Origin of the sequence: Oryzicola mucosus (assembly GCF_014534685.1) — a bacterium.
Lineage (GTDB): Bacteria > Pseudomonadota > Alphaproteobacteria > Rhizobiales > Rhizobiaceae > Oryzicola > Oryzicola mucosus.
Genome location: NZ_JACVVX010000002.1, coordinates 565,693 through 621,029 on the forward strand (window position 1 = coordinate 565,693; position 55,337 = coordinate 621,029).

General features: G+C 62.2%; 57 protein-coding genes, 1 tRNA gene, 2 pseudogenes and 1 riboswitch (2 of these 61 only partly in view). Of the genes and pseudogenes, 44 read left to right on the forward strand and 16 right to left on the reverse strand.

Features of this window, described 5'->3' with window-relative positions; genetic code table 11:
- On the reverse strand, nt 1–538 hold the start of the coding sequence (locus ICI42_RS09135; RefSeq protein WP_188164233.1) for a winged helix-turn-helix domain-containing protein. The gene continues 671 nt to the left of window position 1, outside the view; only the first 538 of its 1,209 coding nucleotides appear in the window; the start codon lies at nt 536–538; the stop codon falls past the left edge of the window.
- A gap of 332 nt (nt 539–870) precedes the next feature.
- On the opposite strand from ICI42_RS09135, the gene ICI42_RS09140 reads away from it, so the two are divergent.
- The 25 genes and pseudogenes from ICI42_RS09140 to ICI42_RS09260 all read left to right on the forward strand — a co-directional run bounded on the left by ICI42_RS09140 (nt 871) and on the right by ICI42_RS09260 (nt 24,892).
- Nucleotides 871–1,236, forward strand: coding sequence for an NADH-quinone oxidoreductase subunit A (locus ICI42_RS09140; RefSeq protein ID WP_188164234.1), 366 nt, complete (start codon nt 871–873; stop codon nt 1,234–1,236).
- Nucleotides 1,227–1,808: a NuoB/complex I 20 kDa subunit family protein gene (locus tag ICI42_RS09145; RefSeq protein WP_188164235.1), complete on the forward strand. Its 582-nt coding sequence runs from the start codon at nt 1,227–1,229 to the stop codon at nt 1,806–1,808. The genes ICI42_RS09140 and ICI42_RS09145 overlap by 10 nt, the downstream gene beginning before the upstream one ends.
- A gap of 19 nt (nt 1,809–1,827) precedes the next feature.
- Nucleotides 1,828–2,430, forward strand: coding sequence for an NADH-quinone oxidoreductase subunit C (locus tag ICI42_RS09150; RefSeq protein WP_188164236.1), 603 nt, complete (start codon nt 1,828–1,830; stop codon nt 2,428–2,430).
- 53 nt (nt 2,431–2,483) lie between these two features.
- Nucleotides 2,484–2,849, forward strand: a complete 366-nt coding sequence (locus ICI42_RS09155; RefSeq protein ID WP_188164478.1) for a four helix bundle protein — start codon at nt 2,484–2,486, stop codon at nt 2,847–2,849.
- Between the two features lie 69 nt (nt 2,850–2,918).
- Nucleotides 2,919–4,109: an NADH-quinone oxidoreductase subunit D gene (locus tag ICI42_RS09160; RefSeq protein WP_188164237.1), complete on the forward strand. Its 1,191-nt coding sequence runs from the start codon at nt 2,919–2,921 to the stop codon at nt 4,107–4,109.
- Between the two features lie 395 nt (nt 4,110–4,504).
- Nucleotides 4,505–5,428: pseudogene (gene nuoE / locus ICI42_RS09165) on the forward strand (NADH-quinone oxidoreductase subunit NuoE); the annotation flags it as partial.
- Between the two features lie 20 nt (nt 5,429–5,448).
- Nucleotides 5,449–6,756 carry an NADH-quinone oxidoreductase subunit NuoF gene (gene nuoF / locus ICI42_RS09170; protein WP_188164239.1) on the forward strand — a complete coding sequence of 436 codons (1,308 nt, stop codon included), beginning with the start codon at nt 5,449–5,451 and terminating at the stop codon, nt 6,754–6,756.
- A 9-nt stretch (nt 6,757–6,765) separates the two neighbouring features.
- On the forward strand, nt 6,766–7,395 hold the full coding sequence (locus ICI42_RS09175) for an NADH-ubiquinone dehydrogenase (protein WP_188164240.1): 630 nt from the start codon (nt 6,766–6,768) through the stop codon (nt 7,393–7,395).
- A 19-nt stretch (nt 7,396–7,414) separates the two neighbouring features.
- A complete protein-coding gene (locus ICI42_RS09180) occupies nt 7,415–7,726 on the forward strand; it encodes a pentapeptide repeat-containing protein (protein WP_188164241.1) in 312 nt (103 codons plus the stop codon).
- Entirely contained in the window at nt 7,726–9,798 is a 2,073-nt protein-coding gene (gene nuoG, locus ICI42_RS09185) for an NADH-quinone oxidoreductase subunit NuoG (RefSeq protein WP_188164242.1), read from the forward strand. The genes ICI42_RS09180 and nuoG overlap by 1 nt, the downstream gene beginning before the upstream one ends.
- Nucleotides 9,799–9,806: 8 nt before the next feature.
- Nucleotides 9,807–10,853: an NADH-quinone oxidoreductase subunit NuoH gene (nuoH, locus tag ICI42_RS09190; RefSeq protein WP_188164243.1), complete on the forward strand. Its 1,047-nt coding sequence runs from the start codon at nt 9,807–9,809 to the stop codon at nt 10,851–10,853.
- Nucleotides 10,850–11,044 (forward strand): hypothetical protein, encoded by a 195-nt coding sequence (locus tag ICI42_RS09195; protein WP_230980232.1) that lies wholly within the window; start codon nt 10,850–10,852, stop codon nt 11,042–11,044. The genes nuoH and ICI42_RS09195 overlap by 4 nt, the downstream gene beginning before the upstream one ends.
- A 2-nt stretch (nt 11,045–11,046) precedes the next feature.
- On the forward strand, nt 11,047–11,538 hold the full coding sequence (gene nuoI, locus ICI42_RS09200; protein ID WP_188164244.1) for an NADH-quinone oxidoreductase subunit NuoI: 492 nt from the start codon (nt 11,047–11,049) through the stop codon (nt 11,536–11,538).
- Between the two features lie 191 nt (nt 11,539–11,729).
- Nucleotides 11,730–12,350 (forward strand): NADH-quinone oxidoreductase subunit J, encoded by a 621-nt coding sequence (locus ICI42_RS09205; RefSeq protein ID WP_188164245.1) that lies wholly within the window; start codon nt 11,730–11,732, stop codon nt 12,348–12,350.
- A gap of 1 nt (nt 12,351) precedes the next feature.
- A complete protein-coding gene (gene nuoK, locus ICI42_RS09210; protein WP_188164246.1) occupies nt 12,352–12,660 on the forward strand; it encodes an NADH-quinone oxidoreductase subunit NuoK in 309 nt (102 codons plus the stop codon).
- A gap of 10 nt (nt 12,661–12,670) precedes the next feature.
- On the forward strand, nt 12,671–14,656 hold the full coding sequence (nuoL, locus tag ICI42_RS09215) for an NADH-quinone oxidoreductase subunit L (RefSeq protein ID WP_188164247.1): 1,986 nt from the start codon (nt 12,671–12,673) through the stop codon (nt 14,654–14,656).
- On the forward strand, nt 14,656–16,161 hold the full coding sequence (locus tag ICI42_RS09220; protein ID WP_188164248.1) for an NADH-quinone oxidoreductase subunit M: 1,506 nt from the start codon (nt 14,656–14,658) through the stop codon (nt 16,159–16,161). Before nuoL ends, ICI42_RS09220 begins: the two co-directional genes overlap by 1 nt.
- Nucleotides 16,162–16,179: 18 nt before the next feature.
- On the forward strand, nt 16,180–17,616 hold the full coding sequence (nuoN, locus tag ICI42_RS09225; protein ID WP_188164249.1) for an NADH-quinone oxidoreductase subunit NuoN: 1,437 nt from the start codon (nt 16,180–16,182) through the stop codon (nt 17,614–17,616).
- Nucleotides 17,617–17,620: 4 nt separating this feature from the next.
- The gene (locus ICI42_RS09230) at nt 17,621–18,448 is read left to right on the forward strand and encodes a biotin--[acetyl-CoA-carboxylase] ligase (RefSeq protein ID WP_188164250.1); all 828 of its coding nucleotides are present in this window, start codon (nt 17,621–17,623) and stop codon (nt 18,446–18,448) included.
- 18 nt (nt 18,449–18,466) lie between these two features.
- Nucleotides 18,467–20,137, forward strand: coding sequence for a ribonuclease J (locus tag ICI42_RS09235; protein WP_188164251.1), 1,671 nt, complete (start codon nt 18,467–18,469; stop codon nt 20,135–20,137).
- 114 nt (nt 20,138–20,251) lie between these two features.
- The gene (gene mce / locus ICI42_RS09240) at nt 20,252–20,656 is read left to right on the forward strand and encodes a methylmalonyl-CoA epimerase (RefSeq protein ID WP_188164252.1); all 405 of its coding nucleotides are present in this window, start codon (nt 20,252–20,254) and stop codon (nt 20,654–20,656) included.
- Between the two features lie 135 nt (nt 20,657–20,791).
- On the forward strand, nt 20,792–21,064 hold the full coding sequence (locus ICI42_RS09245) for a DUF1467 family protein (RefSeq protein ID WP_188164253.1): 273 nt from the start codon (nt 20,792–20,794) through the stop codon (nt 21,062–21,064).
- Nucleotides 21,065–21,582: 518 nt separating this feature from the next.
- Nucleotides 21,583–22,929 (forward strand): proline--tRNA ligase, encoded by a 1,347-nt coding sequence (gene proS, locus ICI42_RS09250; RefSeq protein WP_188164480.1) that lies wholly within the window; start codon nt 21,583–21,585, stop codon nt 22,927–22,929.
- Entirely contained in the window at nt 22,926–24,209 is a 1,284-nt protein-coding gene (locus tag ICI42_RS09255) for a lipoprotein-releasing ABC transporter permease subunit (RefSeq protein ID WP_188164254.1), read from the forward strand. The genes proS and ICI42_RS09255 overlap by 4 nt, the downstream gene beginning before the upstream one ends.
- Entirely contained in the window at nt 24,209–24,892 is a 684-nt protein-coding gene (locus tag ICI42_RS09260) for an ABC transporter ATP-binding protein (RefSeq protein ID WP_407945146.1), read from the forward strand. Before ICI42_RS09255 ends, ICI42_RS09260 begins: the two co-directional genes overlap by 1 nt.
- Nucleotides 24,893–25,520: 628 nt before the next feature.
- Here the strand turns inward: ICI42_RS09260 and lipB are convergent.
- Nucleotides 25,521–26,261: a lipoyl(octanoyl) transferase LipB gene (lipB, locus tag ICI42_RS09265; RefSeq protein WP_188164256.1), complete on the reverse strand. Its 741-nt coding sequence runs from the start codon at nt 26,259–26,261 to the stop codon at nt 25,521–25,523.
- 318 nt (nt 26,262–26,579) lie between these two features.
- On the opposite strand from lipB, the gene ICI42_RS09270 reads away from it, so the two are divergent.
- From ICI42_RS09270 to ICI42_RS09280, 3 genes are all read left to right on the forward strand, one after another.
- Nucleotides 26,580–26,664, forward strand: a tRNA-Leu gene (locus tag ICI42_RS09270).
- Between the two features lie 321 nt (nt 26,665–26,985).
- Nucleotides 26,986–28,404 carry a magnesium transporter gene (gene mgtE / locus ICI42_RS09275; RefSeq protein WP_188164257.1) on the forward strand — a complete coding sequence of 473 codons (1,419 nt, stop codon included), beginning with the start codon at nt 26,986–26,988 and terminating at the stop codon, nt 28,402–28,404.
- 192 nt (nt 28,405–28,596) lie between these two features.
- A complete protein-coding gene (locus tag ICI42_RS09280; protein WP_188164258.1) occupies nt 28,597–28,983 on the forward strand; it encodes a MerR family transcriptional regulator in 387 nt (128 codons plus the stop codon).
- A 16-nt stretch (nt 28,984–28,999) separates the two neighbouring features.
- Here the strand turns inward: ICI42_RS09280 and ICI42_RS09285 are convergent, their stop codons facing one another.
- Both ICI42_RS09285 and ICI42_RS09290 read right to left on the reverse strand, forming a co-directional pair.
- Complete coding sequence (locus tag ICI42_RS09285) at nt 29,000–29,476, reverse strand: methyltransferase family protein (protein ID WP_330999136.1); 477 nt, start codon at nt 29,474–29,476, stop codon at nt 29,000–29,002.
- On the reverse strand, nt 29,473–30,456 hold the full coding sequence (locus tag ICI42_RS09290; protein WP_188164259.1) for a DUF1624 domain-containing protein: 984 nt from the start codon (nt 30,454–30,456) through the stop codon (nt 29,473–29,475). The genes ICI42_RS09285 and ICI42_RS09290 overlap by 4 nt, the downstream gene beginning before the upstream one ends.
- Before the next feature lie 144 nt (nt 30,457–30,600).
- Nucleotides 30,601–30,792, forward strand: a riboswitch (cobalamin riboswitch).
- A gap of 35 nt (nt 30,793–30,827) precedes the next feature.
- Between ICI42_RS09290 and ICI42_RS09295 the strand changes: the two genes are divergently transcribed.
- The 7 genes from ICI42_RS09295 to ICI42_RS09325 all read left to right on the forward strand — a co-directional run bounded on the left by ICI42_RS09295 (nt 30,828) and on the right by ICI42_RS09325 (nt 34,594).
- Nucleotides 30,828–31,007 (forward strand): CbtB domain-containing protein, encoded by a 180-nt coding sequence (locus tag ICI42_RS09295; protein WP_188164260.1) that lies wholly within the window; start codon nt 30,828–30,830, stop codon nt 31,005–31,007.
- Between the two features lie 15 nt (nt 31,008–31,022).
- Nucleotides 31,023–31,766, forward strand: coding sequence for a CbtA family protein (locus ICI42_RS09300; RefSeq protein ID WP_188164261.1), 744 nt, complete (start codon nt 31,023–31,025; stop codon nt 31,764–31,766).
- The gene (gene cobU / locus ICI42_RS09305) at nt 31,759–32,271 is read left to right on the forward strand and encodes a bifunctional adenosylcobinamide kinase/adenosylcobinamide-phosphate guanylyltransferase (protein ID WP_188164262.1); all 513 of its coding nucleotides are present in this window, start codon (nt 31,759–31,761) and stop codon (nt 32,269–32,271) included. The genes ICI42_RS09300 and cobU overlap by 8 nt, the downstream gene beginning before the upstream one ends.
- The gene (gene cobO, locus ICI42_RS09310) at nt 32,271–32,885 is read left to right on the forward strand and encodes a cob(I)yrinic acid a,c-diamide adenosyltransferase (RefSeq protein WP_188164263.1); all 615 of its coding nucleotides are present in this window, start codon (nt 32,271–32,273) and stop codon (nt 32,883–32,885) included. Before cobU ends, cobO begins: the two co-directional genes overlap by 1 nt.
- 410 nt (nt 32,886–33,295) lie before the next feature.
- Nucleotides 33,296–33,610, forward strand: a complete 315-nt coding sequence (locus ICI42_RS09315) for an ArsR/SmtB family transcription factor (protein WP_188164264.1) — start codon at nt 33,296–33,298, stop codon at nt 33,608–33,610.
- Nucleotides 33,607–33,948, forward strand: a complete 342-nt coding sequence (locus ICI42_RS09320) for an SRPBCC family protein (RefSeq protein WP_188164265.1) — start codon at nt 33,607–33,609, stop codon at nt 33,946–33,948. Before ICI42_RS09315 ends, ICI42_RS09320 begins: the two co-directional genes overlap by 4 nt.
- A 40-nt stretch (nt 33,949–33,988) precedes the next feature.
- On the forward strand, nt 33,989–34,594 hold the full coding sequence (locus tag ICI42_RS09325) for an ATP-dependent Clp protease proteolytic subunit (RefSeq protein WP_188164266.1): 606 nt from the start codon (nt 33,989–33,991) through the stop codon (nt 34,592–34,594).
- A 117-nt stretch (nt 34,595–34,711) separates the two neighbouring features.
- Here the strand turns inward: ICI42_RS09325 and cbiB are convergent, their stop codons facing one another.
- The gene (cbiB, locus tag ICI42_RS09330; protein ID WP_188164267.1) at nt 34,712–35,674 is read right to left on the reverse strand and encodes an adenosylcobinamide-phosphate synthase CbiB; all 963 of its coding nucleotides are present in this window, start codon (nt 35,672–35,674) and stop codon (nt 34,712–34,714) included.
- Between cbiB and cobD the strand changes: the two genes are divergently transcribed.
- Both cobD and ICI42_RS09340 read left to right on the forward strand, forming a co-directional pair.
- On the forward strand, nt 35,673–36,710 hold the full coding sequence (cobD, locus tag ICI42_RS09335) for a threonine-phosphate decarboxylase CobD (protein WP_188164268.1): 1,038 nt from the start codon (nt 35,673–35,675) through the stop codon (nt 36,708–36,710). The genes cbiB and cobD overlap by 2 nt on opposite strands.
- Entirely contained in the window at nt 36,707–37,210 is a 504-nt protein-coding gene (locus tag ICI42_RS09340; RefSeq protein ID WP_188164269.1) for a tyrosine phosphatase family protein, read from the forward strand. Before cobD ends, ICI42_RS09340 begins: the two co-directional genes overlap by 4 nt.
- Before the next feature lie 192 nt (nt 37,211–37,402).
- On the opposite strand, the gene ICI42_RS09345 is transcribed toward ICI42_RS09340, so the two are convergent.
- Nucleotides 37,403–38,377 (reverse strand): adenosine deaminase, encoded by a 975-nt coding sequence (locus ICI42_RS09345; protein ID WP_188164270.1) that lies wholly within the window; start codon nt 38,375–38,377, stop codon nt 37,403–37,405.
- A gap of 101 nt (nt 38,378–38,478) precedes the next feature.
- Here ICI42_RS09345 and ubiE point away from each other — a divergent pair, with 101 nt between their 5' ends.
- From ubiE to coaBC, 5 genes are all read left to right on the forward strand, one after another.
- Nucleotides 38,479–39,255: a bifunctional demethylmenaquinone methyltransferase/2-methoxy-6-polyprenyl-1,4-benzoquinol methylase UbiE gene (gene ubiE / locus ICI42_RS09350; protein ID WP_188164271.1), complete on the forward strand. Its 777-nt coding sequence runs from the start codon at nt 38,479–38,481 to the stop codon at nt 39,253–39,255.
- A gap of 10 nt (nt 39,256–39,265) precedes the next feature.
- On the forward strand, nt 39,266–40,840 hold the full coding sequence (gene ubiB, locus ICI42_RS09355; protein WP_188164272.1) for a 2-polyprenylphenol 6-hydroxylase: 1,575 nt from the start codon (nt 39,266–39,268) through the stop codon (nt 40,838–40,840).
- A gap of 63 nt (nt 40,841–40,903) precedes the next feature.
- Entirely contained in the window at nt 40,904–41,161 is a 258-nt protein-coding gene (locus ICI42_RS09360) for a FitA-like ribbon-helix-helix domain-containing protein (protein ID WP_188164273.1), read from the forward strand.
- On the forward strand, nt 41,158–41,583 hold the full coding sequence (locus tag ICI42_RS09365) for a type II toxin-antitoxin system VapC family toxin (protein ID WP_188164274.1): 426 nt from the start codon (nt 41,158–41,160) through the stop codon (nt 41,581–41,583). Before ICI42_RS09360 ends, ICI42_RS09365 begins: the two co-directional genes overlap by 4 nt.
- Nucleotides 41,580–42,797 carry a bifunctional phosphopantothenoylcysteine decarboxylase/phosphopantothenate--cysteine ligase CoaBC gene (gene coaBC / locus ICI42_RS09370; RefSeq protein ID WP_188164275.1) on the forward strand — a complete coding sequence of 406 codons (1,218 nt, stop codon included), beginning with the start codon at nt 41,580–41,582 and terminating at the stop codon, nt 42,795–42,797. The genes ICI42_RS09365 and coaBC overlap by 4 nt, the downstream gene beginning before the upstream one ends.
- Before the next feature lie 38 nt (nt 42,798–42,835).
- Here coaBC and gyrB read toward each other — a convergent pair whose 3' ends face one another.
- The gene (gene gyrB / locus ICI42_RS09375) at nt 42,836–45,307 is read right to left on the reverse strand and encodes a DNA topoisomerase (ATP-hydrolyzing) subunit B (RefSeq protein ID WP_188164276.1); all 2,472 of its coding nucleotides are present in this window, start codon (nt 45,305–45,307) and stop codon (nt 42,836–42,838) included.
- Between the two features lie 357 nt (nt 45,308–45,664).
- Here gyrB and ICI42_RS09380 point away from each other — a divergent pair, with 357 nt between their 5' ends.
- Complete coding sequence (locus tag ICI42_RS09380) at nt 45,665–47,563, forward strand: PAS domain-containing sensor histidine kinase (protein ID WP_188164277.1); 1,899 nt, start codon at nt 45,665–45,667, stop codon at nt 47,561–47,563.
- Here ICI42_RS09380 and ICI42_RS09385 read toward each other — a convergent pair.
- Together ICI42_RS09385 and ICI42_RS09390 are read right to left on the reverse strand one after the other, a co-directional pair.
- Nucleotides 47,560–48,009, reverse strand: a complete 450-nt coding sequence (locus tag ICI42_RS09385; RefSeq protein ID WP_188164278.1) for a response regulator — start codon at nt 48,007–48,009, stop codon at nt 47,560–47,562. The two genes, ICI42_RS09380 and ICI42_RS09385, sit on opposite strands and share 4 nt — an antisense overlap.
- A gap of 228 nt (nt 48,010–48,237) precedes the next feature.
- Nucleotides 48,238–48,804, reverse strand: coding sequence for an NADPH-dependent FMN reductase (locus ICI42_RS09390; RefSeq protein WP_188164279.1), 567 nt, complete (start codon nt 48,802–48,804; stop codon nt 48,238–48,240).
- Nucleotides 48,805–49,014: 210 nt separating this feature from the next.
- Here ICI42_RS09390 and ICI42_RS09395 point away from each other — a divergent pair, with 210 nt between their 5' ends.
- Nucleotides 49,015–50,382 carry a cytochrome P450 gene (locus tag ICI42_RS09395; protein ID WP_188164280.1) on the forward strand — a complete coding sequence of 456 codons (1,368 nt, stop codon included), beginning with the start codon at nt 49,015–49,017 and terminating at the stop codon, nt 50,380–50,382.
- Between the two features lie 3 nt (nt 50,383–50,385).
- Here ICI42_RS09395 and ICI42_RS09400 read toward each other — a convergent pair whose 3' ends face one another.
- From ICI42_RS09400 to ICI42_RS09425, 7 genes and pseudogenes are all read right to left on the reverse strand, one after another.
- On the reverse strand, nt 50,386–51,204 hold the full coding sequence (locus ICI42_RS09400; protein WP_188164281.1) for a cyclase family protein: 819 nt from the start codon (nt 51,202–51,204) through the stop codon (nt 50,386–50,388).
- Nucleotides 51,205–51,635: 431 nt separating this feature from the next.
- The gene (locus ICI42_RS09405) at nt 51,636–52,061 is read right to left on the reverse strand and encodes a YraN family protein (RefSeq protein WP_188164282.1); all 426 of its coding nucleotides are present in this window, start codon (nt 52,059–52,061) and stop codon (nt 51,636–51,638) included.
- Nucleotides 52,000–52,839: an N-acetylmuramoyl-L-alanine amidase gene (locus tag ICI42_RS09410; RefSeq protein ID WP_188164283.1), complete on the reverse strand. Its 840-nt coding sequence runs from the start codon at nt 52,837–52,839 to the stop codon at nt 52,000–52,002. Before ICI42_RS09410 ends, ICI42_RS09405 begins: the two co-directional genes overlap by 62 nt.
- Nucleotides 52,840–52,929: 90 nt before the next feature.
- Nucleotides 52,930–53,304, reverse strand: coding sequence for a YraN family protein (locus ICI42_RS09415; RefSeq protein ID WP_188164284.1), 375 nt, complete (start codon nt 53,302–53,304; stop codon nt 52,930–52,932).
- Entirely contained in the window at nt 53,294–54,193 is a 900-nt protein-coding gene (gene rsmI, locus ICI42_RS09420; RefSeq protein ID WP_188164285.1) for a 16S rRNA (cytidine(1402)-2'-O)-methyltransferase, read from the reverse strand. Before rsmI ends, ICI42_RS09415 begins: the two co-directional genes overlap by 11 nt.
- 631 nt (nt 54,194–54,824) lie before the next feature.
- Nucleotides 54,825–55,133: pseudogene (locus tag ICI42_RS23595) on the reverse strand (type II toxin-antitoxin system RelE/ParE family toxin).
- A protein-coding gene (locus ICI42_RS09425) for a CopG family ribbon-helix-helix protein (protein WP_188164286.1) crosses the window boundary here: on the reverse strand, nt 55,130–55,337 show its 3' portion. 62 nt of this gene lie beyond the right edge of the window; the window shows 208 of its 270 coding nt (coding positions 63–270); its start codon lies off the right edge, out of view; the stop codon is at nt 55,130–55,132. Before ICI42_RS09425 ends, ICI42_RS23595 begins: the two are co-directional and overlap by 4 nt.

A 55,337-nucleotide genomic window follows, 5' to 3' on the forward strand; every position in this document is an offset into this window, starting at 1 on the left:
AAGCGGCGGTGATCTTGCCGGCCCAGAACAGCCATTCCACGGCTTTCTTGGCTTCGCTCCAGCCCCACCAGCCGCCTGCACCCTTTTCGCCCTCCAGTTCCGAAGCAGCGACAGGTCCGCGCTCAACGATCTGGCGATAGATGCCTTCCACATAGTCGGCACGCTCGCGCGCGAAGGTGCCGAGGCCGGTATAAATGCCCTCGTAGTTTGCCGCGCGTTCCATCCGCCAGCGCATCAGCGGCCATGTCTCGAGCGGCAGGAACGACGCCTCATGCGCCCAATATTCGAAGAGCAGCCGCTTGCGCGGCGCGGCCGCCTTGTCGAGCAGGCTCATCGGGTAGGGGCCGAGCCGAGAGAACAACGGCATGTAGTGCGCCCTGACGACGGCGCTGACCGAGTCGATCTGCAGCAGGCCCAGCCGGTCCAGCACGCGATTGAGATGACGGCGGTCGATGGCTCCGGTCGGACGCGGATCGGCAAAACCCTGAGCGGCGAGCGCGATGCGCCGCGCTGAGGCGAGCGAGAGTTTTTCTTTCATGAGCCTGAACCTAGAGAGCCCGAAAGGGCGAGACAATAGAATCACTTCCTAAGTCCTCCTATCAATTTGGGAGAGCAGGACTTGTCAGGAGAGAAAACATGAGTAAAAGAAGAAGGTAATTGGAGGAGGGGGATTGTGGCCGTTTGCGGTCACAAGATGCTGTTCGCCGTTTTTAAGCCAATGTTTGACTTGCGCCGCTGAACGCGCTGCGCTAACCGTCGCCGCGTTGCAGCATGGCCGCGCCCCGGTCGGACGGTAAATCTGTCGCGCTTCCGCAAACCGGTGCCGTGCTGTAAACCTCTGGTGGATTGGCCGCCAATGGACATCGCAGCATGAGTTCACTTCTAAGTTCGTATCTGCCCATCATCATCTTCATCGGGGTGGCGCTTGTCGTGGTCCTGGCGCTTTTGATAGCGCCGTTCCTCGTCGCCTATCGTAACCCGGATCCGGAGAAGCTGTCGGCCTATGAGTGCGGCTTCAACTCGTTCGACGATGCCCGTATGAAGTTCGACATCCGGTTTTATTTGGTGTCGATCCTGTTCATCATCTTCGACTTGGAAGTGGCGTTCCTGTTCCCGTGGGCAGTCTCGTTCCGTGAAATCGGCATGTTCGGCTTCTGGTCCATGATGGTGTTCCTCGGCGTGTTGACCATCGGCTTCATCTACGAATGGAAAAAGGGAGCGCTGGAATGGGATTGAACGACGCCTCCGGTACGCTCGTCGCGCCGCGCCCCAAGGGTCTTATCGATCCCAACACGGGCAAGCCGATCGGCTCCGACGATCCGTTCTTCGCTGATATCAACAGCGAATTGTCCGACAAGGGTTTTCTCGTCACCTCGACCGAAGCGCTGATCACCTGGGCGCGTACCGGCTCGCTGATGTATATGACCTTCGGTCTGGCTTGCTGCGCGGTGGAGATGATCCACTCGGCAATGCCGCGCTATGACAGCGAGCGCTTCGGCATCGCGCCGCGCGCATCCCCGCGCCAGTCCGACGTGATGATCGTCGCCGGCACGCTGACCAACAAGATGGCGCCTGCGCTGCGCAAGGTCTACGACCAGATGCCGGAGCCGCGCTACGTCATCTCGATGGGTTCCTGCGCCAATGGCGGCGGTTACTATCACTATTCCTATTCGGTGGTGCGCGGCTGCGATCGCGTCGTGCCGGTCGATATCTATGTTCCGGGATGCCCGCCAAGCGCTGAGGCGCTGATGTACGGTCTGCTTCTGTTGCAGAAGAAGATCCGGCGCACCGGCACGATCGAACGTTAATGAGCGGGCGGTGATCTGAATGAGCGAAGCTCTCAACGACCTGTCGGCCTATATCGCCGAGAAGATCGGCGTAGCCCTCGAGGAAAACGTCATCGCCTTCGGTGAACTGTCGATCACCGTGGCGAGCGGCGATTTGCTCAAGGTGGTGAACTTCCTGCGCAAGGATCCGCAGTGCCAGTTCATCTCGATCATTGATGTCTGCGGCGCGGACTACCCGCAGCGCAAGCGCCGTTTCGACGTGGTATATCATCTCTTGTCGCCGCGCCAGAACCAGCGCATCCGGATCAAGGTCGTGACCGACGAGGATACGCCGGTTCCGTCGATCACCGGTATTTTCCCCGGTGCCGACTGGTTCGAGCGCGAGACCTACGACATGTATGGCGTGCTGTTTTCGGGCCATCCCGATCTGCGGCGGATTTTGACCGACTACGGTTTCGAAGGCCACCCGTTGCGCAAGGACTTCCCGCTGACCGGTTTCGTCGAAGTCCGCTACGACGACGAAGCCAAGCGGGTCGTCTACGAGCCCGTTGAGCTGAAGCAGGAATTCCGCAATTTCGACTTCCTCTCGCCGTGGGAGGGGACGGAATATGTCCTTCCGGGCGATGAGAAGGCGAAGCAATAGCGAATTGCGAATAGTGAGTAGCGAATTGGGAAAAAGGAGGTTGTAGAACGGCTATCATCAACTCCTACAGGGATTTGCTGGTTTGGAAGGCCGCCATGGAATTGGCTGTGGCCTGTTATTCGGTAACGAAGGCGTTTCCAAACAGCGAAGTCTACGGGATGACATCGCAGATCAGGCGATCTGCCGCTTCGATAGCGGCCAATATCGCCGAAGGTCATGGCCGGGAAAACACCGGCGCGTTCATTCAGTTTCTTCGCATCGCGCAAGGGTCCCTCAAAGAGCTGGAAACGCATCTCTTACTTTCCGGACAAGTCGGTCTGTTAAGCGACACGGCATTGTCTCCCTTGCTTTCGAAGGCAGAGGATATCGGTAAGATGCTGCGTGCGATGATCCGGAGCTTGCAACAGAAAACGCCATGATAAACATGCTGCTTCTTCCCTATTCGCTATTCCCCATTCGCTATTCGCTCCATGCCGAAGGCACCTTCCATGGCTGAAACCTCCGTCCGCAACTTCAACATCAACTTCGGCCCGCAACATCCTGCGGCGCACGGCGTTTTGCGCCTTGTGCTGGAGCTTGACGGCGAAGTCGTCGACCGCGTCGATCCGCATATCGGCCTGCTGCATCGCGGCACCGAGAAGCTGATGGAGGCCAAGACCTATCTGCAGGCCGTTCCCTATCTCGACCGCCTCGACTACTGCGCGCCGATGAACCAGGAACACGCCTTCGCGCTGGGCGTCGAGCGCCTGCTCGGCGTCGAGGTGCCGCGCCGCGGCCAAATCATCCGCGTGCTTTATTCCGAAATCGGCCGCATCATGTCTCACATCCTGAATGTGACGACGCAGGCCATGGACGTGGGCGCGCTGACCCCTCCGCTTTGGGGTTTCATCGAGCGCGAAAAGCTGATGGTGTTCTATGAGCGCGCCTCCGGCTCGCGCATGCATGCCGCCTATTTCCGTCCGGGCGGTGTCCACCAGGACCTGCCGGAACAGCTGGTCGAGGACATCGGCAAGTGGGTCGACCCGTTCCTGAAGTCGCTCGACGATCTCGACAATCTTCTGACCCCCAACCGCATCTTCAAGCAGCGCAATGCCGACATCGGCATCGTATCGCTGGAAGACGCCTGGGCCTGGGGCTTTTCGGGCGTGATGGTGCGTGGTTCGGGCGCCGCCTGGGACCTGCGCAAGAGCCAGCCCTACGACTGCTATGCCGAGATGCAGTTCGACGTTCCGATCGGCAAGAATGGCGACTGCTACGACCGCTATCTGATCCGTATGGAGGAGATGCGCCAGTCCGCATACATCATGCGCCAGTGCGTCGAGCTGCTTCTGGGCAAGGACAAGATCGGCCCGGTCGCCAGCGTCGACGGCAAGGTCGTGCCGCCCAAGCGTGCCGCGATGAAGCGGTCGATGGAAGCGCTGATCCACCACTTCAAGCTCTACACCGAGGGCTACCACGTGCCCGCCGGTGAAGTTTACGCCGCCGTCGAAGCCCCCAAGGGCGAGTTCGGCGTCTACATCGTGTCGGACGGCACCAACAAGCCGTATCGCTGCAAATTGCGGGCCCCTGGCTTCGCGCATCTTCAAGCCATGGACTTCTTGTGCCGTGGCCACATGCTGGCCGACGTGACCGCCGTGCTCGGCTCCCTCGACATCGTGTTCGGTGAGGTGGATCGGTAATTATGAAGCTGGGCCTGGTGACAGCTTTGACGGCGATGTGTGCCACGCAGGCGATTGCGGCGGAGGCATTGCACGCGTCGAAGTATCTGACGTCGGCCGAGTTGCTTAAAGCCGGGTTCAAACTCATGGCTGAGGGCGATGTCCTCGTTCAGAGTTCTTTTAAGGTCGATCGTATGAAGGTAAGGGGCGAGTATTGTCTCCCCACCGATATAGTAGCATCGGTGCCGAGTTTTCCGGCGATGGAAGGCTGCGGTGTCCACTGGACATCGGATCGGTACGAGGGGTTCGTTCGTCTCGTTCACGGTGATGTAGAAGTTGTATGTATTCTGGATCGACCAGAGCGGTGTTACCGCGCTGACCGCCTCCAAAACTAAAAGACAAGCGAAGCGAGAATCATGAGTGTCCGCCGCCTAGCAGAAGCCAGTGTCCAGCCAGCCTCCTTCGCGTTCAGCGAAGAGAATGTCGCCTGGGCGCAGCATACCATCCGGAAATATCCAGAGGGACGCCAGCAATCGGCTGTCATCCCGCTGTTGATGCGCGCGCAGGAACAGGACGGCTGGGTCACCAAGTCGGCCATCGAGCACGTCGCCGATATGCTCGACATGCCCTATATCCGCGTGCTCGAAGTCGCGACCTTCTACACCCAGTTCCAGCTCAAGCCGGTCGGCACGCGCGCCCACGTCCAGGTCTGCGGCACCACGCCGTGCCAGTTGCGCGGCTCGGAAGCGCTGATGGATGTCTGCCGCAGCAAGATCCATCACGATCAGTTCCACACCAATGCCGACGGTACGCTGTCGTGGGAAGAGGTCGAGTGCCTCGGCGCCTGCGTGAATGCGCCGATGGTCATGGTGTTCAAGGACACCTATGAGGATCTGACGCCGGAACGCCTGGCCGAGATCATCGATCTGTTCGAGGCCGGAAAGGGCGATCAGGTCACGCCGGGTCCGCAGAACGGCCGCTTCTTTGCCGCTCCCATCTCCGGCTTCACATCCCTGAGCGACGAAACCAACGTTCTCAAGGAGACGCGCGACCGGCAGGCCAAGGCAGCCGCCGGTGCGGGTTCTGCCGAACCCGAGGTTGCGCCATCGAATGCCGGCAGGCCGAAGACGGATGCCGCCGAAACCAATCCGGCGATCAAGTCGCCATCCGAAGCCAAGGCGGTTCCCGCCGCCGAGACGGCTGCCAGCGTGGACGCGCCGAAAGAATCCAAGCACGAAGCCAACAAGACGTCGGCTGCGGTCGAAGGCGAGGCGCGTCAGCGCAAGTCGCCCGATACATCCGACGCCGAAGCCAAGCCGTCGCGTAAACCTGGCAAGAAGCCGGTCTGAGGAGCAACAGCATGCTTGAAGACAAAGACCGCATCTTCACCAACATTTACGGCCGCTTCGACAAGTCGCTGGCGGGCGCGCAGCGGCGTGGCCTGTGGGACAACACAGCCGGGCTGATCGAAAAGGGCCGCGACTGGATCATCAACGAGATGAAGGCGTCCGGCCTGCGCGGGCGCGGCGGCGCTGGTTTCCCGACCGGCCTGAAATGGTCGTTCATGCCCAAGCCGGGCGCAGATGGCCGTCCGTCCTATCTCGTCGTCAATGCCGACGAATCCGAGCCAGGCACCTGCAAGGATCGTGAAATCCTGCGCAACGACCCGCATACGCTGGTCGAGGGCTGCCTCGTCGCCGGCTTCGCCATGGGCGCGATTGCCGCCTATATCTATGTGCGCGGCGAATTCATCCGCGAACGCGAGGCGCTGCAGAAGGCCATCGACGAGGCTTATGACGCGGGCCTCATCGGCAAGAACAACAAGAACGGCTACGATTTCGACATCTATGTCCATCACGGCGCCGGCGCCTATATCTGCGGCGAGGAAACCGCGCTGCTGGAAAGCCTGGAAGGCAAGAAGGGCCAGCCGCGCCTGAAGCCGCCATTCCCGGCCAATATGGGCCTCTATGGTTGCCCGACGACGGTCAACAACGTTGAATCCATCGCCGTTGCGCCGACCATCCTGCGTCGCGGTGCGGCGTGGTTCTCCTCCATCGGCCGCCCCAACAATGTCGGCACCAAGCTGTTCATGCTGGTCGGCCATGTGAACACGCCCTGCACCGTCGAGGAATCGATGGGCATCACCTTCCGCGAACTGGTGGAGAAGCATGGTGGCGGCATTCGCGGCGGCTGGGACAATCTTCTGGCCGTCATTCCCGGCGGGGCATCCTGCCCGGTCGTGAAGGCCGAGGACATCATCGACTGCCCGATGGATTTCGACGGCCTGCGCGAGCGCAAATCGTCCTTCGGCACGGCCGCCGTGATCGTCATGGACAAGTCGACCGACATCGTGAAGGCGATCGCGCGGCTCAGCTACTTCTTTAAGCATGAGAGCTGCGGCCAGTGCACGCCATGCCGCGAAGGCACCGGCTGGATGTGGCGCGTGATGGAGCGTCTGGTGCGTGGCGAGGCGCAGAAGCGCGAGATCGACATGCTGCTCGACGTGACCAAGCAGATCGAAGGCCATACCATCTGCGCCCTGGGCGACGCGGCCGCATGGCCTATCCAGGGCCTGATCCGCAACTTCCGTCCGGAAATCGAGCGCCGCATCGACGAATTCTCGCGCAACGCGCATCGCGCCGAGCCGATCATGGTCGCGGCGGAGTAGGGCAGACACATGACCGGCAAGACCCGTATCGGAATGACGCTGAAGGAAGAGGTCGCAGGCGCTGCGAACCTGATGGCGCATCCTTTCGCGGGTGCGGCTGCGATGACAGCGCTGGGCTTCGGCATGGCCGGACAGGCCATGGGCGTCTGGATCGGCATGCTCGAAGGAGCGTCCGAAATGACGCGCCGGCTATCCAACCTGCAGCCTGCCGGACTGGCGAAGCCTGCTTCGGAAGAGCCCGCAAAGCCGGCCAAGGACACAGCCTCCGCGCAGTCCAAGGCGCGCGCTACCGTCAAGACCATGATGGACGACAGCCGCGCCGTTGCCGAACGCGTCGCGGCCCGGCGGCCGAAAGTCGCTGGCTCCGCCGCGGACGTTGTTGTGGCGGAACCGGTGGCGGCTTTCGTCCAGCCTCAGGCTCTGGAAAAGCCCGAAGCGCCGGACGATTTGAAAGCGATTTCGGGCATAGGTCCGAAGCTGGAGCAGGTTTTGAACGGCTTGGGAATATGGACCTACGCTCAGATCGCCGCGTGGTCCGAGGAAGAAATCGGCTGGGTGGACGAGCATCTGTCGTTCGGCGGACGCATCGGCCGGGACGATTGGACCGGTCAGGCGTCGAAGCTGGCAACCGGAAACTGAGACGGGAAAGGAGGCTGCGATGGAACTTCACAATGCGCGCGACGTGCTCGATGTTCGCAACGCGGTCGTTGCAAACTCCGTGTTCGACGACGTGAACCTTTCAAATACGCGTTTCAACAACGTCAATCTCTCCGCTTCTCACGTCGAGGCCGCAAACCTCAGCAATTCGAAAGTGGAAAACGTAAATCTTTCCAATGTGTTGTTCTCAAACGTCAATATGAGCAACGTCAAGATAGTGAATGCCCAGACAGCGGGCATGATGATCAACGGCATCAGCGTCCAGGACCTGATGCAGGCATACGAAGCGGCAAGCCGCTCCGGGGGCGAGTGATGGCAAAGCTAAAGGTCGACGGGAAAGAGATCGAGGTACCCGACCACTTCACGCTGCTTCAGGCAGCGGAGGAAGCGGGTGCGGAAGTGCCGCGTTTCTGCTTCCATGAGAGGCTGTCGATCGCCGGCAATTGCCGCATGTGCCTTGTCGAGGTGAAGGGCGGACCGCCCAAGCCGGCAGCATCCTGCGCGATGGGCGTACGCGACCTGCGTCCTGGCCCGAATGGCGAGGCGCCGGAAATCTTCACAAACACGCCGATGGTCAAGAAGGCCCGCGAAGGCGTGATGGAATTTCTTCTGATCAACCATCCGCTCGACTGCCCGATCTGCGATCAGGGCGGCGAATGCGACCTCCAGGACCAGGCCATGGCCTTCGGCATGGACGGTTCGCGCTACAAGGAAAACAAGCGCGCGGTCGAAGACAAATATGTCGGCCCGCTGGTCAAGACGATCATGAACCGCTGCATCCATTGCACGCGGTGCGTTCGCTTCACCACCGAGGTTGCCGGCATCTCCGAACTCGGCCTGATCGGTCGTGGCGAAGACGCGGAGATCACCACCTATCTCGAACAGGCGATGACGTCGGAACTGCAGGGCAATGTCATCGATCTCTGCCCGGTCGGCGCGCTGACCTCCAAGCCCTACGCCTTCCAGGCGCGTCCGTGGGAACTGACCAAGACAGAATCCATCGACGTGATGGATGCGGTCGGTTCGGCGATTCGCGTCGACAGCCGTGGCCGCGAAGTGATGCGCGTCATGCCGCGCGTCAACGAGCAGGTGAACGAGGAGTGGATTTCCGACAAGACCCGCTTCATCTGGGACGGTCTGCGCACGCAGCGCCTCGACAGGCCCTATGTGCGCCGTGACGGCAAGCTGCGCCCGGCAAGCTGGGCGGAAGCCTTCGCCGCGATCAAGGACAAGGTCGCCGCCGCATCCGCAGACAGGATCGGCGCGATTGCCGGCGATCTCGCCGCCGTGGAAGAGATGTATGCGCTCAAGCTGTTGCTGGGCTCGCTCGGTTCGAAGAACATCGATTGCCGCCAGGACGGCACGGCGCTGCATCCGTCGTTCGGCCGCTCCAGCTATATCTTCAACCCGACCATTGAAGGCATCGAGCATGCCGACGCGGTGCTGATCATCGGCTCCAACCCGCGTTTTGAGGCTTCGGTGCTCAATGCCCGCATTCGCAAGCGCTGGCGGCAGGGTAACCTGCCGGTCGGCGTGATCGGCAATATCGGCGATCTGCGCTACGGCTACGAACAGCTTGGCGCGGGCGCGGATACGCTGAGCGAACTGGCGGCCGGCAACGGCTCGTTCTTCGAAACGCTGAACAACGCCAAGAACCCGCTGATCATCGTCGGGCAGGGGGCTCTCGTCGGCGGTGCCGGCGTGCTCGGTCTGGCCGCCAAGCTGGCGCAGGCGGTCGGTGCGGTGTCCGATGCGTGGAACGGTTTTGCGGTGCTGCACACGGCTGCTGCCCGCGTCGGCGGTCTCGATCTCGGCTTTGTGCCGGGAGAGGGCGGCAAGGACGTCGCCGGCATGGTTGCCGACAGCGATGTGCTGTTTCTGCTCGGCGCCGACGAGCTGGAGCTTTCCGCTTCCAACGCCTTCGTTGTCTATATCGGAACGCATGGCGATGCCGGCGCGCATCGCGCCGACGTCATCCTGCCCGCCGCGGCCTACACCGAAAAGTCCGGCACCTATGTCAATACCGAGGGCCGCGTCCAGCAGACCGCCCGCGCCGGCTTCGCGCCTGGCGATGCGCGTGAGGACTGGGCGATCCTGCGCGCTCTTTCAGACGTGCTGGGCCACAAGCTGCCCTTCGATTCGCTTGCGCAGTTGCGCGGCAAGCTCTATGCCGACCATCCGCACTTCGCCCGCATCGACGAGATCGAGGCAGGCGTCGCGGGCGATCTCGAAAACGTCGCCCAGCTTGGCGGCACTCTCAACAAGGGCGCCTTCGTCTCGACGGTGAAGGACTTCTACCTGACCAATCCGATCGCGCGAGCATCCGCGGTCATGGCCGAGTGTTCCGCACTCGCCAAGGGCGGCTTCAAGCAGGCGGCGGAGTAAGGGCGGCAATGGACGACAGTTTCTTCTCATTCTACGTGCTGCCCGCGCTGATCGTGCTGCTCAAGTCGGTCGTGCTGATCGTCGTGCTCTTGGTCTTCATCGCGTTCCTGCTCTACGCGGATCGCAAGGTGTGGGCCGCCGTGCAACTGCGTCGCGGACCGAACGTCGTCGGCCCCTTCGGCCTGCTGCAGTCCTTCGCCGATCTTCTGAAGTTCGTCTTCAAGGAACCGGTCATCCCATCCGGCGCCAACAAGGGCGTGTTCCTGCTTGCGCCTCTGGTTTCGGCTGTTCTGGCCATCGCCACATGGGCTGTCATCCCGGTCAACGAGGGCTGGGCCATTGCCAACATCAATGTCGGCATCCTCTATGTCTTCGCCATCTCCTCGCTCGAGGTCTATGGCGTCATCATGGGCGGCTGGGCGTCGAACTCGAAATATCCGTTCCTCGGCGCGCTGCGTTCGGCCGCGCAGATGGTGTCTTACGAAGTCTCCATCGGCTTCGTCATCGTCACCGTCCTGCTTTGCGTCGGCTCGCTCAACCTGACCGACATCGTCTTGTCGCAGCGCGACGGTCTCGGCACCATGATGGGCCTGCCCAACTCGTTCCTCGACTGGCACTGGCTGGCGCTGTTCCCGATGTTCGTCATCTTCTTCATCTCGGCGCTGGCCGAGACGAACCGTCCGCCCTTCGATCTGGTGGAAGCCGAGTCGGAGCTGGTCGCCGGCCACATGATCGAATATTCGTCGACGCCGTTCCTGCTGTTCTTCCTCGGCGAATATGTTGCGATCGTTCTGATGTGTGCGCTCATGGCGCTGCTCTTCATGGGTGGCTGGCTGCCCCCGTTCGACTTCGCGCCGTTCACCTGGGTTCCCGGCATCGTCTGGTTCGTGTTGAAGGTGTGCCTCGGCTTCTTCATGTTCTCGATCGTCAAATCCTTCGTGCCGCGCTACCGCTACGACCAGCTCATGCGTCTGGGCTGGAAGGTATTCCTGCCGATCTCGCTGTTCATGGTTGTGGCGACCGCCGCCTTCCTGAAGATCACGGGTCTGGCATGATGACCGCACGTCTCATCGGCGCTTCGATCGGGCTTGTCATCGCGGTGGTGGACTTCGCCCTGCTGCGCCTGCTTGCAAGCCGCGTCGATCTGCCCGAGACGAAGCGGGTTTTGAAGATAACGGGAATCAGTCAGTTCGTGCTGCTTCCCATCGTGGGGTGGTTCGTCGCCCCTCTGTTTGCTGGAGAGTGACCATGTCAGCGCTAGCCCAGGCCGCCAAGTCGCTGCTGCTTAAGGAATTCGTTGGAGCGTTCTTCCTGTCGATGCGCCAGTTCTTCGCGCCGAAGGAAACGATCAACTATCCCTATGAGAAGGGGCCGCAGAGCCCGCGCTTCCGTGGCGAGCATGCACTGCGCCGCTATCCCAACGGCGAGGAACGCTGCATCGCCTGCAAGCTGTGCGAGGCGATCTGCCCGGCGCAGGCCATCACCATCGAGGCCGGCCCGCGACGCAATGACGGCACGCGCCGTACCGTTCGCTACGACATCGACATGGTGAAGTGCATCTATTGCGGCTTCTGCCAGGAAGCCTGCCCGGTGGACGCCATCGTGGAAGGACCGAACTTCGAGTTCGCGACCGAGACCCGCGAAGAGCTCTACTACGACAAGGACAAGCTGCTCGCCAATGGCGACCGCTGGGAACGCGAAATCGCGCGCAACATGGAATTGGATGCGCCGTATCGCTAAGGGGACGTAACGGCGGGCGCTCGCGGCCGTCGTCTTGAAATGACGCAATCGCGCATGGCGCGCCGGAGGTTTTTGACCGGGGCGCAAGATGCGTTAGGAACAGGCGGGCTCGAAGCCGGAGGCGGCGGCGGGCAAGCAGTGACGGGCAGGGCGCTTAGGGCCGTGTCCTGAAAGGAAACCCGGGGGAACCCATGCTAAACGGACTGGAAGCGGTATTTTTCTACCTCTTCGCCTTCATCGCGGTGGCGTCGGCCTTCATGGTCATCTCCGCCCGCAACCCGGTTCATTCGGTTCTGTACCTGATCCTGACGTTCTTCAACGCCGCGGGCCTCTTCCTGCTGACCGGCGCCGAGTTCGTCGCGCTGATCCTGCTCGTCGTCTATGTCGGCGCGGTGGCGGTGCTGTTCCTGTTCGTGGTGATGATGCTGGACGTCGATTTCGCTGAACTGAAGAGCGGCGCGCTGCAATATGCGCCCATCGGCGCGCTGGTTGGCATCATCCTGGCGGCCGAACTGATCGTGGTTGCCGGCGGCTTCGCCTTCGCGCCCGACCTCGCATCGACCATTTCACAGCCGACGCCGGATATCGCCACGCGCACCAACACGGCGGCCTTGGGCGACATTCTCTACACCGACTACGCGCATTTCTTCCAGATCGCAGGTCTGGTGCTTCTCGTGGCGATGATCGGCGCCATCGTCCTGACCCTGCGCCACAAGCCGGGCGTCAAGCGGCAGAACATCGCCACACAAGTTGGCCGCACGCCTGAAACGGCGATCGAGGTCAAGAAGGTCGAGACGGGTAAGGGAATCTGACATGACAGTCGGCATCGCACATTATCTGACCGTATCGGCCATCCTGTTCACGATCGGCGTGTTCGGCATCTTCCTCAACCGCAAGAACGTCATCGTCATCCTGATGTCGGTCGAACTGATCCTTCTGGCGGTCAATCTCAATTTCGTGGCCTTCTCGGCCGCGCTCGGCGATCTGGTGGGCCAGGTCTTCGCGTTGTTCGTGCTGACGGTGGCAGCGGCGGAAGCAGCGATTGGCCTCGCCATTCTGGTCGTGTTCTTCCGCAACCGCGGCTCCATCGCGGTCGAAGACGTGAATATGATGAAGGGCTGACGGGGACACTATGTATCAGGCAATCGTCTTCCTGCCGCTGGCCGGCTTCCTGATCGTCGGGCTGTTCGGCACGTCGCTCGGCGCCAAGGCCTCCGAGTACATCACCTCCGGCCTGATGGTCGTGGTCGCTGCCCTGTCATGGGTGGCGTTCTTCACCGTCGCTCTGGGTCACACGGAAGCCTTCACGGTTCCGGTGCTGCGCTTCATCGATTCCGGCTCGCTGCAGGCCGACTGGGCGCTGCGCATCGACACGCTGACCGCCGTCATGCTGATCGTTGTCAACACGGTCTCGGCGTTGGTCCATATCTACTCGATCGGCTACATGCATCACGATCCGCATCGGCCGCGTTTCTTCGCCTATCTCAGCCTGTTCACTTTCGCCATGCTGATGCTGGTGACGTCCGACAATCTGGTCCAGATGTTCTTCGGCTGGGAAGGCGTCGGTCTTGCGTCCTATCTGCTGATCGGTTTCTGGTATAAGAAGCCGTCCGCCGGTGCCGCGGCCATGAAGGCGTTCATCGTCAACCGCGTCGGCGATTTTGGCTTCCTGCTCGGTCTGTTCGGCGTGTTCGTGCTGTTCGGCTCTGTGCAGTTCTCAACCATCTTCGCCAACGCCGCCACCTATCTGCCGGCCGAAGGCGCCGAACATGCCGAGACGGTGATGAACTTCCTCGGCTATCACCTCGACAAACATGCCGCGATCACCGTGGTCTGTCTGTTCCTGTTCATGGGCGCCATGGGCAAGTCGGCGCAGGTGCCGCTCCACACCTGGCTGCCGGACGCCATGGAAGGCCCGACGCCTGTGTCGGCACTCATCCATGCCGCCACCATGGTCACCGCCGGCGTGTTCATGCTGGCCCGCCTGTCGCCGCTGTTCGAGCTGTCGCATTCCGCGCTCACCTTCGTCACCTTCATCGGCGCCTTCACCGCCTTCTTCGCGGCGACGGTCGGCCTGGTGCAGAACGACATCAAGCGCGTCATCGCCTATTCGACCTGCTCGCAGCTCGGCTACATGTTCGTGGCGCTCGGCATGGGCTTCTATTCTGCCGCCATCTTCCACCTGTTCACGCATGCCTTCTTCAAGGCGCTGCTGTTCCTGGGCTCCGGCTCGGTGATCCATGCGGTGTCGGACGAGCAGGACATGCGCAAGATGGGCGGGCTGCGCAAGCTGATCCCGACTACCTACTGGATGATGATCATCGGCACGCTGGCGCTGACCGGCGTCGGCATCCCGGCGACGATCATCGGCACGGCCGGCTTCTTCTCCAAGGACGCCATCATCGAAGGCGCGTTCGTCGGCCACAACGCGGTCGCGGGCTTTGCCTTCGTCATGCTGGTCGTCGCGGCCTGCTTCACCAGCTTCTATTCCTGGCGCCTGATTTTCATGACCTTCCATGGCAAGCCGCGCGCCACCGCTGATGTCATGCATCATGTGCATGAATCGCCGCCGGTGATGCTGGTGCCGCTGTTCATCCTCGCAGTCGGCGCGCTCTTCGCGGGCGTGGTGTTCCACGAGTATTTCATCGGCCACCACTATGAAGAGTTCTGGAAGGGCGCGATCTTCACCGCCGAGAGCAACCATATCCTGCACGACTTCCACGAAGTGCCGATGTGGGTGAAGCTGTCGCCGTTCGTTGCGATGATCGCCGGCTTTGCCGTTGCCTATCTCTTCTACATCAAGTCGCCTGAAGCACCGAAGCGCCTGGCCGAACAGCACCGCGGCCTCTACGCCTTCCTGCTCAACAAGTGGTACTTCGACGAATTGTACGACTTCCTGTTCGTGCAGCCGGCCAAGCGGATCGGTACCTTCCTGTGGAAGCGTGGCGACGGCTGGGTCATCGACCGCCTCGGTCCCGACGGTATCTCGGCCCGCGTGGTCGACGTCACCAACCGCGTCGTCAAGCTGCAGACCGGCTATCTCTACCATTACGCATTCGCAATGCTGATCGGCGTCGTCGCGCTGGTCACCTGGATGATGTTCGGGAGCTCCTTCTGATGTCCGGCGTTCCCATTCTATCGCTGATCACCTTCCTGCCGCTCGTCGGCGCCTTCCTCATCCTGCTGATCCGGGACGAGGGGGAGGCGGCGCGCCGCAACATCCGCAACGTTGCCCTGCTGACGACGACGTTCACTTTCGCGGTGTCGCTGCTGATCTGGATCTATTTCGACAGCTCGAACGCTGGCTTCCAGTTCGTCGAGAAGGTCGGCTGGATCGATGCGAGCATCTCCTACCACATGGGTGTCGACGGCATTTCAATGCTGTTCGTCATTCTGACCACCTTCCTGATGCCGCTCTGCATCCTGGCGTCCTGGGAGGCGATCCAGCACCGCGTCAAGGAATATATGATCGCGTTCCTGATCCTGGAAACGCTGATGATCGGCGTGTTCTGCGCGCTGGATATCGTGTTGTTCTACGTCTTCTTCGAAGCCGGCCTGATCCCGATGTTCATCATCATCGGCGTGTGGGGCGGCAAGCGCCGCGTCTATGCCAGCTTCAAGTTCTTCCTCTACACGCTGCTCGGCTCGGTGCTGATGATGCTCGCCATCATGGCGATGTATTATCAGGCCGGCACCACGGACATCCCGACGCTGCTGGCGCATGACTTCCCGGCCGGCATGCAGACCTGGCTCTGGCTTGCCTTCTTCGCGTCGTTTGCGGTGAAGATGCCGATGTGGCCGGTCCACACCTGGTTGCCCGATGCGCACGTCGAGGCGCCCACGGCCGGTTCGGTCATCCTGGCAGGCATTCTGTTGAAGATGGGCGGCTATGGCTTTCTGCGCTTCTCGCTGCCGATGTTCCCGCTGGCGTCCGAGATGTTCGCGCCCTTCGTGTTCACCTTGTCGGTGATCGGCATCATCTACACCTCGCTTGTGGCGCTGATGCAGGAAGACATGAAGAAGCTGATCGCCTATTCGTCTGTCGCCCATATGGGCTACGTCACCATGGGCATCTTCGCCATGAACCAGGCCGGCATCCAGGGCGCGCTGTTCCAGATGCTCAGTCACGGCATTGTGTCGGGCGCGCTGTTCCTCTGCGTCGGCGTCGTCTACGACCGTATGCACACGCGAGAGATCGCGGCCTATGGCGGCCTCGTCAACAACATGCCGAAATATGCCGTCGTGTTCCTGATCTTCACCATGGCCAATGTCGGCCTTCCCGGCACCTCGGGCTTCGTCGGCGAGTTCCTGACGCTGTTCGGCGTGTTCCAGGTCAACACCTGGGTGGCGCTGTTTGCGGCAACCGGCGTGATCCTGTCGGCGGGCTATGCGCTGTGGCTCTACCGCCGCGTCATGTTCGGCGCGCTGACCAAGGAGAGCCTGAAGAGCCTGCTGGATCTTTCCAACCGAGAGAAGGCCATCATCTATCCGCTGGTGGTCCTGACGATCTTCTTCGGCGTCTACCCGATGCCGGTGTTCAACGCTACCGCCGAGTCGGTGAAGGCGCTCGTCAATCAAGTAACCGTATCGATCGACGCGGCTCAGGCCGCGCCGGCGAATTGACAGGGGTTTCGCGAGACCATGACGCCTGAACTCCTCTCCAGTCTTTCGCTGCTCGCTCCCGAGCTGATCATCGCCATCGGCGCCTTGGTGCTCTTGATGGTCGGCGTCTATTCGGGCGAACGCGCCAACACCACCGTGACGGGCCTTGCCGTTGCCGTGCTGCTCGCAGCCGGCGCCTGGATGATCGTTTTCGGCCAGGATGGCGCAGCTTTCGGCGGCGCCTTCGTGACCGACGGTTTCTCCCGCTTCATGAAGGTTCTGACCCTCATCGGCTCGGTCGTGACTATGATCATGTCGGTCGGCTTCGCCAAGGCGGAACGTTTCGACAAGTTCGAGTATCCCGTGCTGATCATGCTGGCCACGCTCGGCATGATGCTGATGGTGTCGGCCAACGACATGCTCAGCCTCTATCTCTCGCTCGAGCTGCAGTCGCTCGCACTCTATGTCGTGGCCGCGATCAATCGCGACAGCGTGCGGTCCACCGAAGCGGGCCTCAAATATTTCGTGCTCGGCGCGCTGTCCTCCGGCATGCTGCTCTACGGCATCAGTCTGATCTACGGCTTCACCGGCAACACTAGCTTTGAGGCGATTGCTGCGGCTCTTTCTGCGGACGGCAACCAGCTCGGCCTGACCTTCGGGCTGGTCTTTGTGCTCGCCGGCCTTGCCTTCAAGATTTCTGCCGTGCCGTTCCACATGTGGACGCCCGACGTTTATGAAGGCGCGCCGACGCCGGTGACGGCGTTCTTCGCCGCCGCTCCCAAGATGGCGGCCATGGCGCTGCTCGTCCGTGTCACCATGGGCGCATTCGAGCCCATCGCGTCGGATTGGCAGCAGATCATTGTCTTCGTGGCGATTGCCTCCATGCTGCTCGGCGCCTTTGCTGCGATCGGCCAGAAGAACATCAAGCGACTGATGGCGTATTCTTCCATCAGCCACATGGGTTATGCGCTGGTCGGCCTTGCCGCCAACAGCGAGAATGGCGTGCGCGGCGTGGCGATCTACATGCTCATCTATCTGGTGATGACGCTCGGCACCTTCGCCTTCATCCTGTCGATGCGCCGCAAGGACGGTCCGGTCGAGCAGATCAGCGAACTCGCCGGCCTGTCCTCGACCAACCCGCTGATGGCCACCATCCTGACCATCCTGATGTTCTCGCTGGCCGGCATCCCGCCGCTCGCAGGCTTCTTCGCCAAGTGGTACGTTTTCCTGGCGGCGATGGAATCCGGGCTCTACGCGCTGGCTGTCATCGGCGTGCTGGCTTCGGTGGTGGGCGCGTACTACTACCTGCGCATCATCAAGATCATGTGGTTTGACGAACCGGTCGGCGGCTTCGTGCCGATGGCCGGAGAGCTCCGCCTCGTACTCGGTGTGTCCGGCGCCTTCGTGCTGCTTTACGTGCTCATCGCCGGTCCGGTCGGACAGGTTGCCGGGGCTGCGGCGAAGAGCTTCTTCTGACGCAATGAGCTTCCGTCTTGCACCCCATGCGGCCTCGGCTGGTTTCCAGCTCGAGGCCCATGACGTTGTCAGCTCAACCAATGCGCTCGCACTGGACCGGGCGCGGGAAGGGCATCCTGGCAATCTCTGGGTCGTCTCGAAAAAGCAGGATGGCGGCAGGGGTCGGCGCGGCCGCCCATGGGCGACGCTGGAAGGCAATCTGGCGGCCACGCTGCTGAAGGTTCTTCACAACGACCTGTCGCATGCCGCTACACTCGGTTTCGTTGCCGGGCTTTCCCTGTCGGAAGCGCTCGACGCGGTCGCGCCAAACGCGCGAATTTCCATCGGCCTAGACGGCGGCGGTGGCGGCAATGTCCGTCGCTTCGAGCTGAAATGGCCGAACGACGTGCTGGCATCCGGCTCCAAGATGGCCGGCATTTTGCTCGAATCGACCATGCTGCCGGGCGGCAGCCTCGCGATAGCGGTCGGCATCGGCGTCAATGTCGCAGCCTACCCGACCGATGTACCCTACCCGGCGACGTCGCTTGCCGCACTCGGCGCCCGAGCCGATGCCGAGACGCTGTTCCTCGCACTCTCCGACGCCTGGACCGATATCGAGCGCGTCTGGGATGGCGGGCGCGGGCTATCGGCCATTCGCGACCGCTGGCTTCAACGCGCCGCTGGCCTCGGCAGCGAGGTCGCCGTCCAGCTCGAAGGAAATATCGTGCGCGGAATTTTCGAAACGATCGATCAGGATTGCCGTTTCGTGATCCGTGACGCACAAGGTGAAACGATCAAGATTGCCGCCGGCGATGTTCATTTCGGCGCGGTGGCTTCGGCAGGCTCGTCCTGACCGCTGAAAGGAACAAGCATGGCGAAAACTAAGGGCGACGAGCTCGTATTCGTGCCGCTGGGCGGCGTTGGCGAGATCGGCATGAATTTCGCCCTGTACGGTTTCGGCCCCGCCGCTACGCGCGAATGGATCGTCATCGATGTCGGCGTCACCTTTCCCGACGCGACCTTGCCCGGCGTCGATCTCGTGCTGCCCGACACGCGTTTCATCGAACAGCATCTCGACCGTCTGCGCGGCATCGTCATCACCCACGCGCATGAAGACCATTATGGCGCACTGCTGGACATCTGGCCGCGCCTGAAGGCGCCGGTCTGGATGACGCCCTTTTCCGCCGGCCTGCTCGAAGCCAAGCGCCAGGGCGAGCGCGGTGCTGCGAAGATCCCCGTGACCATCTACCGGGCAGGGGAGACGTTTACCGTTGGCCCGTTCGAGATCGAAGCCATTCCCGTTAGCCACTCGATACCCGAGCCGGTGTCGCTGGCGATCACCACGCCGGCCGGTACCGTGGTCCACACAGGCGACTGGAAGATCGATCCCGATCCGGAGATCGGCCCGATGACCGACGAGGCGCGGTTCCGCGCGCTTGGCGACAAAGGCGTTCTGGCGCTGGTCTGCGATTCCACCAATGCGATGCGCGAAGGTGAATCGCCGTCGGAGAAAGCCGTCGGTCAGGGCCTCCGCGAGGTCATCGAGAAGGCTGCCGGCCGCGTCGCCGTCACCACATTCTCCTCCAATGTCGGGCGTATCCGCTCTATCGCGGAGGCGGCCCGCGATGCCGGGCGGCAATGCCTGGTGATGGGCCGGTCGCTGAAGCGTGTCATCGATGTGGCCGGCGAGCTCGGCTACATGGACGGTCTGCCGCCCTTCATTTCGGAAGAGGATTTCGGCTACATCCCGCGCGAGAATCTGGTGCTGATCTGCACCGGCAGCCAGGGCGAGCCGCGTGCCGCGCTGGCGAAGCTCGCCCGCGACGAGATGAAGGCCGTGGCGCTGTCGCCGGGCGATGCGGTGGTGTTTTCCTCCCGCTCCATTCCCGGCAACGAGAAGGATATTCTCGCGATCAAGAACGCGCTGATCGACCGCGGCATCAAGGTCATCGAGGACACCGATGCGCTGGTCCATGTCTCCGGCCATCCGCGCCGCAGCGAGTTGCGCCGCATGTATGAATGGGTTCGCCCGCAGATCGGCGTGCCAGTGCATGGCGAGGCGGCGCATCTGGTCGCGCAGGGATCGTTGATGTCGACCTCCGGCATCGCCCAGGTCGCGCAGGTCCGCAACGGCGACATGCTGCGGCTGTGGCCGGGCTCGGCCGAGATCATCGATCAGGTGCCGTTCGGCCGCGTCTACAAGGACGGCTATCTCGTCGGCAATGACGAGGAGATGGGCATCCGCGACCGGCGCAAGCTGTCCTTCGCAGGCCATGTCGCCGTCAATGTCGTGCTCGATGACAAATATGAACTTTCCGGCGACCCCGACCTCGTTGCCATCGGCGTCGCCGAGGTTGACGCTGCGGGCGAAGCAATAGACGACCTGATGCTCGATGCGGCAATCGGCGCGGTGGACTCGATCCCGCGCGTACGGCGAAAAGACCTCGATCTCGTGCAGGAAGCCGTACGTCGAGCCGTCCGCGCCGCCGCCAACGAAGCCTGGGGCAAGAAGCCGCTGGTGACGGTGTTTGTGACGCGGTGAATTGAGCGAATAGGAAGCAGGGAATAGCGAATAGGGTAGAAGGCGCTTGTGAAGTCCGGGGCGCGGTTGAAACTCGCTACTCGCTACTCGCTACTCGCTGTCGAAGGAGTAAACATGCTGGGCCGCCTCAATCATGTCGCCATCGCCGTGCCGGATCTGGCGGCGGCCAGCGCGCTGTATCGCGATACGCTGGGTGCTGAGGTGACTGAGCCACAGCCATTGCCGGAACATGGTGTGACGGTGGTGTTCATCAACGTCGGCAACACCAAGATCGAGTTGCTCGAACCCCTGGGCGAAGCCTCCAGCATAGCCGGTTTTCTTGCTAAGAACCCGGCCGGGGGCATGCACCATGTCTGTTATGAGGTTGACGACATCCTCGCCGCTCGTGACCGGCTCAAGGCGTCCGGCGCCCGCGTTCTGGGGGACGGCGAGCCGAAGATCGGCGCGCATGGCAAGCCGGTGCTGTTTCTGCATCCCAAGGATTTCCAGGGAACGCTGGTGGAACTCGAGCAGGCTTGAATGCATGTCTCCCGAAAGTGGGCGCCGGTTTCGGGGTAAAGACATGCTGGAAAAAAGAGAGAGCTGAAGCGTGATACGCGAATCTGAAAGATCGCGACACGCTTTACTCGCAAGCATCACAGAAAGGTCCCGCATATGGGTTGGGTCACCTACACGGCGCTTTTTTTCATCATCTGGTGGACGGTTCTGTTCGCGGTGCTGCCCTTCGGCCTTAAGACACAGGACGATGACCAGAACGTCGTTCTCGGCACGCCGAGCAGCGCGCCACGCGGCCCGCATATGCTGCGCGCCGTCCTCTGGACGACCCTGGTGAGCTTCGTCGTGCTGGGCTCGTTCTACGGATTGATCGAAGTGATCGGCTTTGGGCTCGACGATATCCCCAATTTCCTGCCGCAGCAGTTGAACTGAGCCTGCCGGGGATTCGCGAAATTTCGCTCTGCGCGTCGGCCTTCAAGCTTTGGTGTTTGGTTGCCCTGTCGCGACGCCTAAAATAATGGCTGACGCTGCGTCACATTTTCACGTTAATCTATGCGGCTAAGTTGTTGTTTGCCCAAAAAAAATGCAAGGCCGAAGCCTTGCAATTTAAACGCGTCGACCTGCTTTCCGGTAACCGGCGGCAGCGAATAATCGCGCCTAGATCGCATCCTCCCAAGACTTTGACCGCGTAGGAAAGACAGATTTTCCTCTGTCTTCTCGATTATTAAGGCACTTTAGACCAAGCTTCACCGAAATGTCACGTGTAATTTTGCTTCGACATGCGCAATCATGTGCTGCAATGCACAATGAAGCGGCAGTTCTGCCGCAAAAAAGAACATGGTGTACGCTGTCTTAACCGATGTTCCCAATCGGCCATGAAATGGCTATGAAGCCCGTGCAACAAAGTCCTTTCCCTGCCGATTCTGGCAGCGTCTTCCATGGAACGTCTCATGCGGCTGTCGCGCTATTTCCTGCCCATTCTGAAAGAAAACCCTCGCGAGGCCGAAATCGTCTCGCACCGGTTGATGCTGCGCGCCGGCATGATCCGGCAGCAGGGGCAGGGCAGCTTTTCCTGGCTGCCGCTGGGCAAGCGCGTGCTCGATAAGGTCTGCCGCATCGTCCGCGAAGAACAGGACCGGGCCGGCGCGCTCGAGATCCTGATGCCCACCATCCAGTCGGCCGATCTGTGGCGCGAAAGCGGCAGGTATGACGACTATGGCAAGGAGATGCTGCGCATCAAGGACCGGCAGGAACGCGACATGCTGTTCGGCCCGACCAATGAAGAGATGGTGACGGAAATCTTCCGCTCCTATGTCAAGTCCTACAAGGATCTGCCGCTCAATCTCTATCACATCCAGTGGAAGTTCCGCGATGAGGTGCGCCCGCGCTTCGGCGTCATGCGCAGCCGCGAATTCCTGATGAAGGACGCCTACTCCTTCGACCTGAATTTCGAAGGCGCGCGCGCCGCCTACAACCGCATGTTCGTCTCCTACCTGCGCACCTTCACCCGTATGGGCCTGCAGGCCATTCCGATGCGCGCCGACACCGGCCCGATCGGCGGCGACCTCAGCCACGAATTCATCATCCTTGCCGACACGGGCGAAAGCCAGGTGTTCTGCCACAAGGACTATCTGTCGCTCGCTGTGCCCGGAGCCGACACCGACTTCTCCAATGACGAGCAGATCGCTGGAATCGTCAAGCAGTGGACGACACCTTACGCGGCCACGGACGAGATGCATGAGGAAGCCACCTGGGACAGTCTGCCCGAGGCCGACAAGGTCTCGGCGCGCGGCATCGAGGTCGGCCACATCTTCCACTTCGGCGAGAAATACTCCAAGCCGATGAATGCCAAGGTGCAAGGCCCGGACGGCAAGGAGCACTTCGTCTCGATGGGCTCCTACGGCATCGGCCCGTCGCGTCTGATTGCCGCCATCATCGAAGCCAGCCACGACGACAACGGCATCATCTGGCCGGAATCCATCGCGCCCTTCGACATCGGCCTGATCAACATGAAGGTCGGCGATGCCGAATGCGACCGCATCTGCGGAGAGCTTTACGACCTCTTCGGCAAGGCCGGCAAGGACGTGCTCTATGACGACACCGACCAGCGCGCCGGCGGCAAGTTCGCCACCGCAGACCTGATCGGCCTGCCATGGCAGGTGATCGTAGGTCCGCGCGGCGCAGCGGCCGGCGAGGTCGAAATCAAGAATCGCAGAACCGGAGATCGCGAGTCGCTGCCGATTGCGCAGGCGCTCGCAAAATTGGGTATCGCTGCCGAAATGGGTATCGCTGAATGAGCACAAACGCGGCGAAGCCGGCTGGCGCCGGGCCGTTCTCCGTCTTCGAACGCATGGTGGCGTGGCGCTACCTGCGCGCCAAGCGCAAGGAAACGGTGATCTCCGTCATCGCCTCCATCTCGTTCCTCGGCATCATGCTGGGCGTGGCCACGCTGATCGTCGTCATGGCCGTGATGAACGGTTTTCGCGCTGAACTGCTGACACGCATCCTGGGGATCAACGGCCATGTCATCGTCACGCCGCTCGACACGCCGCTTGAGGATTACGCTGCCGTCACTGATCGCATCAACGGCGTTTCCGGTGTGCGCTACGCCATTCCGTTGATCGACGGGCAGGTGCTGGCGCAAGGCACCATCGGCCCCGGCGCGGGGGCGCTGGTGCGCGGGATCCGCGCCGCCGACCTGGAAAAGATGAACATCGTTTCGCAGAACCTGCGCCAGGGCACACTCGAAGGCTTCGACGAGGGGCAGGGCGTAGCCATCGGCAAGCGCATGGCCGACACGATGGGGCTGATCCTCGGCGACACCATCACGCTGGTTTCGCCCGATGGCGACGTCACCCCCATGGGCATGACGCCGCGCGTCAAGGGTTATCAGGTCAATGCCATCTTCGAAGTCGGCATGTCGGAATATGATTCCTCCATCGTCTACATGCCGCTCGACGAGGCCCAGCTCTATTTCAATTCCGAGGGCAAGGCGCAGTCCATCGAGGTCTTCGTCGACAACCCGGACCAAGTCGACACGCTGAAACCGCTTATCGAGGAAGCCGCGCAGCGTCCTGTCATGCTGACCGACTGGCGGCAGCGCAACCAGACCTTCTTCTCCGCGCTGCAGGTCGAGCGCAACGTCATGTTCATGATCCTGACGCTGATCGTGCTGGTGGCGGCGCTCAACATCATCTCCGGCTTGATCATGCTGGTGAAGGACAAAGGCCGCGACATCGCCATCTTGCGCACCATGGGCGCCACGCGCGGCGCGGTGATGCGCATCTTTATGATGACGGGGGCTGCCATCGGCATGACCGGAACGCTGGCCGGCGTGCTGCTGGGCGTCGTCATCTGTCTGAATGTCGAACGCATTCGCCAGTTCTTCTCTTGGATTTCGGGCACCGTGCTGTTCAATCCCGAGCTGTATTTCCTCAGCCAGTTGCCGGCGAAGATGGAACTCAGTGAGACCGTCACGGTCGTGCTCATGGCGCTGGGGTTATCGTTCATCGCCACGGTGTTTCCGGCCTGGCGCGCAGCCAAGCTCGATCCCGTCGAGGCATTGAGGTACGAATGATGACGGGCGGCACTGTTCTCGAACTCAAGAATGTCGAGCGCCGCTACGTGCAGGGCGAGCGGACGCTGACGATCCTCAACACCACCTCGTTTTCGCTCAAGCGGGGCGAGATGGTAGCTCTGGTCGCGCCATCTGGTGCGGGCAAATCAACCTTGCTGCACACAGCCGGGCTTCTCGAACGGCCCGATGCCGGCGACGTCATCCTGGCGGGACGCGATTGCGGGCGGCTGCCCGATGACGACCGCACCGCCATCCGCCGCAACGATATCGGCTTCGTCTACCAGTTCCATCACCTGTTGCCGGAGTTCACCGCGGTCGAGAACGTGATGATGCCGCAACTCGTCAAGGGGCTGTCGCGCACGGAGGCCAAGCTGCGCGGCGAACAGTTGCTCGACTATATGAAGATCGGCAAACGCGGCCATCACCGCCCCTCCGAACTGTCCGGCGGCGAACAGCAGCGCGTAGCAATTGCCCGCGCCGTCGCCAACGCGCCGCTGGTGCTCCTGGCCGACGAGCCGACAGGCAATCTCGATCCGGTCACGGCAGGCTATGTCTTCGACGCGCTGGCGGCTTTGGTCAAGCAGTCCGGCCTCGCTGCGCTGATTGCCACCCACAACCACGAACTCGCCAGCCGTATGGACCGCCGCGTCACCCTGCGCGACGGCAAGATCGTCGGGTTCTAAGGAAGCGGCAGTTTAGCGCGCTTCCCTTCTCCCCCGCGGGAGAAGGTGGCTGCGCCGAGCGTAGCGAGAGCGAAGTCGGATGAGGGGTGTTGGACGGAGTACGACACTGGTGATGGCGTGCGCTCCATCGACCTGATTAGCCTTTACACCTCGTTTCTTCCTTCACCCCGCATCCGCCTCCTCGGGGCACCTTCTCCTGCAGGTGAAGAAGGTGGCGTTTATTCTGCTCCGCTTGCAACCGTGTAGAGTTGGGACAGCCGATCATGGCGGCGGCAAGATATGCCCTTATCGCCATGAGCGATCAGGTGTCCCCGAATCACCGCCAATCCTTAACCCAATCGTAAACGCTTCGTTCACCACGGAATCGGCTTAGGCTTTTCCTCCTATATTTTCACGTTTTGTTCGTTGACTTTAGGACAAAGTTAGAACAAATTGAGAACATATTAAAAACAGGAGAGAGAAATGGCTGGACTTCTTCAGGACGTGATCTCGCTGGTGTGCATGGGCACATTCCTCGTTTCCGCTGCGATGTTGATCAGCGTGCTTTAACAAAACCCAACGATGTGGCCCGCCTTCGGCGTAGTGTAGCCACAGGTCGGGCGCGCAAAATCAGCACGGCGCGCCCGGTTCAGGCGGTGAGGCGGGTGTCGTTTTCTATCCGGGCCACAGGTCCGAATATCTCTTCGAAGGCTGCCTTCAGCGCTTCGTCCAGATCGTCCATCGTGACCGGCAGGCCGAGATCGACAAGGCTGGTCACGCCATGGTCGGCGATGCCGCAGGGCACGATACCGGAGAAATCAGCGAGGTCGGGTTCGACATTGATCGAGATGCCGTGGAAGCTGACCCATTTGCGCAGGCGGATGCCGATGGCTGCGATCTTGTCTTCGGCTGCGCTGCCATCGTGCATGGGCGGCCGGTCGGGCCGAACGACCCAGACTCCCACGCGGTCCTCACGGCGCTCGCCCTTGACGTTGAAGGCGGCGAGCGTCCCGATAATCCACGCCTCCAGTGAGGCGACGAAGGCGCGGACGTCTTCGCGCCGGCGTTTCAGATCGAGCATCACATAGGCCACCCGCTGGCCGGGTCCATGATAGGTGTATTCGCCGCCGCGTCCGGCGTCGAAGACCGGCAGGCGGTCGGGCTGGACGAGGTCTTCGATTCGCGCGCTGGTGCCGGCGGTATAAAGCGGTGGGTGCTCGACCAGCCAGACGAGCTCGCCGGCGGTGCCGGCGCGAATAGCTTCCGCGCGGGCTTCCATGAAGGCGAGTGCCTCGGGGTAGGGCATCAGGCCCGGAGCGACCGACCATTCGACCGCCGCCGAGCCGGGAGCGGGCAGGAAGGACGTGGCGATCTGGCTGCGTTCCGTCATGGTATCTGTTCCTTCAGCGCTGCTGTGCAGGGCTGCTCGACATGCCGTCGCTGGCGCACGACTTGGCGGTGCGTCGGCATCCTTCATATGGCGGCTATGGCCGCGTTCGTCCAGCGGCACTGTGGAAGGCATTGCGATATGCTCAAGCGCCGATTGCTGCAGCCGTCGGGTTCGGTTTCGAAGCCTCGGAACAGAGCCTTTCGCCGGGGAATGAATTTTTCCGGCCATAAGGAGCGAATAATCCACAGGGCGGCTTGTTTCGCGGAAAACGATTTGCTACATGCCGCGAGCCGGTTCAGACCGGCTGTTTCGTGATGTGCGGTCGTGGCGGAATTGGTAGACGCGCAGCGTTGAGGTCGCTGTGGGGCAACCCGTGGAAGTTCGAGTCTTCTCGACCGCACCATCATGATAACCGATGCGCACAAGCATCTGGTTTTCCTCCTCTCCTCGAGGTTTGTCCGGCTCATCGGTCACCGTTGGAATTGGATTGCGGCCACACGAGATCACTCCGCGGCTTTCCGTTGTTTTCATCCTTCGCTCGTAGCTCGGCGGCTTTCCGGCAACTGCTGCAAGCAGATATTGCCGTATTCATTCCGGCCGATTGACAGATGCGGACACGAGGTCGCGGCGAGCCTTATTTCGTTGATGTTTCGGAGATATGCAGGCTAGGACCTCACCTGGACCTGCAGCAGAAAAATCTCCGAACACCGAACGGAGGGCGCCGATGGAAGACCCCAGAGACCAGACGTCCGGCGTACAGATTTCTGATGCCGTTCATCCCGAAATCTACGACGAAGAGGGTGTCGTTCGCGCCTCCTTCCTCGCGAGCATCGGCGCGGCGATAGCCGACCGCGACACGCTGGCGCTGAAGCACGAGGTTTCCCGGCTTCACCAGTCCGAGATGGGCGACGTGCTTGAGGCCTTGATGCCCGAGCAGCGGCTGGCGCTGGTCGATCTCATGGGCGCGGATTTCGACTTTTCGGCGCTGACCGAGGTCGACGAAGCGATCCGCATGGATATCGTCGACAACATGCCCAATGCGCAGATCGCGCAGGCGGTCCAGGAACTCGATTCCGACGACGCGGTCTACATTCTTGAGGACTTGGACGAGGAAGACCAGGACGAGATTCTTGCGCAGTTGCCGTTTACCGAACGCGTCAGGCTGCGCCGCTCGCTGGACTATCCCGAGGAAACGGCCGGTCGGCGTATGCAGACCGAATTCGTCGCCGTGCCGCCGTTCTGGACCGTGGGCCAGACCATCGACTACATGCGCGAGGACAATAACCTTCCCGAGCGCTTCACCCAGATCTTCGTCATCGATCCGACGTTTCGCCTCTTGGGCGCCATCGATCTCGACCAGATCCTGCGCGCCAAGCGCACGGTCAAGATCGAAGAGATCATGCATGAGACGCGTCATGCCATTCCGGCCACCATGGACCAGGAAGAGGCCGCCCGCGACTTCGAGCAATACGATCTCCTGTCCGCCGCCGTGGTCGATGCCAATGACCGGCTGGTCGGCGTATTGACCATCGACGACGTGGTCGACGTCATCCAGCAGGAGGCCGAGGAGGACCTTCTGCGCATGGGCGGCGTCGGCGACGAGGAATTGTCGGACACGGTGCGCGCTACATCGCGCTCGCGCATCCCCTGGCTGAGCGTCAATCTTGTCACCGCGTTTCTGTCTGCGTCGGTGATCGGCTTTTTCGATGGCACGATCGAGCAGATGGTTGCGCTTGCGGTGCTGATGCCGATCGTGGCGTCGATGGGCGGCAATGCCGCGACCCAGACCATGACGGTTACCGTGCGGGCGCTGGCGACGCGCGACCTCGATATCTACAATGCCGGACGCATCATCCGGCGCGAGGCCATGGTCGGCGCGATCAACGGCGTCATCTTCGCCGTGCTGATCGGCATCGTCGCCGGCTTGTGGTTTCAAAACCCGGATCTGGGCGGCATCATCGCCGCCGCCATGGTCATCAACATGATGGCGGCAGCCCTTGGCGGCATCCTTATTCCACTTCTGCTGCACAAATTCGGCGCCGACCCGGCCATTGCCTCGGCGGTGTTCGTGACCATGGTCACCGATATCGTCGGTTTCTTTTCCTTCCTCGGCCTTGCCGCCTGGTGGTTCGGCTTCTTCTGATTTCTGCTGCCCTCCAGGTGCCGCGGCCTCGGCATTTCCTGTATCGGCCGACCGCACGTAAATTGACTTTTACGTAAATGCCGTGCGAAATAGTTCAGGAAACGGCCTTGCGCGCGGCCAAGTCGATTCCATGGCGCTGTCGGCGGGGACGACGGCGGAAGTTTGGACGCCTGATGGCGTGAGGGCAGGTCGATGCGCGAATATTACACGATCACCGAGCTGACGCGGGAGTTCGACATCTCCACCCGCACATTGCGCTTCTATGAGGACGAGGGCTTGATCCAGCCGCTGCGGCGCGGCCGCACCCGCCTGTTCAAGCCGTCCGACCGGCATCTCGTCCGCCAGATCATGCGCGGCAAGCGGCTCGGCTTTTCGATCAACGAAATCCGCGAGATCATCCAGATGTATCGCGAGCCGCCGGGAGAGGTCGGACAGCTCAAGCTGATGATCAAGCGCATCGAGGAAAAGCGCGAGGAATTGCGCCAAAAGCGCCGCGACCTCGAAGAGACGCTGGCCGAACTCGACCAGGCCGAGGATTCCTGCGTCGAGCGCCTGGCGGAACTCGGCGTGACGACCTGACGCTGGCCTACTACACCTACACCCAGCGGCGGACCTTCTTGGCGTAGTCGAGATATTTCTTGCCGAAGCGCGCTTTCAGGTGCCGTTCTTCCGGCTCGATGGAGAGCTTCTGCGTGGCAAAACCTGCCACGATGCCGAGCGCAAAGAACCAGATTTCCCCGACGATCAGGCCGACGCCGAACATCAGCAGAGTGTTGCCGAGATAGAGCGGGTTTCGGGACACGCCGAACACACCGTCGGTGACCAGATGCGTCGCGGCATGGATGGGCGAAACCGTGGTCTTAGCCTTGTGCAAAGCGCGGATGGCTGTGACGTAAAGGGCAATCACCGCGGCCAGCACCAGCCAGCCGAATGCCTGCAGGAAGTCGGCGAAGGGCGAGCCGAACCAGGGCAGCGGATAAACGATGAACAGCACGATGGCAGTGGCCATGGCAACGAGATAGATCAGCGGCGGCCAGGGGACGCGGCTGGGTGCGGTTTGACTGTCGTTCACTGTGTTCCTCCCTGCGGCAGACCATAGTCTGTTCTGCCGGTACAGGCGAGGGCATGTTGCTCGACCTGCAGCTGAAGCTCCGTGCCGGATTCGCCGGCGAAGATGCGGTCGAGCGAGCCGTCGTCCCGCAAAGACTCCAGCATGCAGCCGCAATAGGCGGTGCAGAAGGTGGCATCGCGCTGTTCGATGCACGAAGCGCGGCATTCGCGGTTGAAGCCGACCTCCGGGTCGGCCTGAGGCGGCGGAACGATCTGCGCCGCAAGCCAGACCAGGCCAATCAGCACGGGCTGGTGGATCAGATAGAAGGCCAGGCTGTGCCGCCCGGCAAAAAGCAGCGGCGTAGACCAGCGACCGGGGCGGATCGCGGCAAGGCGCTCTTTCAGGCCATAGTCCGTGGCCAGCCTGGCGGCCGCGATGCCGATCAGCACCGGCGCGAACCATGGAAACAGCGGCACATAGTCGTTGGAGCGCGGATTGGTTGTCGATAGCCCGACCCACCACAGCGCGGGATGATCGAAGACCGGCCCGCGCAGATAAAGCGGCGCGAGAATCACCAGGACAGCGACGACAAGGCTGACCAGTGCGGGCAGCCGGAGGAAGGCAAGGCCGAGCACGCTCGCCAACGCGATCTGATGCAGGATGCCGAAGAAGATGAAGGCCTCAGGCGTTGCAAACCATGTCGCCACGGTGATCACGGCGGCCGCAGCCGCGACCATTGCCAGGCGGATGGCAAAGCCGCGCCAGCGGATGTACCGGCCATGGGCCAGAAACAGGCTGACGCCGACCAGAAACAGGAAGGTCGAGGCGATGCAGCGGGCGAACATCTTCCAGCCGCCATGCGCCACGGTGCCGGGATCGAGATAGCCGAACATCTCAAGGTCCCAGGCGCCGTGATAGATCGCCATGGCGATCAGCGCCACGCCACGCGCGACGTCGATGGACAGGATGCGCCGGTCTTTCGGCTGGTCTGTGGCAGTCATCTGGCTTCCGGCGCTCCCTGAACGTCGCTCCTCCTACCATGCCTCCGTGTCGCAATGAATCGAATTGACAACCCTGTGCCCAGCCTTGTGGCGCCCGGCTTGTTGGCGTCGTGGGATTCGTTTGCCGTCCGCCGCGTTTGTTCCTATAGTGCCGAGGTCGTCGGTTTCCGATGGAAGGAAGAGGGAATGCGGTGAGGACGGTTTTCGTCCAACTCCGCAGCTGCCCCCGCAACTGTAAGCGGTCAGCCCAACCCATGCGCCACTGGATCTGTTCCGGGAAGGCGGGGAGGGCGGAAGTCCGCGAGCCAGGAGACCTGCCGGCGGCGCAACGCAACTCTTGGCCCTCGGGTGGAGGGCGAAAGGATTTTGGAATGAACAGCGTTACACAGACCCTCGGCGCGGACGTCTCGTCGGCCTCGAAATTCATGCAGTTGGCGATGGCCGGCCTGCTCGGCGTCTTCGTCGTCGGTTTCCTCGGCTTCTCGCATATGGAAGTCGTGCACAATGCCGGCCACGACTATCGCCATTCCCTGGCGTTTCCCTGCCACTAACCGGGGAATTTCATCATGACATTGTTTCGTAACGTCGTGTTCATCGCGGCGCTCGCCGGGCTTTGCGCGGGTATCGTCCTGGCTGCCCTGCAAAGCTTCGCCACCGTGCCGCTGATCCTCCAGGCGGAAACGTTCGAAAATGCTGGCGAGGCTGCGCCGCACGACCATGGCACCCCCGCTGCGGGCGAGCAGGCGGTTGCGCCACACAGCCACGATCATGACGAGGAAGGCTGGGCGCCGGCGGACGGCTTCGAGCGCTTCTTCTTCACCGCCGCCGCCAATGCCTTGAGCGGTATCGGCTTCGGCTTGGTCCTGCTTGCCGTTTCCGAACTGTCGGGTGGGATTTCCAGCTGGCGCAACGGGCTGTTCTGGGGTTTTGCCGGCTTTGCCGTCTTCACGCTTGCACCGGGTCTGGGCCTGCCGCCCGAACTGCCGGCCATGCCGGCTGCCGATCTCGTCGCGCGCCAGGTCTGGTGGGTCGGAACGGTGATAGCCACCGCCGCCGGTCTCTGGCTGATCGCGTTCCGCAAGTCGCTGCCTTTGGCGGCTCTGGGCGTGGCGCTGATCGTGCTGCCGCATGTCATCGGCGCGCCGCAGCCCGAATCGCATGAGTCGCCGGTCCCGGCCGACCTGCACCACAGCTTCGTCGTCGCGGTCACCATCACCAATCTGGTGTTCTGGCTGGTTCTCGGCGCGGTCGCAGGCATGATCCGCAGCCGTTTCCTAGGCCAGCCGGCACTGCGCGGCAGCTTTGCCTGAAGCCCGCCTGACCTTCCTGCTCGGCGGCGCGCGTTCCGGCAAGAGCGCGCATGCCGAGCAGCTCGTCAGCGCGCTCCCCGCACCGTGGACCTATATCGCCACGGCGCAATCCTATGACGACGAGATGAGCGAGCGCATCGCCATTCACCGTGCCCGGCGCGACGCCAATTGGGTGACGCTGGATGCGCCGCTCGACCTGACCGAGACCCTCGATGCTTTGCCCGATGGTGCGCCGCTGCTGCTGGATTGTTTGACGCTGTGGCTGTCCAACCAGATGCTGGCGGGCCATGATGTCGAGCAGGAGAGCGCTCGCTTGGCCGATGTCCTGTCGCGTCCGCGCGGGCCATGGTTCGTCGTGTCCAACGAGGTCGGGCTGGGCATCGTGCCCGACAATGCGCTGGCGCGTCGGTTCCGCGATGCCGCCGGCCGGCTCAACCAGCGCGTCGCCGCTCATGCCCACACCGTTCTGTTCATGGTGTCCGGCCTGCCGATGAAAGTGAAGTGATGAAAGACATCGACGACAAGGACGCCGAGCGCCACCGCGCCAAGATGGAAAAGCGCAAGGCCGTGCAGGATGCCGAGGTGGCGGAAAAAACGGTCGAAAAAGGCCTGCTGATCGTCAACACCGGCCCGGGCAAGGGCAAAACCACCGCGGCCTTCGGGCTTGCGCTGCGCATGCTGGGCCATGGCCGCCGCGTCGGCGTCGTTCAGTTCATCAAGGGCGCATGGCATTCCGGCGAAAAGGATGCTTTTGCTGCGTTCGGAGACAAGGTCGTCTGGCACACGATGGGCGAGGGGTTCACCTGGGAGACCCAGGACCTGAAGCGCGACATCGCGGCCGCCGAGGTAGCTTGGGCCAAGGCGCGGGAACTGATGGCCGACCCAAGCATCGATCTCGTCGTGCTGGACGAACTCAACATCGCGCTGCGCTACGATTACCTCGATCTTGACGCCGTCGTGGCTGAACTCAGTGGACGCCGCGAGGGCCTGCATGTCGTCGTCACTGGCCGCAACGCCAAGCCGCTGTTGCTCGACGCCGCCGATCTCGTCACCGAGATGGGGTCCGTGAAGCACCATTTCTCCGCCGGGGTGAAGGCGCAACAGGGCATCGAGTTTTAGGGTCAGCACCCGTTGCCTAGGAATCGTCGGTTCGGCAAGCGCTCCAGGTTGCCCCCTCTGTCCTCCTGCGCTTGCCGAAGGGCGGACATCTCCCCTCTGGTGGAGAAAAACTATCGCAGATCGTGTGAGGCACCCCCTCACCGGTTTGCTTCGCAAACCACCTCTCCCCCTGCCCGGGGGAGAGGAACCGCTCCTTCGAAAGGCGCATTCTCCGCAGAACTTGGGTTCCTCTCCCCCACAAAATGGGGGAGAGGTGGCGAGCGCAGCGAGCCGGTGAGGGGGACTTGCGCAGCTAATTTTTCATATTCTATCGCCTCTCCACGAAGGAAGCGTCGCAAGTTTAGCCGCCTGAATCATTGCGCAACTATTGCCGCTTGCCAATGAAATAAGTCCGTGCTTATGTATCTGTCATGACGCATGACCAGATATTCAAGGCGCTTGCCGACCCGACCCGCCGGACGATCTTCGAGCGTCTGGCGACGAGCGGGCACAATGCCAGCGAATTGCGCGAGGGGCTGAGCATCAGCCAGCCGGCGATGTCGCAGCATCTCGCCGTTCTGCGCGCCGCCGGGCTGGTGCGCGAGCAGCGGCAGGGCCGCTTCGTCAACTATGAAGTGGATCCGGATGGGCTCGCCAGCATCGGCGAATGGCTCGCCAAATACCGTGCCTACTGGCCGGCGCGCATCGACGATCTCAAGACCCTGCTGAAGGATATGGACCAATGACGGACCGCGCCGGCGACGCACAGCAGACCTTCGAATATGAACTCGACGCACCGCCCGCCAAGGTCTGGCGCGCCGTGACGATTCCGGAATATCGCGAGCACTGGCTGCCGAACAAGGTCTTGGCCGACCAGGCGCCCTTGTCGATCGTACCGGGAGAGATGGTGCGTTACGCCTTGCGCGACGAGGACGCGCCGTTCCGTGAGAGCGAAGTCACCTTCGAACTGAGCCCGGCGGATGATGGCGGCACGCTGTTCCGGATCATCCATCGGATGGCGCTTCCAGAAAGGCTGGAGGCGGCGAATTCCAACAGCCCACCGGCCATGATGCGCGCCGCCTGACAGCCAAACCCCACTTCCAACTGACGCAAGGAGTTCGCCGATGCGCGAAGCGATGCAACTCGTCCCTATGGTGGTCGAACAATCCAGCCGTGGCGAGCGGTCTTTCGACATTTATTCCCGGCTGCTGCGCGAGCGGATCATCTTCCTCAATGGCGAGGTCAACGACACGATGTCCGCGCTCGTCTGCGCGCAACTGCTGTTTCTCGAGGCCGAGAACCCCAAGAAGCCGATCCATCTCTACATCAATTCCTATGGCGGCGTGGTGACCAGCGGGCTCGCCATGTACGATACGATGCAGTTTCTGAAGGCGCCGGTATACACGCTGTGCATGGGCACCGCGCGATCGATGGGCTCGTTTCTGCTGATGGCGGGCGAGCCGGGGCATCGCGCCGCACTGCCCAATGCCAGCCTGCATGTGCATCAGCCGCTTGGCGGCTTCCAGGGGCAGGCGTCAGATGTCTTCATCCATGCCGAGGAGATGCAGAAGACCAAGCGGCGCATGATCCGGCTTTATGCCGAACATTGCGGCCGCACGGTCGAGGAGGTCGAACGCACCCTCGATCGCGACCACTTCATGACCGCCGAGGAAGGCGTGCAATGGGGCCTTGTCGATCATGTCATGACCGAGCGGCCCGAAGAAGATTAGCAAACGCGGCTGTGGTTTGGCTGGCGCTCCATGTTGCCGTAGTGCGGCGGACGACTGTATCGGCGGTTGTCGTGCCAAGGCTCGGGCCGGCGATGATGCGCGGTTATACGACCATTCCTACCACAGCAGCAGACCGATCAAGCCGAAGCCGGCGACCATGATCAGATCGGCGCTCCAGTAAAGCCGCAGCGCCTTGCGAATGTCGGCGGCATTGGCTTGCCTGCGGCCGCCTTCGCCCATGAAACTGTCGTCGACCAGCACGCCGCCGTAAGATCGGGGACCGGCGAGCGCCAGCCCAAGCGCGCCGGCCATGGCGGCTTCCGGCCAGCCGGCATTGGGCGACCGGTGGTTCTTCGCGTCGCGCCAGACGGCTTTCCAGGCCCGTGCCGGATCGGCGCCCGGAACAAGAACTGCGGCGAGCACGATCAGCAATGCCGTCAGCCGCGACGCCGGCAGGTTGATAAGGTCGTCGAAGCGCGCCGCCGCCCAGCCGAAGGCGCCATGCCGTTCGGTCTTGTGGCCGATCATCGAATCGGCGGTGTTGGCGGCCTTGTAGGCAGCGCCCCCTGCGAAGCCGCCGGCAGCCAGCCAGAAAGCGGGCGCGACGATGCCGTCGGAAAAATTCTCCGCCAGGCTTTCGATGGCCGCGCGGCTGACGCCGGCTTCGTCCAGCGCTTCGGGGTCGCGGCCGACGATCATCGACACCGCCTTGCGTCCGGCAGGCAGCCCGCCGGTTTCGAGCGCTTCGGCAACGGCTGCTACATGGCTCGCCAGGCTGCGCTGGGCCAGAAGCGTGCTGGCGGCCAGCGCAGTCAGAACGATGCCGAAAGGCACGAGGCCGAACAGTTGGGCCAGGCCATCGGCTATGCCCGCCGGAACCAGCACGATGACCAGCAGCGCCACGACACCCAGGACGCGACGCATCGTGTCGCTGTCGGATGCGCGGTTGAGGCTTTTGTCCAGACAGGTTATCAGCCTGCCGATCCAGATCACGGGATGGCCGACAGCCCTGACCAGACGGTCGGGATAGCCGAGGCACAGTTCGGCAAGAAGCGACAGGAAGGCGAGCGGAAAAAACATGGCGCTTCTGGGCGAGGTGAAACCGGTCGAGCATGGCGGCAGCATCGAGACAGCGCGACGGCTGTTTCCCAAGGCTCCCGAACCGATCCTCGACCTGTCGACGGGGATCAATCCGCACTCCTATCCGCTTTTCGACCTGCCCGCCACAACCTTGACGCGGCTTCCAGAGCCGGGCGCCGCGCGCAAACTGGCCGAGGTGGCCGCTGCCGCCTATCGCGTTCCCTCCGCGGTCCATGTGGTTCCCGCACCCGGAACGCAGATCCTGTTGCCGCGCGTGGCCTCGCTCGTTGCGCCGGGCACAGCACTGGTGCTTGGCCCGACCTATCGGGAACATGCCCGTGCCGCTGCCATCGCCGGGCATGCGGTGACGGAGGTTGCGGACTTCGCAGCACTCGCCGATGCCGACCTGGCTGTCGTGGTCAATCCGAACAATCCCGACGGGCGCATCGTCTCGCGCGAAAATCTGCTCGGCCTTGCCGCGCATCTCAGAAAGAAGGGCGGGCTTCTCGTCGTTGACGAAGCGTTCATGGATGTCGGCCCGCGCGCCGAGAGCCTTGCGGGCGATGTCGTCGCAGGCGGGGTGGTCGTGCTGCGTTCCTTTGGCAAATTCTTCGGCCTTGCCGGTGTCCGGCTCGGCTTCGCGCTGGCCGATTCCAAAACGGCGGCGCTGCTGTCGTTACAACTCGGGCCCTGGTCGGTGGCGGGGCCAGCGCTCGACTATGGGCTGAAGGCTCTGGCGGATACGGCATGGCAGGATGCCGTGCGGGCGCGGCTGACGGACGGGGCCGAACGGCTGGACGCGCTGTTCTCGTCGGCCGGCGTGTCGGTCAAGGGCGGCACAAGCCTGTTCCGCCACATCGACCTGGCTAGCGCCTCCGATCTATTTCAGGCGCTCGGCCGCCAGGGTATTCTGCTGCGTCGCTTCGCCGATCGACCGAGCCAATTGCGCTGCGGTCTGCCGGGCTCGGAAGCGGAGTGGTCGAGACTTGAAGCCGCGCTGAAGACGTGGCGCAATGAGGGGGAGCCGCGCTCTTGATCCATGTCTGTCCGCTGTCGAAGGTCGCGGAAACCGCCGAAAGCATCGGCGCGCGCCGCATGATCACGCTGCTCAATGCGGGAACGCCGGTCATTCGTCCGGCTGGCATAGCCGAGCAGGATCACCTCTACTTGTCGATGAACGATATCTTCGAAGCGCAGGACGGCTTGATGCTGCCGGGCGAGGAGCATGTGCGAACGCTGCTCGATTTCGCCCACAGCTGGGACCGTTCGGCGCCGCTTCTGATCCATTGCTTTGCCGGGGTCAGCCGGTCGACCGCCTCCGCCTACATCATCGCATCGGCGCTTGCGCCCCACCGCGACGAAGAAGAGCTTGCAACCACTTTACGGCGGCTTTCGCCGTCGGCCACGCCCAATCCGCGGCTCATCGCCGTTGCCGACATCATCCTGGGCCGGGAGGGGAGAATGGTGGAGGCCATTAAGCGCATCGGCCGAGGCGCTGATTGCTTCGAAGGCAATGCGTTCGCGTTGTCCATCTGATTCGTCATACCGGGCAAGCGAGGCGAAGCCGAGCGCGACCCGGGTATCCATTCCGTGACATTTCCATGATCGGCCACGGTTCGGAATTGCAGTTTTTTCTGAACCGAAATGCCTGTGTCTTTGGTCACAGAATGGATTGCCGGGTTTCCGCCGCGCTGCGCTCGGCTCCACCCGGGAATTACGAACCTTCAATTACCTTTTATGCCCGTCCAGCCGCGCCAGAAGCGCTGCCTTGGTCTTGCGGTCGACGAAGGCGGCTTCGATTGCCGTGCGCGTAATGCCCATCAGCACCTTCTCGCTCATGCCGAACTCTTCAGCGGCGATGTCGTATTCCCGTTTCAGCGAGGTCCAGAAATAGGGCGGATCGTCGGAATTGAGCGTCACCTTGCAGCCGGCATCCTTCAGCGCCGGGAAGGGGTGATGAGCGAAATCCGGATAAACCTTCAGCGCCACGTTCGAACTGGGACAGCACTCCAGAACCACGCCTTCGTCGGCGATGCGGCGCACCAGATCGGGGTTTTCGATGGCGCGTACGCCATGGCCGATCCGGGCAGGGCGAATGTGATCCAGCGCGGCCTGCACGCTTTCCCAACCCGCCAGTTCTCCGGCATGGACGGTGATGCCGAGGCCTGCCTCGCGGGCGATCTCGAAGGCGCGGACATAGTCTTCGACGTCGCCGTGGCGTTCTTCTCCCGCCATGCCGAAGCCGGTCACCAGCGGGTGCTTGCACCTGACCGCGAAGCGCGCGGCCGCCTCGACCGATTCGACGCCGAAATGGCGCACGCCGGTCACGATCATCCGCGCCTCGATGCCGGTCTTGGCCATGGCGCGCTGCATGCCTTCGCCCAGCGCATCGGTATAGGCTTGCGGCGACAGGCCGGCCTTGGTCGCATGGTCGGGCGAGGTGAAGATTTCTGAGTAGATTGCCCCTTCGCGGGCAAGGCTGGACAGATAGTGATCGGCCAGCTTGGCGTAGTCCTCCTCGCTGCGAAACAGATCGGCCGCGAAGTCGTAAGCCGCGAGAAACGATGTGAAATCGTGCCAGACGAAGGCACCGTCCTGAATATAAGCGGAAGTCTCCTTGCCGTATTTCTGCGCCTGCCGGATCACCAGTTCGGGCGCTGCCGCACCCTCGATGTGGCAGTGTAGTTCGGCTTTCAATGGCATGCGTAATTCCTTCGTGAAGCGCGGCCGAACACCGCGCTTAAAGAAATAGCGCGGTGGGGTGTGATCGGCTATGGTCCCGCCGAATTTGATTGGACACGATCATGTCAGAAGAACGGACGACCGCCCAAGGCGGGATGGAAACCTCATACGGCTTCAAGACTGTCGGCCCCGGTGAAAAGCAGGGTCTGGTCAACGACGTCTTCCACAAGGTTGCGAAACGCTACGACATCATGAACGATCTGATGTCGGCGGGCCTGCACCGCGCGTGGAAGGATGGGCTGGTTTCCTGGCTCAATCCTTCAAAACGAGCGGGCTGGCACGTGCTTGACGTCGCAGGCGGCACGGGCGACATCGGTTTCCGCATCGTCGACGCGTCGCATGGCAATGCCCGCGCGACCGTGCTCGACATCAACGGCTCGATGCTGTCGGTGGGCGAGGAACGGGCGCGTAAGCGCGGACTCGCCGACAATGTCGATTTCGTCGAGGCGAGCGCCGAGGAATTGCCGTTTCCCGACGAAACCTTCGACGCCTATACGATCTCTTTCGGCATCCGCAACGTGCCGCGCATCGACGTCGCGCTGTCTGAAGCGTTTCGCGTGCTCAAGCCAGGCGGGCGCTTCCTGTGCCTGGAATTCTCCGATGTCGAAATGCCGATCCTCGACAAGATTTACGAGAAATGGTCGTTCGAGGCCATTCCCCGTATCGGCAAGATGGTCACCGGCGACGGCGAACCCTACGCCTATCTCGTGGAATCCATCCGCAAATTCCCCAACCAGGAGAATTTCGCCGCGATGATTTCGCGCGCCGGCTTCAGCCGCGTCAGCTTCCGCAACTATTCCGGCGGCATCTCCGCCCTGCATTCGGGCTGGAAGCTTTGACGGTTCTGGCATGAGTTCGATCGGAGCTTCTTTCAGGCTGGCGCATGCCGGCTGGATTCTCGTGCGGGAGGGTGTCGTCGCAGCACTTCCCGGCGAAGAGCTGTCCGGCATGCCGAAGCTCGGCTGGCGTTTTGCCAAGCTGTTCACCCGGCATGGCGCGCGGAAATACCGCCGCAGCGACCGCCTCGCCAATGCGATTGCGCGGCTGGGGCCATCCTATGTGAAGCTCGGCCAGTTCCTGGCGACCCGGCCCGACGTGGTCGGAAACGACATCGCGCTCGATCTCGCGCAACTGCAGGACCGGATGCAGACCTTCCCGCAGGCCGCATCGATCGCAGCCATCGAAGGCTCGTTGGGCAGGCCCGTTACGGCGCTGTTCACCGATCTCGGACAGCCGGTGGCGGCAGCTTCCATCGCGCAGGTGCACCCGGCCCATGTCTTGGACGACAGGGGCCAGCGGAAGGTCGCGGTAAAGGTCATCCGCCCCGGCGTGCGCCGCCGCTTCTTCCAGGATCTGGAAAGCTATTTCCTGGCTGCGCGACTGCAGGAGAGGTTCATCCCGTCCTCCCGCCGGCTGCGGCCCGTCGAGGTGACCCAGACGCTGGCCCAGACAACCAAGATCGAGATGGACCTGCGGCTGGAGGCAGCCGCATTGTCGGAGATCGGCGAGAATACCGCCGAGGATCCCGGCTTTCGTGTGCCTTCGGTCGACTGGGAGCGCACCGGTCGCGACGTGCTCACCATGGAGTGGATCGACGGCATCAAGATGAACAATGTCGAGGCGCTGCGCGCTGCCGGCCACGATCTCAAGGCAATCGCCGCAAACCTGATCCAGTCCTTCCTGCGGCACACATTGCGCGACGGTTTCTTCCATGCCGATATGCATCCCGGCAATCTGTTCGTGGAAGCCAATGGCACCATCGTCGCGGTCGATCTCGGCATTTCGGGCCGTCTCGGCAAGAAGGAACGGCGCTTTCTCGCTGAAATCCTCTACGGTTTCATCACGCGGGACTACATGCGGGTGGCGGAAGTGCATTTCGAAGCCGGATACGTTCCGCGCAGCCACGATGTCGCCGCCTTCGCCCAGGCGATCCGCGCCATCGGAGAACCGATCCACGGCCAGCCGGCCGAGACCATCTCGATGGCGAAGCTGTTGACGCTGTTGTTCGAAGTCACCGAACTGTTCGACATGCAGACGCGGCCGGAACTGGTGCTGCTGCAGAAAACCATGGTTGTGGTCGAAGGGGTCGCACGCACCCTCGATCCCGCGTTCAACATGTGGAAGACGGCTGAGCCGGTCGTCGGTAACTGGATCGCCGGCAATCTCGGCCCGCGCGGCCTGTTTGTCGATGCACGCGACGGCGCCGCTTCGGCGCTGTCCCTGCTGCGCCAGGTACCCGAGTTCGTGGCGCGGACCGAGAGGCTGTCGCGCGAGATCGACGCCATGGCGGAAAACGGCCTGCGCTTCGACGATGCCACCGCGCGCGCCATCGGCAGGGCCGAGGCGCGGCACACGCGCTCCGGCCGTATCGCGCTTTGGGTCATCGCGCTGACGCTGCTCTACGTCGCTTGGCACATCGTCTGATAGCAGTGCTAGCATTGCATGCATCGGAGCTTGCGCTTATCTTGAGAGGATAGGAGCGAAGCCATGGGCGCCATTACGGTTCGAAATCTCGACGAAGACATCAAGAAGGCGCTGCGCAAGCGCGCCGCTGAACGCGGCGTGTCGATGGAGCAGGAGGTGCGGGATGTGCTTCGCGATTCGGTCAAGCGCGATTTTGCGCCTGGTGAGCGGCAACTTACGTTTTCTCAGTCGGTCGAAATCCTGAAAGAAAAATACGGAGCCTTTGAGCTTGATATCCCCGAAAGAAGCCAGGCGATGCGCGAGCCCCCGCGCTTTGAATGATGTTCATTCTTGATACGAACGTCATTTCTGAGATTTTCGTGCCGCAACCCGCGCCGGAGGTCTTGGCTTGGATGGATGGCAATGATCGGTCGCACTATTGGGTTACCGCGATTTCGCGGGCAGAGTTGATGCTGGGCCTATGGCTTTTGCCGGAGGGGGCGAGAAAGCAGCGGCTTGCTGGCTTCATCCATGATTTTTTCAGTCAGGTGATGACGAATGCCGTTTTGCCATTCGGTAAGGAAGATGCCGATATATTTGCCGAAGTCGTAGCCCAAAGGCGCGGGGCCGGTAGACCGATCGGCGAATTTGATGCCCAGATCGCAGCCATTGCGAGGCGAACAAATTTTCAGGTCGTGACACGCAATATCCGTGATTTCGAAGATTGCGGCGTCAATCTGGTAAATCCTTGGGAGGCTCGATGACCATTTCCAGCAAGCGGATCCTGCTGATCATCGGCGGTGGCATCGCGGCCTACAAGACGCTCGACCTGATTAGGCGGCTGCGCGAGCGCGGTGCCTCGGTGCGGGCTGTCATGACATCAGCTGCGCAGGAGTTCATCACGCCGTTGTCGGTTGGCGCGTTGACGGCGGATCACGTTTTCACCGAGCTGTTCGACCGGCAGGACGAGCACGATGTCGGCCATATCAGGCTGTCGCGCGAAGCCGATCTGATCGTGGTGGCGCCGGCTACCGCCGATTTGATGGCCAAGCTCGCCGGCGGTCTTGCCAACGATCTCGCCTCCACCGCGCTTCTTGCCACAAACAAGAAGGTGCTGATGGCGCCGGCGATGAATCCGCTGATGTGGTCGCATCCCGCCACCATGCGCAACCGCGCAACCCTGGCAAAGGACGGCGTTCTGTTCGTCGGCCCAAACAAGGGCGAGATGGCCGAGAGCGGCGAGGCTGGCGAAGGCCGCATGGCCGAGCCGCTGGAGATCGTGGAAGCCGTCGAGGCGCTGCTCGACGCCAGCCCGAAACCACTGTCGGGCCGCAAGATCGTCATCACCTCCGGTCCGACGCATGAGCCGATCGACCCGGTGCGCTACATCGCCAACCGCTCTTCCGGCAAGCAGGGTTATGCGCTGGCCGCAGCTCTGGCGCGGCTGGGCGCGGATGTCCGTCTTGTCTCTGGACCCGTTTCGATCCCCGACCCGGCAGGCGTGAAGACCACACATGTCGACACGGCGCGCGAGATGAAGGATGCTGTCGAAGCCTTGCTGCCCGCCGACGCGGCGATTTTCGTCGCCGCCGTCGCCGATTGGCGCACGGAAAGCGAAGAGGGCGAAAAGATCAAGAAGGTTGCGGGCGAGGGCGCGCCGACGCTGAGAATGACCGAAAACCCGGACATTCTCGCCGGCATCGGTCACCACGTGCTAAGGCCTTATCTCGTTGTCGGCTTTGCCGCCGAGACGCGAGATGTCGTGCAGAACGCCCAAGCGAAACTTGCCAGGAAAGGCGCTGATTTCATCGTCGCCAACGATGTCTCGCATGCGGGCGGCGTTATGGGCGGCGACCGCAATACGGTGCGCATCGTTTCCAAATCCGGCATCGAGCAATGGCCCGAGATGGGCAAGGACGAGGTTGCAGCAAAGCTGGCCGCCCTGATTGCCGAGCGGCTGAAGACCGTCGAGGTTTGAACTGAGATGTGGGCCGGATGACCGGCCCACAAAAGCGATCACACGTCCAGGTTCGCAACGCTGAGCGCATTGTCCTGTATGAACTCACGGCGGGGTTCGACTTCGTCGCCCATCAGCCGCGAGAACAGGCTGTCGGCGTCGGTCGCATCGTTCACCTTGACCTGCAGCAGCGAGCGCACATTCGGATCGAGCGTGGTTTCCCACAATTGCTCGGCGTTCATCTCGCCCAGACCTTTGTAGCGCTGCAGCGTCAGGCCTTTGCGACCGGTGGCGAACACGGCTTCCAGAAGCGCCAGCGGACCGGAAATCGTCTCGCTGATGCTATGACGACGCAGGACGGGCGGTTCGGCATAGACCTCGCCGAGCCGTTGGGCATAGCGCTCCAGCGCGCGTGCATCGACCGAGTTGACCAACCCCATGTCGAGCTGGGCGAATTCCTTGACGCCGCGCACCACACGTTCAAGCAGATAGCCGCCGGAGCCGTCATTGGCGGTCGAAACCCGACCGGTCCAGCCGCGTTCGGTATCCTCCGCAATCACGTCCAACTGCTTTGCGATGGTCTCGGCCATGGCGTTGGCGCGGCCCAGGTCGGTGAAGATGTCGGGGTTGAGTGCGCCTGCGATGGCTGCTTGCTCCACCACGCTACGGTTGTAGCGGGTGTGCAGGCCGTTGATGAGATGACGGATGGCGAGCGCGTCGTCGACTGCGGCGCGCAAATCTTTTCCGGCGCGGACCTCGCCCGTGCTCAGCGTCAACGACGCTTCGTCGAGCCCGCTGTTGATCAGGAATTCCTCGAACGCCTCCTGATCCTTGATATATTGCGAGCTTTTGCCGCGCGAAACCTTATAGAGCGGCGGCTGGGCGATGTAGAGATGGCCGCGCTCGATCAGTTCCGGCATCTGCCGGAAGAAGAAGGTCAGCAGCAAGGTGCGGATGTGGGCGCCGTCGACGTCGGCGTCGGTCATGATGATGATCTTGTGGTAGCGCAGCTTGTCGGCGTTGAACTCGTCCTTGCCGATCGAGGTGCCAAGCGCCGTGATCAGCGTGCCGATCATCTCCGAGCCGAGCATACGATCGAAACGCGCCCGCTCCACATTCAGGATCTTGCCGCGCAGCGGCAGGATGGCCTGGTTCTGGCGCGAGCGGCCGCCCTTTGCGGAGCCGCCGGCGGAGTCACCCTCGACGATGAAGATTTCAGACTTCGCCGGGTCCTTCTCCTGGCAATCAGCCAGCTTGCCGGGCAGCGATGTGATGCCGATGGCGCTCTTGCGGGTGATGTCGCGCGCCTTGCGCGCGGCCTCGCGCGCCGCCGCGGCCTGGATCACCTTGTCCATGACGACGCGCGCCTCGGTGGGGTGTTCTTCCAGCCACGTTCCCAGCGCTTCGTTGACCAGGCTTTCGACAACCGGCCGCACTTCGGAGGAGACAAGCTTGTCCTTGGTCTGCGACGAGAATTTCGGGTCGGGCACCTTCACCGAGAGAACGGCGGTCAGGCCTTCGCGTGAATCGTCGCCGGTCAGCGACACCTTTTCCTTCTTGGCGATGCCGGACGTGTCGGCATAGCCGATGATCTGGCGGGTCAGCGCGCCGCGGAAGCCGGCGAGGTGCGTGCCGCCGTCGCGCTGCGGGATGTTGTTGGTAAAGGCCAGCACGTTCTCGTGGTAGCTGTCGTTCCACCACATCGCGACCTCGACCGTGATGCCGTCGCGCTCGGCGCGGATGGCAATCGGCGCCGAGGTCAGCGGCTTCTTGGAGCGGTCGAGATATTTGACGAACTCTTCCAGCCCGCCTTCATAGAACAGCTCCTGCACCTTGATGTCGGCATGACGCTTGTCGCTGAGGACGATGCGAACGCCGGAGTTCAGGAAGGCGAGTTCGCGCAGGCGATGCTCCAGCGTTCCATAATCGAACTCCACCATGGTGAAGGTCTCGGCCGAGGGGAAAAAGCTGATCTCGCTGCCGCTGCGGCCCTCATTGGTGCCAGGCGTCTTGTTCGCCTCGTAGCTGCCCGTCATCTTCAGCGGCGCGTCGGCCACGCCATGGGTGAAGCTCATCTCGTAGATGCCGCCATTGCGGCGGATCTTCAGCTTCAGCCAGGCCGACAGCGCGTTGACGACGGAGACGCCGACGCCATGCAGGCCGCCGGACACCTTGTAGGAATTCTGGTCGAACTTTCCGCCGGCATGCAACTGGGTCATGATGACCTCGGCAGCTGAAATGCCTTCGCCGGTGTGGATATCGGTGGGAATGCCGCGACCGTTGTCGGTCACGGTGACCGACCCGTCCGGGTTGAGCGTGACGGTGACGAGATCGGCATGGCCGGCAAGCGCTTCGTCGATGGCGTTGTCGACGACCTCATACACCATGTGGTGGAGGCCGGAGCCGTCGTCTGTGTCGCCGATATACATGCCTGGCCGCTTGCGGACGGCGTCTAGGCCTTTCAGCACCTTGATCGAATCGGCGCCATATTCGGCCTGTTCGCCAGGAAGGTTTTCTGACTGGTCGCTCATGAATTGCTTTCGTCTGGTAGTCCTGGAGAGACGCCGTGCAACGGTTTGCGAATCGTGCGTCTGCGGAACGCTAGATATAGGCTTTTGCTGCCGGCTTTCCAAGTTTTCCGGGGCATTTGGATGGCTCAATGCACGGGAAAACCACAGCTTTCGGCCATTAATCCGACATTGCGCCGCCAATCTTCGGAAAGCCGCCGCGCTGGGGAACGACACAAGCTCGACAGGCAAAGATTTTCCTTCTCAAAATGCCCGCTCATCCCGTTATATCTCTTGAACTTTCAGAGGCTTGGTCCATCTTCACGCAGGACAGCCACCCTGTCTTCCCGCCAAAGTTTGCTATCGGAGTGCAGATTTTCCATGCCGACGACCTTGTTTCCGAAGGCAGACAAGACAGTTCATCCGGTTGCACCTGACACCATGCTAGCCTTTATCAACGCGCGGGACTGGTCGTCGACGCCGCTTGGTCCGATCACCGACTGGCCGCCGACTGTCCGGGTCAGCGTCAGGTTGATGCTGTCGTCGGCTTTGCCGATGTGCCTCATGGTCGGCCGCGAAGGGATCATGATCTACAACGACGCCTATATCGAGGTGGCGGGCGGCCGGCATCCCGGCTCGCTGGGGTCTTCGGTTTTCGATAGCTGGCCCGAAGTGGCCGATTTCAATCGCGACGTGATCGACACCGTCATGCAGGGAAAAGCGCTGGCATTTGAAAACCAGCACTTCGTCTTTCACCGCAACGGCGCTGCCGAGGATGTCTGGCTCGACCTCGACTACAGCCCCGTCCTAGGCGAGGACGGAGAGGCGATTGCCACGCTGGCCATTCTTTCGGACATGACCAAGCGCGTGCTGGTCGAGCGAGCGCTGGCGCGCAGCGAGGAGCGCCTGTCGATGGCGTTTTCCGCCTCGGGGATCGCAGGCGCCTGGGATTGGAAGATCGATTCCGATGTGGTGATCACCAACAGCCATTTCGCTGTCATGTATGGCGTTTCGCGGGACGAGGCGGAGAAAGGCGTGCCGATCACGCGGTTCTTCGATGCTGTCCATCCCGACGACCGCCCAAGTCTGTCGAGAGCGATCGACCAGGCGGTTCAGGATCGCAAGGATTTCCGCGCCGAATACCGGCTCATCGACGAGCAGGGAAAGCAACGCTGGATCATGGCGACGGGCAAGGTTGTCTCCGATGCGACGACCGGCGAACTACGCCTTCCCGGCGTCATCATCGACATCACCGAGCGCAAGGCGTTCGAAGAAGCTCTGGCTGCCAGCGAAGCGGGCTTCCGCACCTTGGCCGATACGATGCCGCAAATGGTGTGGTCGACGCTGCCGGACGGTTATCACGATTACTACAACGCCAGATGGTACGAATATACAGGCGTGCCGGAAGGCAGCACGGACGGCGAGGCGTGGAGCGGCATGTTCCATCCCGACGACCGCGAGCGGGCGTTTCAGACATGGGACCACTCGCTGCGGACCGGCGAGCCTTATCAGATCGAGTACCGGCTTCGGCATCATTCCGGCGAATATCGTTGGACGCTGGGCCGCGCTCTGCCCATCCGCAACGAGGCCGGCGAGATCATCCGCTGGATCGGCACCTGCACCGACATTCACGAGACCAAGCTTGCCTCGGAAGAGCGTGAGATGGTGGCGCAGGAATTGAGCCACCGGATCAAGAACATCTTCTCCGTGCTCAACGGCATCATCAGCCTCTCATCGCGCTCCTACCCCGAGATCAAGCCGCTCACCAACGAGTTGCGCCAGCGCATCGCGGCGATGGGAAAGGCGCATGATTTCGTCCGGCCGCACAGCAGCGCGTCCAAGCCGGCGGCCAACCAGAGTTCACTCTGGGCGCTGATCACGGAACTGGTCGCGCCGCACCAGGGCGCCGGCGCCCAGCGCATCGTTCTGGAAGGCGACGATCCTATCATCGACGATGGCGCGGCGACGCCGTTGGCGCTGATCTTCCACGAACTTGCGACGAACGCTGCCAAATATGGCGCGCTCGGCACACAGGATGGTCAGATTCATCTGTCGAGCGTGTTGGAGGGCAGCAATTATCGCATGGTTTGGAAGGAGCACGGGGGACAGCCGATATCGCCGGATACTCGTAAAGAAGGGTTCGGCACCAAGCTGATCGCGCTCAGCGTCCAGGGCCAACTCAATGGCTCGATCGAACGTTACTGGGATGAGGATGGGCTGCGCGTCGAATTGCTGCTTCCGGCAGCGCAGTTGAACAAGTCAACCACGCTGCGGAATTAGCTGCCGGCCTGCGCCGAGATCATCTCGGCATCATTGGCGTTGCCCGGAGCGAACAGACGAAGGCGGGCAGGGGGCTGTGCCTCCATGCGGCTGCGATGCGCGACCGCGAAAGCCACTGCTTCTTTCAATTCGTCTTCCATCACCGGCTTTGGGAGGACGCCGATGGTGCCGGGAATGCCGTCGCCAAGCTGCGAAGGATTGGCGGTCATGAACAGGACGGTAATACCATAGGTCTCAGCAAGGGTTCTGCCGATAAATTGGCCGGTAGGCCCATCGCGCAGGTTAAGGTCTACCAATGCGATCTCCGCATTGGGCGCTAGGTCGAGCGCTGTCTTGGCGTCCGCTGCAATGCCCACTGGCCTGTGACCTAGATCGGCCACCATGCTCTCAATGTCGGTAGCCACAAAGATCTCGTCTTCGACCACCAGAATGCTGCAATGCTTCATTTTTCCTACTCTTGTTTCGGTACTGGCCGGCTATGATCCTCCGTTTAGTTTGCCGGGCTACAAAGTCGTACTGGCCTGAGTAACTCTCCCAAACGAGATAGGTTGCAGTGCAACCAGAGATTCTATTTCGAAGTCTCAAGGCTGAGCTAATTGTGTTACCGAATTCTATACTTTGACAGCCGGCGACAAGCTTCGCCGGCAGTCATGCACAAGATTTAAGCTGTGTTGTTAAGCGCGCATGGGTTGCAGTGCGACGCTCCATTTATGAAGCTCGCCGAGCATGGTCTTGGCCGCGTCGTCGATCAGGTCGTTGGAGGCGAAAACACCGTCCTTGATGTGAGAATGCGCGCCGGGGATCGGCACACCAGCCGGGATCGGCATCATGCTCAATGTCGTGACCAATTCCTTCACAGGCTGCACTGCGCGAAGACCGCCCGACACGCCGCCATAGCTGACGAAGCCGACCGGTTTGTAGCGCCATTCGGCCGACAGATAGGTCAGCGCGTTGATCAGTGACGAGGGCGGGAAGTAGTTGTATTCGGGGGTCACGAAGACGAAAGCGTCGCCGGATGCGACGGAAGCGGACCATTTCTTTGTCGCCTCGTGCTCGTACTGGCCAAGGCGAGGGTGCTTGGGCTCGTTGAACACAGGCAGATCGAAGTCGGCGAGGTCGACCAGATCGACGTCGAATGTGCCGTGGGTTTTCGCGAAATCGGCAAACCATTTTGCGAAGACCGGGCCGACGCGGCCGGGGCGGGTGCTGCTGATGACGACGTTGAGTTTATGCGATGACACTTCCGAGTCCTTTGTGTTGCCGATGTCGATGTGCTTGGGAGCGGGCTTTTGAATAGGTAGCCCAAGAGCCTGAAACAAGAAGGCACCTGCAGGTAACCCGGGTGCTGACCAAGGCGGCCAGGCATTTTGCTGCTTTGCCTGTGCCGAGATGTCTCGTGGCAGCGGGCGCGTCCGCTCCCTACATGGGATGGACGTGAACCGGAGACCTCCATGGACGCCGTCCCAACACCCTTCATCCCGCCTGCGCCGATCCCGCGGACGACGCCGCCGTCCACGCTGGAGATGATCAGGATCGTCTACCGCAATCCGCTCGAACTGTGGGGCGAGCCGTCCTACAACCAGCCGTGGATTTCGGTCGACGGAATCGGCGGGCCGCTGGTCATCGCTAACGATCCCGGCCTGATACGCCACATCCTGGTCGACAACGCCAAGAACTACCGCATGGCCGAGGTGCGCCAGAAAATCCTGCGCCCCATCCTGCGCGACGGCCTGCTGACGGCCGAGGGCGACGTCTGGAAGCGATCGCGCAAAGCCATGGCGCCGGTGTTCACGCCGCGCCACATCTTCGGCTTCGCTCAGCCCATGCTGGCGCGAACACTGGATTTCGTCGAGCGCTACGATGCCGGCGGCACCACCGATGTCGCGCATGACATGACGATGCTGACATACGACATTCTGGCCGAAACGCTGTTTTCCGGTGAGATCGCCGGCGAGCCCGGCAGTTTCGCCAAGGAGATCGACCGGCTGTTCGAGACCATGGGCCGCGTCGACCCGCTCGATCTGTTGCGCGCGCCGGATTGGATGCCGCGCATCACGCGGCTGCGCGGCCGCAAGACCATGGCCTATTTCCGCAACATCGTCACCAACACCGTGGCGATGCGCAGCGAGAGACTGAAGTCAGATCCGGGCAATGCGCCCGAGGATTTCCTCACCTTGCTGCTCAGGGCGGAAGGGCCGGACGGGCTGACCAGAGCGGAAATCGAAGACAACATCATCACCTTCATCGGCGCCGGTCACGAGACCACGGCGCGCGCACTGGGCTGGACGATCTATTGTCTGGCCGAGGCGACCTGGGAACGCGACCGCGTCGAGCGCGAGATCGAAGAGGTTCTGGCGCACGAGCCCGATCCGGTCAAATGGCTCGATGCCATGCCGTACACCCGCGCCGCCTTCGAGGAGGCGCTTCGGCTCTATCCGCCGGCGCCCTCGATCAACCGCGAACCGATCGAGGACGACAGCTATGGCGAGCTGAAAATCCGCAAGCGCACTCAGGTGCTCGTCATGCCTTGGACTGTTCACCGCCATCGCAAGCTGTGGGACCAGCCGGATGCCTTCATGCCCGAACGCTTCCACCCCGAACGGCGCGACGCCATCGGCCGGTATCAATATCTGCCGTTCGGCGCCGGCCCGCGCGTCTGTATCGGCGCAAGCTTCGCCATGCAGGAGGCGATCATCGCGCTTGCCATCCTTTTGTCGCGCTATCGCTTCGACACCTTGCCCGAGACGAAACCCTGGCCGGTGCAGAAACTGACCACCCAGCCGCAGGGTGGTCTGCCGATGCGGGTGACGAAGCGCTGACCTTTACACCAGCGCGAAGATGCGCGCGGGGCCGCCTGTCGCGCCCCTGATCTTCGGTGCGCCGACGACGATCGTGGCGCCCTTCGCAGGCAGCTTGTCGAGATTCGCCACACCCTCGATGCCGTAGCGGCCGGTCGGAAGCCACTTGTTGTGGACGGCGAAGTCCGGCGAGGGGCCGTGGTCGAGCGACAGCGTGTCGACGGCTATCGCCTTGGTCGAGCCTTCCAGCAGAAGCTCGGCTGTTTCGATGTGGAAGCCGGGGAAATGCATCGTCTTGCCGTCGGCGCCGACATTGCGGAATTTCTCGGTCTCGACATGTGCGCCCCAGCCCGACAGGAGAGCGACCACAGCACCCTGCGGCAGCTCGCCGTTCGCCGCAATCCAGGCCTTGATATCGTCCGGCGTCAGTTGCGCATCGGCGTTCTCGGCGGCCTTGGCGCGGATGTCGATGACCACAAGTGGCGCGACCAGATCCTCGACCGGCAGTTCCGCCACCGATTTGCCATCCGCCGAGAAGTGCAGCGGCGCGTCGATATGCGTGCCGGTGTGTTCGTTGATGCGCCATTCGTTCAGGTTGAAGCTGTGCTCCTTGAAATTGAACTTCTTGTCGATGAAGAGCTGCTGGTCGCCGAAATAGGTCGGAAATGTCTCGAACAATTCGTGCGTCAGGTCCTCCGCCTTGGTCGCGGCCTGGGCTAAGGCCGGCTGCGGCAAAGCGGAGGCAGCGAGTGCCGCGGCACCCGCGGCGACGCTTCCGGTGAAGAAGCTGCGGCGGCTCAGCATGCCGCTCTTGACGGATTCGATCACGCAATGATGGCACATGGTTTGTTCCCCATTTCGAGTTTCACGCTTTAAAAGCTGCGCTGAAGTCGAGCCGGCGGCAAGCCGATAGTTTTGCGACTTTAGAGCGTTTCCTGTTTAGATTGAAGCGGTTCTGTTTCTCCGATGGCGAGGCGATCCGCCAGGAAGGCGGCACAGTCCCGATGTGGTGCATCGGGCAAGCCGGCTGACACAGCGGGCGCCCGCCAGCGGGAAACCCTCCCCGTTGATTTGCATGGCAAATCAACAAGTGTCTAAAGCGCCGGTGGTCCTTTGCGCATTCAATGAATGCGCGGCCACCGGTGGGCCGGGTTAATTCGGGCCAAATCCTTCGGGCCTCGGCTCGGCCGTAGCACCACTACGACCTCGCCTCATCCCTCGACCTTGTCCCGAATTTCCTCCGGCAGAACGATTCAATCTAAGCAGGAAACGCTCTAGGTGCGGCCGTAGAACGCGTTTTCGACATGCACGGGCCAGCGCATCGGCAGCACGGCCACCATGTCGAAGCGCAGCGACAGCCGCGCATAGTCTGGCTGCTTGGCAAGCCAGAGGTCGGCCGCGCCCTCGATGCGCCGCTGCGCGCCGTGGCCGACGGCATCAATGGCTTCGAGCAACGTCCTGCGCGCCTTCACCTCGACTATCAACACGAGGACGCCGCGCCGTGCGATCAGGTCGATTTCACCGAGTTTGGTGCGATAGCGGCGGGCGACGATCCGATACCCCTTCAGCATGAGGGCAGCGGCGGCCAACCACTCGCCACGGTGGCCGCGCCGATAAGCCTTTAGCCGTCGGGATGGATCAGCCCTCGCGCAGAAATGCACCGTGCACCCAGCCCGAAAAATCCGGAAGGCCCTTCGCATCCAGGACGGAAACGAAGCGCCACGAGCCATCGGCTTCATGCACCTCCACGCTCGTACCATCGGCCAGCGGCGTCTTGCGAACCATGTCGAAAGCAGCCCCAGGACCCTTGCGGACGTTTAGTCCGGTCGGCGATCGCACAACCATCACCGAGGAACCGTTTTCCTTTCGGCCGATAACCTTGGCAATGAAAGAGCGCATATTCCAGGCCGGGCCGGGGTCTGACTTGCGGCCGGGCGCTATGTCGTCATGGCCGACGATTTCTTTGATGCCGTACGCATCGCAGATCGCCTGCGCGGCGTTAATTGTCGCTTCTACCTGCGCGTCCGTGAATACCTCCCAGCCACAGTTCGGAGCGCCGAACTTGTGACGCGCCTCGATCACCTTTCCTCCATCGACGCTCTCGCCCGTCCATGACACCCAGCCGGAGCCGGCTCTTTTCAGCGGTCCCCAGTTTTCAATCTCGATGCCAATCGAATTCTGGTTGAGCCCGACATGCAGATTGCCGCTTCTGTCGCGCCATTCGCTTTTGCCGGCATGCCAGCCGATAACGTTGAAGGGCACGCACTGCTTGACGGTGCCGTTGCGCGTGATCACCAGATGAGCGGAGACTTGGGCTGAAGGCTTGGAGAAGTAGGATGCAATGTCAGAGGACGGACCGCTGGCGGTGTAATGGATCACCAGAAATTCCGGCGTCATCTTTCCCGAGATGTGTGGTGACTTCACGAACTCAACAGGCGCAGCGTTGATGGTCAATCTATCCTTGGAAACCCCGAACATGACTACCCTCCCTGGTTGCAGTATCAAAAAATACCATTATAGGTAGTATTTTAAAATATACTAAGCCAAGGGTTTCGGTATTTTGCGACTTTAGGTGCGGCCGTAAAACGCGTTTTCGACATGCACAGGCCAGCGCATCGGCAGCACGGCCACCATGTCGAAGCGTAGCGATAGCCGCGCGTAGTCTGGCTGCTTGGCAAGCCAGAGGTCGGCCGCGCCCTCGATGCGCCGCTGCGCGCCGTGGCCGACGGCATCCATGGCTTCGAGCAAGCTCTTGCGCGCCTTCACCTCGACGATGAGGACAAGGTCGCCGCGCCGCGCGATCAGGTCTATCTCGCCGAGTTTGGTGCGATAGCGGCGGGCGACGATCCGATATCCCTTCAGCATGAGGGCAGCGGCGGCCAACCACTCGCCACGGTGGCCGCGCCGATACGCCTTTAGCCGTCGGGATGGATCAGCCGCCATCGCTCTCCTTCAGCTCCAGAAGCCTCCGGTAGAGCGCCGGCTTCTGGCCTCCGGTCATGCGCGCAGCCTCGGCCGCGGCCTTCGACGCCGGCATTTCGCTGGCGAGCGACAGCAACAGGCGGTCGACATCCTCCGGCGCATCGGCCTTGACCTCGCTGGGGCCGACACACAGCACGACTTCGCCCTTGGGTGTATCGGCCTCGGCATAGTGGGCTGCAAGCTCCGCGAGCGTGCCGCGCCGCAACTCCTCGAAAGTCTTGGTCAGTTCCCGTCCCACGGCCGCCTGCCGAACGCCCAGCACGTCGGCCATCGCAGCCAGCGTGTCGGCAAGCCGGCGTGGCGATTCGAAGAACACCAGCGTTCCCGGCACCGCTTGGACCTCCGCGAGACGCGTGCGGCGCTGTCCGTCCTTGACCGGCAGGAAACCGGCAAAGAAGAACGCATCCGATGGCAGTCCGGACGCGGTGAGGGCTGCCAGCACCGCCGATGCGCCGGGGATCGGCACGACGCGGATGCCATGCTCCAGGGCGGTGCCGACCAGCCGGTAGCCGGGGTCGGACACCAGCGGCGTGCCGGCGTCGGAGACAAGTGCCACGCTGCGGCCGGCTTCCAGCGCCTCGATCAGCTTTGGCCCGGCTTCCTCGGCGTTATGTTCGTGATAGGCGACCGGCCGCTGTCTTATGCCGTAGCGGTTGAGCAGCACGCGGGTGACGCGGGTATCCTCGCAGGCCAGCACATCGGCTGCGGCCAGGGTTTCCAGCGCCCGCAAGGTGATATCGCCGAGATTGCCGATCGGGGTTGCGACGAGATACAGCGCCGCCGGCAAAGGCCGCGCCACGATCTCCGTCTGCCCGATGACATAGGCCCGCTTGTGGTCTTCAGTCTGCACGTCGCCTCGCTTTCAAGGCAGTTCAATCATGTCGGGCGTATGCCCCTCATCCGGCCCTTCGGGCCCCCGCCCTGGCTCGAGCCACTGGTCTCGACCCGTCCTTCGGACCCCCGGAGGGGAGAAGGGGAAGCGCTCACCGTCGTCGCTCTCCTCGCCCCAGCGGGGAGAGGGGGCCGAGCGAAGCGGAGGCCGGGTGAGGGGGCCCTTACCGGGCAGCATGATTGGTTCTGCCATCCTGCTCTCTTTGGCACGCCGCGCGCCGCGTTGCAAAAGGTGATGACGGGCGGATTTTTCGCTATGGCCCCGCCACGTTCCGGGAACAAATTTTCGCTCGCGGGGTTTCTATGCCGCACAGGGAGAAAACAATGGACAGCCTCCAGATCCAGGACGCGTTCGAACCATATTACGCTGGCAAAAAAGACCAGGCGCGCCCAACGGCTCAAAAGCCGATATCGCCAGACCGGAACGACAGACGTCGTGTTCCAGACTCGCAAGACACATCCTCCGACGACGCTGACCGGGCCGAAAAGCACTGACAGGGGCCTGCCGGTTCGACGTCGTGCTCCCGCGCATCGAGAGCGCGAACGCGGTGCCGACGCCTATAGCCGCCTGACGGTATAGATCTTTTAACTCAGCGCGGCCATTCCTCCGCAGGCCAGTCTTGTGCCGTGTGAATCACGCGAAGAATGACGATGCTTTCGCGGCCATCGATCGGCCGCATCTCATAGGAAATTATATAGGGCAGGCGCGTAACGGACTTCTAATACGTGCCCGTCACGCGACCGGGTCGCCCGGTCGCAATGTCGCCAAGGGCCTCGCCTGTGTCGCGGAGCCGATCCGCAACCCGTCGCGCGGCTGCCGGGTTGTCGCGGGCGATAAACGCGATCTGCTCCCGCATAGTGTCCAGCGCTTCCCGCGCCCATGTGACAGGCCTCTTCACACCTTGCGGGCTCGCTTTGCTTCCGCCGCGTCGATCACGCCATAGAGTTCGGCTATCGCATCGTCATGCGGCACCACGCGGCCAGCCGCCGCGTCGGCTCTACCGCGCTCGATACCCTCTATGATTTCAAGCTCGCGCTCCACATAAGCTGCGATGGCCTCGCCGGCCAGGAACGATTTGCTGCGCTGTGTACCTGTCGCGATC

Bases quoted from the DNA above. Each gene is read 5' to 3' on its own strand.
- ICI42_RS09140 (WP_188164234.1), top strand. From the start codon at position 871: ATGAGTTCACTTCTAAGTTCGTATCTGCCCATCATCATCTTCATCGGG.
- ICI42_RS09145 (WP_188164235.1), top strand. From the start codon at position 1,227: ATGGGATTGAACGACGCCTCCGGTACGCTCGTCGCGCCGCGCCCCAAG.
- ICI42_RS09150 (WP_188164236.1), top strand. From the start codon at position 1,828: ATGAGCGAAGCTCTCAACGACCTGTCGGCCTATATCGCCGAGAAGATC.
- ICI42_RS09160 (WP_188164237.1), top strand. From the start codon at position 2,919: ATGGCTGAAACCTCCGTCCGCAACTTCAACATCAACTTCGGCCCGCAA.
- nuoF (WP_188164239.1), top strand. From the start codon at position 5,449: ATGCTTGAAGACAAAGACCGCATCTTCACCAACATTTACGGCCGCTTC.
- ICI42_RS09175 (WP_188164240.1), top strand. From the start codon at position 6,766: ATGACCGGCAAGACCCGTATCGGAATGACGCTGAAGGAAGAGGTCGCA.
- ICI42_RS09180 (WP_188164241.1), top strand. From the start codon at position 7,415: ATGGAACTTCACAATGCGCGCGACGTGCTCGATGTTCGCAACGCGGTC.
- nuoG (WP_188164242.1), top strand. From the start codon at position 7,726: ATGGCAAAGCTAAAGGTCGACGGGAAAGAGATCGAGGTACCCGACCAC.
- nuoH (WP_188164243.1), top strand. From the start codon at position 9,807: ATGGACGACAGTTTCTTCTCATTCTACGTGCTGCCCGCGCTGATCGTG.
- ICI42_RS09195 (WP_230980232.1), top strand. From the start codon at position 10,850: ATGATGACCGCACGTCTCATCGGCGCTTCGATCGGGCTTGTCATCGCG.
- nuoI (WP_188164244.1), top strand. From the start codon at position 11,047: ATGTCAGCGCTAGCCCAGGCCGCCAAGTCGCTGCTGCTTAAGGAATTC.
- ICI42_RS09205 (WP_188164245.1), top strand. From the start codon at position 11,730: ATGCTAAACGGACTGGAAGCGGTATTTTTCTACCTCTTCGCCTTCATC.
- nuoK (WP_188164246.1), top strand. From the start codon at position 12,352: ATGACAGTCGGCATCGCACATTATCTGACCGTATCGGCCATCCTGTTC.
- nuoL (WP_188164247.1), top strand. From the start codon at position 12,671: ATGTATCAGGCAATCGTCTTCCTGCCGCTGGCCGGCTTCCTGATCGTC.
- ICI42_RS09220 (WP_188164248.1), top strand. From the start codon at position 14,656: ATGTCCGGCGTTCCCATTCTATCGCTGATCACCTTCCTGCCGCTCGTC.
- nuoN (WP_188164249.1), top strand. From the start codon at position 16,180: ATGACGCCTGAACTCCTCTCCAGTCTTTCGCTGCTCGCTCCCGAGCTG.
- ICI42_RS09230 (WP_188164250.1), top strand. From the start codon at position 17,621: ATGAGCTTCCGTCTTGCACCCCATGCGGCCTCGGCTGGTTTCCAGCTC.
- ICI42_RS09235 (WP_188164251.1), top strand. From the start codon at position 18,467: ATGGCGAAAACTAAGGGCGACGAGCTCGTATTCGTGCCGCTGGGCGGC.
- mce (WP_188164252.1), top strand. From the start codon at position 20,252: ATGCTGGGCCGCCTCAATCATGTCGCCATCGCCGTGCCGGATCTGGCG.
- ICI42_RS09245 (WP_188164253.1), top strand. From the start codon at position 20,792: ATGGGTTGGGTCACCTACACGGCGCTTTTTTTCATCATCTGGTGGACG.
- proS (WP_188164480.1), top strand. From the start codon at position 21,583: ATGCGGCTGTCGCGCTATTTCCTGCCCATTCTGAAAGAAAACCCTCGC.
- ICI42_RS09255 (WP_188164254.1), top strand. From the start codon at position 22,926: ATGAGCACAAACGCGGCGAAGCCGGCTGGCGCCGGGCCGTTCTCCGTC.
- ICI42_RS09260 (WP_407945146.1), top strand. From the start codon at position 24,209: ATGACGGGCGGCACTGTTCTCGAACTCAAGAATGTCGAGCGCCGCTAC.
- lipB (WP_188164256.1), bottom strand. From the start codon at position 26,261: ATGACGGAACGCAGCCAGATCGCCACGTCCTTCCTGCCCGCTCCCGGC.
- mgtE (WP_188164257.1), top strand. From the start codon at position 26,986: ATGGAAGACCCCAGAGACCAGACGTCCGGCGTACAGATTTCTGATGCC.
- ICI42_RS09280 (WP_188164258.1), top strand. From the start codon at position 28,597: ATGCGCGAATATTACACGATCACCGAGCTGACGCGGGAGTTCGACATC.
- ICI42_RS09290 (WP_188164259.1), bottom strand. From the start codon at position 30,456: ATGACTGCCACAGACCAGCCGAAAGACCGGCGCATCCTGTCCATCGAC.
- ICI42_RS09295 (WP_188164260.1), top strand. From the start codon at position 30,828: ATGAACAGCGTTACACAGACCCTCGGCGCGGACGTCTCGTCGGCCTCG.
- ICI42_RS09300 (WP_188164261.1), top strand. From the start codon at position 31,023: ATGACATTGTTTCGTAACGTCGTGTTCATCGCGGCGCTCGCCGGGCTT.
- cobO (WP_188164263.1), top strand. From the start codon at position 32,271: ATGAAAGACATCGACGACAAGGACGCCGAGCGCCACCGCGCCAAGATG.
- ICI42_RS09315 (WP_188164264.1), top strand. From the start codon at position 33,296: ATGACGCATGACCAGATATTCAAGGCGCTTGCCGACCCGACCCGCCGG.
- ICI42_RS09320 (WP_188164265.1), top strand. From the start codon at position 33,607: ATGACGGACCGCGCCGGCGACGCACAGCAGACCTTCGAATATGAACTC.
- ICI42_RS09325 (WP_188164266.1), top strand. From the start codon at position 33,989: ATGCGCGAAGCGATGCAACTCGTCCCTATGGTGGTCGAACAATCCAGC.
- cobD (WP_188164268.1), top strand. From the start codon at position 35,673: ATGGCGCTTCTGGGCGAGGTGAAACCGGTCGAGCATGGCGGCAGCATC.
- cbiB (WP_188164267.1), bottom strand. From the start codon at position 35,674: ATGTTTTTTCCGCTCGCCTTCCTGTCGCTTCTTGCCGAACTGTGCCTC.
- ICI42_RS09345 (WP_188164270.1), bottom strand. From the start codon at position 38,377: ATGCCATTGAAAGCCGAACTACACTGCCACATCGAGGGTGCGGCAGCG.
- ubiE (WP_188164271.1), top strand. From the start codon at position 38,479: ATGTCAGAAGAACGGACGACCGCCCAAGGCGGGATGGAAACCTCATAC.
- ubiB (WP_188164272.1), top strand. From the start codon at position 39,266: ATGAGTTCGATCGGAGCTTCTTTCAGGCTGGCGCATGCCGGCTGGATT.
- ICI42_RS09360 (WP_188164273.1), top strand. From the start codon at position 40,904: ATGGGCGCCATTACGGTTCGAAATCTCGACGAAGACATCAAGAAGGCG.
- ICI42_RS09365 (WP_188164274.1), top strand. From the start codon at position 41,158: ATGATGTTCATTCTTGATACGAACGTCATTTCTGAGATTTTCGTGCCG.
- coaBC (WP_188164275.1), top strand. From the start codon at position 41,580: ATGACCATTTCCAGCAAGCGGATCCTGCTGATCATCGGCGGTGGCATC.
- gyrB (WP_188164276.1), bottom strand. From the start codon at position 45,307: ATGAGCGACCAGTCAGAAAACCTTCCTGGCGAACAGGCCGAATATGGC.
- ICI42_RS09380 (WP_188164277.1), top strand. From the start codon at position 45,665: ATGCCGACGACCTTGTTTCCGAAGGCAGACAAGACAGTTCATCCGGTT.
- ICI42_RS09385 (WP_188164278.1), bottom strand. From the start codon at position 48,009: ATGAAGCATTGCAGCATTCTGGTGGTCGAAGACGAGATCTTTGTGGCT.
- ICI42_RS09395 (WP_188164280.1), top strand. From the start codon at position 49,015: ATGGACGCCGTCCCAACACCCTTCATCCCGCCTGCGCCGATCCCGCGG.
- ICI42_RS09400 (WP_188164281.1), bottom strand. From the start codon at position 51,204: ATGTGCCATCATTGCGTGATCGAATCCGTCAAGAGCGGCATGCTGAGC.
- ICI42_RS09405 (WP_188164282.1), bottom strand. From the start codon at position 52,061: ATGCGAAGGGCCTTCCGGATTTTTCGGGCTGGGTGCACGGTGCATTTC.
- ICI42_RS09410 (WP_188164283.1), bottom strand. From the start codon at position 52,839: ATGTTCGGGGTTTCCAAGGATAGATTGACCATCAACGCTGCGCCTGTT.
- ICI42_RS09415 (WP_188164284.1), bottom strand. From the start codon at position 53,304: ATGGCGGCTGATCCATCCCGACGGCTAAAGGCGTATCGGCGCGGCCAC.